The 55,381-nt window shown below is 64.5% G+C and carries 61 protein-coding genes and 1 riboswitch (2 of these 62 cut by a window edge); of the genes, 35 read left to right on the top strand and 26 right to left on the bottom strand.

Annotated features, from left to right (window positions below):
- The 4 genes from prfB to Q0C23_RS04095 all read left to right on the top strand — a co-directional run.
- Positions 1-810, top strand: a protein-coding gene (gene prfB / locus Q0C23_RS04110) for a peptide chain release factor 2 (RefSeq protein ID WP_291511111.1); it begins 289 nt to the left of the window's first position. Within the gene, positions 1-810 belong to an annotated coding region that runs on past the window's edge; the region does not span the whole gene.
- A 70-nt stretch (positions 811-880) separates the two neighbouring features.
- The gene (gene lysS / locus Q0C23_RS04105) at positions 881-2,395 is read left to right on the top strand and encodes a lysine--tRNA ligase (protein ID WP_367273176.1); all 1,515 of its coding nucleotides are present in this window, start codon (positions 881-883) and stop codon (positions 2,393-2,395) included.
- Entirely contained in the window at positions 2,392-3,636 is a 1,245-nt protein-coding gene (locus tag Q0C23_RS04100; protein ID WP_291511110.1) for a lipoprotein-releasing ABC transporter permease subunit, read from the top strand. Before lysS ends, Q0C23_RS04100 begins: the two co-directional genes overlap by 4 nt.
- Complete coding sequence (locus Q0C23_RS04095) at positions 3,629-4,369, top strand: ABC transporter ATP-binding protein (RefSeq protein ID WP_291511109.1); 741 nt, start codon at positions 3,629-3,631, stop codon at positions 4,367-4,369. Before Q0C23_RS04100 ends, Q0C23_RS04095 begins: the two co-directional genes overlap by 8 nt.
- Here Q0C23_RS04095 and Q0C23_RS04090 read toward each other — a convergent pair.
- Complete coding sequence (locus Q0C23_RS04090; RefSeq protein ID WP_291511108.1) at positions 4,366-4,884, bottom strand: DUF2062 domain-containing protein; 519 nt, start codon at positions 4,882-4,884, stop codon at positions 4,366-4,368. The two genes, Q0C23_RS04095 and Q0C23_RS04090, sit on opposite strands and share 4 nt — an antisense overlap.
- 47 nt (positions 4,885-4,931) lie before the next feature.
- On the opposite strand from Q0C23_RS04090, the gene Q0C23_RS04085 reads away from it, so the two are divergent.
- The 11 genes from Q0C23_RS04085 (at position 4,932) to Q0C23_RS04035 (ending at position 13,597) form a co-directional block, all read left to right on the top strand.
- On the top strand, positions 4,932-7,109 hold the full coding sequence (locus Q0C23_RS04085) for a ComEC/Rec2 family competence protein (RefSeq protein ID WP_291511107.1): 2,178 nt from the start codon (positions 4,932-4,934) through the stop codon (positions 7,107-7,109).
- Positions 7,110-7,195: 86 nt separating this feature from the next.
- The gene (locus Q0C23_RS04080) at positions 7,196-7,813 is read left to right on the top strand and encodes a MotA/TolQ/ExbB proton channel family protein (RefSeq protein WP_291511106.1); all 618 of its coding nucleotides are present in this window, start codon (positions 7,196-7,198) and stop codon (positions 7,811-7,813) included.
- On the top strand, positions 7,810-8,217 hold the full coding sequence (locus tag Q0C23_RS04075; protein WP_291511105.1) for a biopolymer transporter ExbD: 408 nt from the start codon (positions 7,810-7,812) through the stop codon (positions 8,215-8,217). The genes Q0C23_RS04080 and Q0C23_RS04075 overlap by 4 nt, the downstream gene beginning before the upstream one ends.
- A gap of 58 nt (positions 8,218-8,275) precedes the next feature.
- Complete coding sequence (locus Q0C23_RS04070; protein ID WP_291511104.1) at positions 8,276-8,989, top strand: lysophospholipid acyltransferase family protein; 714 nt, start codon at positions 8,276-8,278, stop codon at positions 8,987-8,989.
- A gap of 2 nt (positions 8,990-8,991) precedes the next feature.
- On the top strand, positions 8,992-10,155 hold the full coding sequence (locus Q0C23_RS04065) for a hypothetical protein (RefSeq protein WP_291511103.1): 1,164 nt from the start codon (positions 8,992-8,994) through the stop codon (positions 10,153-10,155).
- Between the two features lie 3 nt (positions 10,156-10,158).
- Positions 10,159-11,139, top strand: coding sequence for a tetraacyldisaccharide 4'-kinase (gene lpxK, locus Q0C23_RS04060; protein WP_291511102.1), 981 nt, complete (start codon positions 10,159-10,161; stop codon positions 11,137-11,139).
- 16 nt (positions 11,140-11,155) lie between these two features.
- Positions 11,156-11,341, top strand: coding sequence for a Trm112 family protein (locus tag Q0C23_RS04055; protein WP_291511101.1), 186 nt, complete (start codon positions 11,156-11,158; stop codon positions 11,339-11,341).
- Positions 11,338-12,138, top strand: a complete 801-nt coding sequence (gene kdsB / locus Q0C23_RS04050) for a 3-deoxy-manno-octulosonate cytidylyltransferase (protein WP_291511100.1) — start codon at positions 11,338-11,340, stop codon at positions 12,136-12,138. The genes Q0C23_RS04055 and kdsB overlap by 4 nt, the downstream gene beginning before the upstream one ends.
- A gap of 33 nt (positions 12,139-12,171) precedes the next feature.
- Positions 12,172-12,693: an inorganic diphosphatase gene (ppa, locus tag Q0C23_RS04045; RefSeq protein WP_291511099.1), complete on the top strand. Its 522-nt coding sequence runs from the start codon at positions 12,172-12,174 to the stop codon at positions 12,691-12,693.
- Positions 12,694-12,753: 60 nt separating this feature from the next.
- Positions 12,754-13,137, top strand: a complete 384-nt coding sequence (locus Q0C23_RS04040; RefSeq protein ID WP_291511098.1) for a hypothetical protein — start codon at positions 12,754-12,756, stop codon at positions 13,135-13,137.
- Positions 13,138-13,177: 40 nt separating this feature from the next.
- Positions 13,178-13,597 carry a rhodanese-like domain-containing protein gene (locus Q0C23_RS04035; RefSeq protein WP_291511097.1) on the top strand — a complete coding sequence of 140 codons (420 nt, stop codon included), beginning with the start codon at positions 13,178-13,180 and terminating at the stop codon, positions 13,595-13,597.
- On the opposite strand, the gene Q0C23_RS04030 is transcribed toward Q0C23_RS04035, so the two are convergent.
- Complete coding sequence (locus Q0C23_RS04030; RefSeq protein WP_291511096.1) at positions 13,586-14,530, bottom strand: carbohydrate kinase family protein; 945 nt, start codon at positions 14,528-14,530, stop codon at positions 13,586-13,588. The genes Q0C23_RS04035 and Q0C23_RS04030 overlap by 12 nt on opposite strands.
- Positions 14,531-14,646: 116 nt before the next feature.
- Between Q0C23_RS04030 and Q0C23_RS04025 the strand changes: the two genes are divergently transcribed.
- The 5 genes from Q0C23_RS04025 to Q0C23_RS04005 all read left to right on the top strand — a co-directional run bounded on the left by Q0C23_RS04025 (position 14,647) and on the right by Q0C23_RS04005 (position 19,909).
- Positions 14,647-15,240: an outer membrane beta-barrel protein gene (locus Q0C23_RS04025; protein ID WP_291511095.1), complete on the top strand. Its 594-nt coding sequence runs from the start codon at positions 14,647-14,649 to the stop codon at positions 15,238-15,240.
- Positions 15,241-15,382: 142 nt separating this feature from the next.
- Positions 15,383-16,552 carry a methionine adenosyltransferase gene (gene metK / locus Q0C23_RS04020; protein ID WP_291511094.1) on the top strand — a complete coding sequence of 390 codons (1,170 nt, stop codon included), beginning with the start codon at positions 15,383-15,385 and terminating at the stop codon, positions 16,550-16,552.
- Positions 16,553-16,585: 33 nt separating this feature from the next.
- Positions 16,586-16,688, top strand: a riboswitch (S-adenosyl-L-homocysteine riboswitch).
- 19 nt (positions 16,689-16,707) lie between these two features.
- Entirely contained in the window at positions 16,708-18,114 is a 1,407-nt protein-coding gene (gene ahcY / locus Q0C23_RS04015) for an adenosylhomocysteinase (protein ID WP_291511093.1), read from the top strand.
- Entirely contained in the window at positions 18,114-18,944 is an 831-nt protein-coding gene (gene metF / locus Q0C23_RS04010) for a methylenetetrahydrofolate reductase [NAD(P)H] (protein WP_291511092.1), read from the top strand. The genes ahcY and metF overlap by 1 nt, the downstream gene beginning before the upstream one ends.
- 92 nt (positions 18,945-19,036) lie before the next feature.
- The gene (locus Q0C23_RS04005; RefSeq protein ID WP_291511091.1) at positions 19,037-19,909 is read left to right on the top strand and encodes a phosphoribulokinase; all 873 of its coding nucleotides are present in this window, start codon (positions 19,037-19,039) and stop codon (positions 19,907-19,909) included.
- A 103-nt stretch (positions 19,910-20,012) separates the two neighbouring features.
- On the opposite strand, the gene Q0C23_RS04000 is transcribed toward Q0C23_RS04005, so the two are convergent.
- From Q0C23_RS04000 to glgB, 3 genes are read right to left on the bottom strand one after another with little or no spacing between them, the layout of a single operon-like run.
- The gene (locus tag Q0C23_RS04000; protein WP_291511090.1) at positions 20,013-20,957 is read right to left on the bottom strand and encodes an SPFH domain-containing protein; all 945 of its coding nucleotides are present in this window, start codon (positions 20,955-20,957) and stop codon (positions 20,013-20,015) included.
- Positions 20,942-21,385 carry an NfeD family protein gene (locus Q0C23_RS03995; protein WP_291511089.1) on the bottom strand — a complete coding sequence of 148 codons (444 nt, stop codon included), beginning with the start codon at positions 21,383-21,385 and terminating at the stop codon, positions 20,942-20,944. The genes Q0C23_RS04000 and Q0C23_RS03995 overlap by 16 nt, the downstream gene beginning before the upstream one ends.
- Before the next feature lie 4 nt (positions 21,386-21,389).
- Positions 21,390-23,576, bottom strand: a complete 2,187-nt coding sequence (gene glgB, locus Q0C23_RS03990; protein ID WP_291511088.1) for a 1,4-alpha-glucan branching protein GlgB — start codon at positions 23,574-23,576, stop codon at positions 21,390-21,392.
- A 148-nt stretch (positions 23,577-23,724) separates the two neighbouring features.
- On the opposite strand from glgB, the gene Q0C23_RS03985 reads away from it, so the two are divergent.
- Entirely contained in the window at positions 23,725-24,102 is a 378-nt protein-coding gene (locus tag Q0C23_RS03985) for a hypothetical protein (protein ID WP_291511087.1), read from the top strand.
- Positions 24,099-25,598 carry an MFS transporter gene (locus tag Q0C23_RS03980; protein WP_291511086.1) on the top strand — a complete coding sequence of 500 codons (1,500 nt, stop codon included), beginning with the start codon at positions 24,099-24,101 and terminating at the stop codon, positions 25,596-25,598. Before Q0C23_RS03985 ends, Q0C23_RS03980 begins: the two co-directional genes overlap by 4 nt.
- Positions 25,599-25,616: 18 nt before the next feature.
- On the opposite strand, the gene Q0C23_RS03975 is transcribed toward Q0C23_RS03980, so the two are convergent.
- The 21 genes from Q0C23_RS03975 to Q0C23_RS03875 all read right to left on the bottom strand — a co-directional run bounded on the left by Q0C23_RS03975 (position 25,617) and on the right by Q0C23_RS03875 (position 46,512).
- Positions 25,617-26,978, bottom strand: coding sequence for a TolC family protein (locus Q0C23_RS03975; protein WP_291511085.1), 1,362 nt, complete (start codon positions 26,976-26,978; stop codon positions 25,617-25,619).
- A gap of 9 nt (positions 26,979-26,987) precedes the next feature.
- On the bottom strand, positions 26,988-30,119 hold the full coding sequence (locus Q0C23_RS03970) for a CusA/CzcA family heavy metal efflux RND transporter (RefSeq protein WP_291511084.1): 3,132 nt from the start codon (positions 30,117-30,119) through the stop codon (positions 26,988-26,990).
- A complete protein-coding gene (locus Q0C23_RS03965; protein WP_291511083.1) occupies positions 30,116-31,207 on the bottom strand; it encodes an efflux RND transporter periplasmic adaptor subunit in 1,092 nt (363 codons plus the stop codon). Before Q0C23_RS03965 ends, Q0C23_RS03970 begins: the two co-directional genes overlap by 4 nt.
- A gap of 72 nt (positions 31,208-31,279) precedes the next feature.
- Entirely contained in the window at positions 31,280-31,711 is a 432-nt protein-coding gene (locus Q0C23_RS03960) for a hypothetical protein (protein ID WP_291511082.1), read from the bottom strand.
- Positions 31,712-31,832: 121 nt separating this feature from the next.
- On the bottom strand, positions 31,833-32,696 hold the full coding sequence (gene tatC, locus Q0C23_RS03955) for a twin-arginine translocase subunit TatC (protein WP_291511081.1): 864 nt from the start codon (positions 32,694-32,696) through the stop codon (positions 31,833-31,835).
- 94 nt (positions 32,697-32,790) lie between these two features.
- Positions 32,791-33,165 carry a Sec-independent protein translocase protein TatB gene (gene tatB / locus Q0C23_RS03950; protein ID WP_291511080.1) on the bottom strand — a complete coding sequence of 125 codons (375 nt, stop codon included), beginning with the start codon at positions 33,163-33,165 and terminating at the stop codon, positions 32,791-32,793.
- A gap of 6 nt (positions 33,166-33,171) precedes the next feature.
- Positions 33,172-33,408, bottom strand: coding sequence for a Sec-independent protein translocase subunit TatA (gene tatA / locus Q0C23_RS03945; protein ID WP_291511079.1), 237 nt, complete (start codon positions 33,406-33,408; stop codon positions 33,172-33,174).
- Between the two features lie 72 nt (positions 33,409-33,480).
- On the bottom strand, positions 33,481-34,164 hold the full coding sequence (gene hisIE, locus Q0C23_RS03940; RefSeq protein WP_291511078.1) for a bifunctional phosphoribosyl-AMP cyclohydrolase/phosphoribosyl-ATP diphosphatase HisIE: 684 nt from the start codon (positions 34,162-34,164) through the stop codon (positions 33,481-33,483).
- 10 nt (positions 34,165-34,174) lie between these two features.
- The gene (hisF, locus tag Q0C23_RS03935; RefSeq protein WP_367273180.1) at positions 34,175-34,972 is read right to left on the bottom strand and encodes an imidazole glycerol phosphate synthase subunit HisF; all 798 of its coding nucleotides are present in this window, start codon (positions 34,970-34,972) and stop codon (positions 34,175-34,177) included.
- A complete protein-coding gene (gene hisA / locus Q0C23_RS03930; RefSeq protein WP_291511076.1) occupies positions 34,969-35,697 on the bottom strand; it encodes a 1-(5-phosphoribosyl)-5-[(5-phosphoribosylamino)methylideneamino]imidazole-4-carboxamide isomerase in 729 nt (242 codons plus the stop codon). Before hisA ends, hisF begins: the two co-directional genes overlap by 4 nt.
- Positions 35,698-35,757: 60 nt before the next feature.
- Positions 35,758-36,438, bottom strand: coding sequence for an imidazole glycerol phosphate synthase subunit HisH (hisH, locus tag Q0C23_RS03925; RefSeq protein ID WP_291511075.1), 681 nt, complete (start codon positions 36,436-36,438; stop codon positions 35,758-35,760).
- Positions 36,435-37,031, bottom strand: a complete 597-nt coding sequence (gene hisB, locus Q0C23_RS03920; protein WP_291511074.1) for an imidazoleglycerol-phosphate dehydratase HisB — start codon at positions 37,029-37,031, stop codon at positions 36,435-36,437. The genes hisH and hisB overlap by 4 nt, the downstream gene beginning before the upstream one ends.
- The gene (gene hisC / locus Q0C23_RS03915) at positions 37,028-38,104 is read right to left on the bottom strand and encodes a histidinol-phosphate transaminase (protein ID WP_291511073.1); all 1,077 of its coding nucleotides are present in this window, start codon (positions 38,102-38,104) and stop codon (positions 37,028-37,030) included. The genes hisB and hisC overlap by 4 nt, the downstream gene beginning before the upstream one ends.
- Before the next feature lie 6 nt (positions 38,105-38,110).
- Entirely contained in the window at positions 38,111-39,409 is a 1,299-nt protein-coding gene (hisD, locus tag Q0C23_RS03910) for a histidinol dehydrogenase (protein WP_291511072.1), read from the bottom strand.
- The gene (hisG, locus tag Q0C23_RS03905) at positions 39,406-40,053 is read right to left on the bottom strand and encodes an ATP phosphoribosyltransferase (RefSeq protein ID WP_291511071.1); all 648 of its coding nucleotides are present in this window, start codon (positions 40,051-40,053) and stop codon (positions 39,406-39,408) included. Before hisG ends, hisD begins: the two co-directional genes overlap by 4 nt.
- Positions 40,050-41,321: a UDP-N-acetylglucosamine 1-carboxyvinyltransferase gene (murA, locus tag Q0C23_RS03900; protein WP_291511070.1), complete on the bottom strand. Its 1,272-nt coding sequence runs from the start codon at positions 41,319-41,321 to the stop codon at positions 40,050-40,052. Before murA ends, hisG begins: the two co-directional genes overlap by 4 nt.
- Before the next feature lie 6 nt (positions 41,322-41,327).
- On the bottom strand, positions 41,328-41,660 hold the full coding sequence (gene grxD / locus Q0C23_RS03895) for a Grx4 family monothiol glutaredoxin (RefSeq protein ID WP_291511069.1): 333 nt from the start codon (positions 41,658-41,660) through the stop codon (positions 41,328-41,330).
- Positions 41,661-41,706: 46 nt separating this feature from the next.
- Positions 41,707-41,946, bottom strand: a complete 240-nt coding sequence (locus Q0C23_RS03890; protein WP_291511068.1) for a BolA/IbaG family iron-sulfur metabolism protein — start codon at positions 41,944-41,946, stop codon at positions 41,707-41,709.
- A gap of 51 nt (positions 41,947-41,997) precedes the next feature.
- On the bottom strand, positions 41,998-42,861 hold the full coding sequence (locus Q0C23_RS03885; protein WP_291511067.1) for an ABC transporter permease: 864 nt from the start codon (positions 42,859-42,861) through the stop codon (positions 41,998-42,000).
- Positions 42,854-44,290, bottom strand: a complete 1,437-nt coding sequence (locus Q0C23_RS03880; RefSeq protein ID WP_291511066.1) for a peptidylprolyl isomerase — start codon at positions 44,288-44,290, stop codon at positions 42,854-42,856. The genes Q0C23_RS03885 and Q0C23_RS03880 overlap by 8 nt, the downstream gene beginning before the upstream one ends.
- Positions 44,290-46,512 carry an LPS assembly protein LptD gene (locus tag Q0C23_RS03875; RefSeq protein ID WP_291511065.1) on the bottom strand — a complete coding sequence of 741 codons (2,223 nt, stop codon included), beginning with the start codon at positions 46,510-46,512 and terminating at the stop codon, positions 44,290-44,292. Before Q0C23_RS03875 ends, Q0C23_RS03880 begins: the two co-directional genes overlap by 1 nt.
- Positions 46,513-46,541: 29 nt before the next feature.
- Between Q0C23_RS03875 and Q0C23_RS03870 the strand changes: the two genes are divergently transcribed.
- From Q0C23_RS03870 to hprK, 13 genes are all read left to right on the top strand, one after another.
- On the top strand, positions 46,542-47,555 hold the full coding sequence (locus Q0C23_RS03870; RefSeq protein WP_291511064.1) for a phosphotransferase: 1,014 nt from the start codon (positions 46,542-46,544) through the stop codon (positions 47,553-47,555).
- Positions 47,528-48,217, top strand: coding sequence for a nucleotidyltransferase family protein (locus Q0C23_RS03865; RefSeq protein WP_291511063.1), 690 nt, complete (start codon positions 47,528-47,530; stop codon positions 48,215-48,217). Before Q0C23_RS03870 ends, Q0C23_RS03865 begins: the two co-directional genes overlap by 28 nt.
- Positions 48,207-48,641: a hypothetical protein gene (locus Q0C23_RS03860; protein ID WP_291511062.1), complete on the top strand. Its 435-nt coding sequence runs from the start codon at positions 48,207-48,209 to the stop codon at positions 48,639-48,641. The genes Q0C23_RS03865 and Q0C23_RS03860 overlap by 11 nt, the downstream gene beginning before the upstream one ends.
- A 60-nt stretch (positions 48,642-48,701) precedes the next feature.
- On the top strand, positions 48,702-49,025 hold the full coding sequence (locus tag Q0C23_RS03855) for a hypothetical protein (protein WP_291511061.1): 324 nt from the start codon (positions 48,702-48,704) through the stop codon (positions 49,023-49,025).
- Positions 49,012-50,043 carry an SIS domain-containing protein gene (locus Q0C23_RS03850; protein ID WP_291511060.1) on the top strand — a complete coding sequence of 344 codons (1,032 nt, stop codon included), beginning with the start codon at positions 49,012-49,014 and terminating at the stop codon, positions 50,041-50,043. The genes Q0C23_RS03855 and Q0C23_RS03850 overlap by 14 nt, the downstream gene beginning before the upstream one ends.
- Positions 50,040-50,585 (top strand): HAD family hydrolase, encoded by a 546-nt coding sequence (locus Q0C23_RS03845; protein ID WP_291511059.1) that lies wholly within the window; start codon positions 50,040-50,042, stop codon positions 50,583-50,585. Before Q0C23_RS03850 ends, Q0C23_RS03845 begins: the two co-directional genes overlap by 4 nt.
- A complete protein-coding gene (gene lptC / locus Q0C23_RS03840) occupies positions 50,582-51,133 on the top strand; it encodes an LPS export ABC transporter periplasmic protein LptC (RefSeq protein WP_291511058.1) in 552 nt (183 codons plus the stop codon). The genes Q0C23_RS03845 and lptC overlap by 4 nt, the downstream gene beginning before the upstream one ends.
- Entirely contained in the window at positions 51,123-51,659 is a 537-nt protein-coding gene (lptA, locus tag Q0C23_RS03835) for a lipopolysaccharide transport periplasmic protein LptA (RefSeq protein ID WP_291511057.1), read from the top strand. The genes lptC and lptA overlap by 11 nt, the downstream gene beginning before the upstream one ends.
- Positions 51,656-52,381 (top strand): LPS export ABC transporter ATP-binding protein, encoded by a 726-nt coding sequence (gene lptB, locus Q0C23_RS03830; protein WP_291511056.1) that lies wholly within the window; start codon positions 51,656-51,658, stop codon positions 52,379-52,381. Before lptA ends, lptB begins: the two co-directional genes overlap by 4 nt.
- Before the next feature lie 6 nt (positions 52,382-52,387).
- Positions 52,388-53,821 carry an RNA polymerase factor sigma-54 gene (locus Q0C23_RS03825; RefSeq protein ID WP_291511055.1) on the top strand — a complete coding sequence of 478 codons (1,434 nt, stop codon included), beginning with the start codon at positions 52,388-52,390 and terminating at the stop codon, positions 53,819-53,821.
- Positions 53,822-53,917: 96 nt separating this feature from the next.
- The gene (gene raiA / locus Q0C23_RS03820) at positions 53,918-54,259 is read left to right on the top strand and encodes a ribosome-associated translation inhibitor RaiA (RefSeq protein WP_291511054.1); all 342 of its coding nucleotides are present in this window, start codon (positions 53,918-53,920) and stop codon (positions 54,257-54,259) included.
- A gap of 4 nt (positions 54,260-54,263) precedes the next feature.
- Positions 54,264-54,713 (top strand): PTS sugar transporter subunit IIA, encoded by a 450-nt coding sequence (locus tag Q0C23_RS03815; protein WP_291511053.1) that lies wholly within the window; start codon positions 54,264-54,266, stop codon positions 54,711-54,713.
- Positions 54,714-54,731: 18 nt separating this feature from the next.
- Positions 54,732-55,381: the 5' portion of an HPr(Ser) kinase/phosphatase gene (gene hprK, locus Q0C23_RS03810; protein ID WP_291511052.1), read on the top strand. It continues 298 nt past the right edge of the window; 650 of the gene's 948 nt are visible here — the first part of the coding sequence; its start codon is at positions 54,732-54,734; its stop codon lies beyond the right edge, outside the window.

The raw sequence follows: 55,381 nt of genomic DNA, 5'->3' as shown, positions 1-55,381 counted from the left end.
GAGGCCATCGAGGCGGACCTCGACGCCGCCCGCGTCACCGTGGAAAAGCTGGAATTTCAACGGATGTTTTCCGGTCCCCAGGACAGCGCCGATGCCTTTGTGGATATTCAGGCCGGTGCCGGCGGTACGGAGGCCCAGGACTGGGCCAACATGCTCTTGCGCATGTACCTGCACTGGTGCGAGGCGCGTGGTTTCAGTACGGAGCTCGTGGAGGTCTCGGAAGGCGAGGTGGCGGGCATCAAGTCTGCCAGTCTGCACGTGCGCGGTGACCACGCCTTCGGTTGGCTGCGCACCGAGACCGGCGTGCATCGTCTGGTGCGCAAATCCCCCTTCGATTCCGGCAATCGTCGTCATACGAGCTTCGCCAGCGTCTTTGTCTACCCCGAGATCGACGACAGTTTCGAGATCGAGGTAAACCCTGCCGATCTCAAGGTGGATACCTATCGGGCCAGTGGCGCCGGCGGCCAGCACGTGAACAAGACCGACTCGGCGGTGCGCCTGACCCACATCCCCACGGGCATCGTCGTTGCCTGCCAGACCGACCGCTCGCAGCACAAGAACCGGGCCGAGGCCATGCGCATGCTGCGTTCCAAACTCTATGAGCTGGAAATGCAAAAGCGCAATGCCGAAAAACAGGCCCTGGAAGATACCAAGAGCGATATCGGTTGGGGACACCAGATCCGTTCCTACGTCCTCGATCAGTCGCGCATCAAGGATCTGCGCACCGGTGTCGAGGTGGGGGACACGCAGCGGGTCCTGGACGGCGATCTCGATGGTTTCGTGGAGGCGGCCCTGAAGGCAGGTCTCTGAGGCTCTGGCGGCTGCTGAGCGCAGCCTGCGTCTATCGGCAGGCGCCCGGGCGTGCGACAATATCGCCTTTGTGGTTGGTACAAATCGAGGACGGGTGGTGGACCAGGAACTCAACGACCAGATGCAGGTGCGGCGCGACAAGCTGAAGCGCTGGCGGGAACGGGGTGTCGCCTATCCCAACGATTTCCGGCGCGATATCGAAGCAGCGGAACTGCACCGGCGCTACGACCAGTGCGAGGCGGCGGAGCTCGATGACCAAGCCCCGCGGGTACGACTGGGGGGGCGGCTCATGAGCCGACGCATCATGGGCAAGGCGAGCTTCGCCGACCTGCAGGATGGCAGTGGTCGGCTGCAGCTGTTCTTCAGTCGCGACGATCTGGGTGAGGAGGCCTACGCCGGGTTCAAGGAGCTGGATCTGGGCGATGTCATCGGTGTGGCCGGGCAGCTCTTTCGCACCAAGACGGGAGAGCTCTCCCTGCGGGTGGCGCAGTTCGAGCTGCTGGCCAAGGCTCTGCGTCCTTTGCCGGAGAAGTGGCACGGCCTGAGCGACCCGGAGACCCGCTTTCGCCAACGCTATGTGGACCTCATCGTCACGGAGGCGGCGCGGCGGACCTTCCGCATCCGCAGCGAGACCGTGGCGGCCCTGCGCAGCGCCCTCACGGCCGATGGTTTCATCGAGGTGGAAACGCCCATGATGCAGCCCATTCCTGGGGGTGCCACGGCCCGTCCCTTCATCACCCATCACCACGCCCTGGACATGACCCTCTATCTACGTATCGCTCCGGAGCTCTATCTGAAGCGCTTGATCGTGGGTGGGTTGGAGCGAGTCTTCGAGATCAACCGCAACTTCCGCAACGAGGGAGTGTCTACCCGACACAATCCCGAGTTCACCATGCTCGAGTGGTACGAAGCCTACGCCGACTATGCCATGGCCATGGACCGCTGTGAGGCCCTCATCCGCGCCGCCGCCCTGGCAGCCCTGGGCAGCACCGAGATCCAGTATCAGGGTTTGACCATCGATCTCGGCCAGCCCTTTCTGCGTCTGAGCGTGACGGAGGCGGTGCGGCAGCACCATCCCGACCTCGCCCAAGCCGATCTGCGCGATCCGCAGATCCTCGGCGACAAACTGCACCAGCTGGGAGCGCACTGCCCAGCGGACTGGGGCTGGGGCAAACGTCTACTGGAACTCTTTGAAAAAACGGTGGAAGCGCGCCTGATGCAGCCTACTTTCATCACCGATTATCCCCTGGAAGTCAGCCCCTTGGCGCGGCGCTCCAGTGAGGATCCGGAACTGACGGACCGTTTCGAGCTTTTCATCGCCGGACGGGAGCTGGCCAATGGCTTCTCGGAGCTGAACGATCCGGAGGATCAGGCAGCCCGTTTCCGCGCTCAGGTGGCGGCCAAGGATGCCGGCGACGAAGAGGCCATGTTCTTCGATGCCGATTACATCCGCGCCTTGGAATATGGGATGCCGCCTACGGCGGGCGTGGGTCTGGGTGTGGATCGTTTGGTGATGCTTCTGGCGGATCAGGCCAGCATTCGTGAGGTCATCCTCTTCCCCCACCTACGCCCGGAGCAGACGTGACTCCCTACGAACTCTGGATCGGTCTGCGCTATACCCGGGCCAAGCGGCGCAACCACTTCATCTCCTTCATCACCGGCACCGCCATTCTGGGCATGGTCGTGGGAGTAGCGGCCCTCATCGCCGTCATGGCGGTCATGAACGGTTTCGACCACACCCTGCGTTCGCGCATCCTCGCTGTGACCTCCGACATCATCGTCCAGGGCAATGGCGTGCCGGTCCTGGACTGGCCGGTGGCGGTACGGCGTCTGGAGCGCCTGCCGGGGGTGACCGGGGTGGCTCCCTACGTCCAGGCCCAGGCCATGCTCTCCCACGACGGTCTCGTCAGCGGCGCCGTAGTGGAGGGCATCGATCCGCGTCTCGAAGGTCGGGTGAATCGTCTGGGCGCCGACATGAAAGCAGGGAATCTCGATGCCCTGCAGACGCAGGACTGGGGTATCGTGCTTGGGCGGGCCTTGGCGCGACAGCTGGGCGTCGGCGTCGGTGGCAAGGTGACCCTGATCTCGCCCCAAGGCGGCGTGACGCCCCTCGGGGTAACGCCGCGACTGCGGCAATTCACGGTGGTGGGACTTTTCTCCGTGGGCATCTATGCCTACGACAGCGGCATGGCCTATATTTCCTTGAAGGACGCGCAGCGGCTCTATGGCCTCGACCAAGGGGTGACAGGGCTGCGCATGCAGATCCGCGATCCCTTTGCCGCGCCAGCCTTTGCCAAGGATCTCCAGACCCGTCTGGGGCCGGCCTTCTACGTGCAGGACTGGACACAGACCCACGAGAATTTCTTCAAGGCTCTGGGTATGGAGAAGATCGTCATGTTCGTGATCCTCTCTTTGATCATCGCCGTGGCCGCCTTCAACATCGTCGCCACCCTGGTCATGGTGGTGACGGACAAAGAAGCGGATATTGCCATCCTGCGCACCCTGGGGGTGCGGCCGCGCAGCATCCAGCTCATCTTCATGATCCAGGGAGCCGTCATCGGCCTCTTCGGGACCGCCCTGGGCGTCGCTGGTGGTGTCCTCCTGGCGCTGAACATACCCACCTTGGTGCCGGCCATCGAGCATTTCTTCCACGTCCAGTTTCTCTCGCCGGAGGTCTATTCCATCAGCCAGCTGCCCTCCCGTCTGGAACTGCGCGATGTCATCCACGTCGCCTTGGCGGCCCTGCTCATGAGCTGGCTGGCGACTCTGTATCCGTCCTGGCGGGCAGCGCGGGTGGATCCGGCGGAGGCGCTGCGCTATGAGTGAGGCGCCGGTACTGGCGGTGGAGCACCTGCGGCACGGCTATACCCTGGGGCGGACGCGCCTCGAGGTGCTGCGCGATATCGAGTTGCGTGTCCGGGCGGGGGAGCGCCTGGCCATCGTCGGTGCCTCGGGTCAGGGCAAGAGCACGCTCATGCACGTCATGGGCAGTCTCGAACGGCCCACGGCGGGGCAGGTGCGGATCCTCGACCAGGACGTCTACGCACTCTCCGAGGCCAAACGCTCGGCCCTGCGCAATCGTCACATCGGTTTTGTCTACCAGTTGCACCGCCTGTTACCGGAATTCACGGCCCTGGAAAACGTCTTGATGCCGCTGCTGGTGCGGCGCGAGCGGCGACGGCGAGTAGAGCCCTGGGCGCGAGAGCTGCTGGAACGCGTGGGACTGGGCGAACGGCTGCAGCACAAGCCTGGCATGCTGTCGGGCGGTGAGCGTCAGCGGGTAGCCTTGGCACGGGCGCTGGTCAATCGTCCGGCTTTGCTGCTGGCCGATGAACCCACGGGCAATCTCGACAGCGCCTCGGCAGAGCGCGTGCATCGCCTGATGCTCGAGCTCAACGCCGAGCTGGGTACCGCCCTGGTGGTGGTTACCCATGAGCCAGCCTTGGCGGCGCGCATGGAAAGGGTGCTGCACCTACGCGACGGTCGCCTCCAGGACACGGCCGGCGATACCCATTCGGCGCAGGCGCCCCTGGCAGACACCCGCAGCGTTGGGAACTAGGACGTGGCCTGACGCCGACGACGTCGACGCCAGACCCGTACCATCACCCAGAAGCGCCAGCCGATCCGTACTCCCCAATAGACCGTGAGGGACAGCAAGGTCCCCAGGATCACGCTGCCGACCCAGGTGATGAGGTAGGCGTGCCACAGACGGTTGCCCATGGTCGCCAGGTGCACGTGGCCATGGACGAGACGCTGGATGTCGGCATAATGGATGGTCAGAGCGGGGGCCATGTGGAGCCGCCGCAGCAGGGCGTATCCCACCTGATAGGCGGCATAGAAAAAGGGCACGAGGGTGAAGGGGCCGGTCACGACGAAGGGCATGAGCACGGCGATGGGGATGTAGGCGCGTCGCCAGAGACAAAGGATCAGGATGGTAGCGACGTGGCCGAAGTAGGGTAAAGCGCCGATGAATGTGCCGATGGCAGCACCCCGGGCGACATTACGGCGATGGAGCTGCCAGTAGGCACTGCGCGCCAGATAGTGGGTGAAGCGCCCGAGAGGGCGCCGTCGCAAGATTTCCTCACGGCGAGGCAGGCGAAGAAATGCAGGCAGGCGCAAGTGTGATCCAGTCGTCCCAGAGAGCGCCTAGTGTACGCGCTGGACCGCTCTGGGCCAAAACTTGGCCGGGTATGCTGGCGGTCAGTCTTGCCATCCTGGCGGGTGTGGCGACTTTTCAGTTCTGGCGCAACCTGCCACCCATGGCCCCAGCCGTCGTGCTTTTTGGCCTCGGCCTCCTGCTCGCTTGGCGCTGGCGTCCGGCGCTCCTCCTCAGTATCGCGGCGGCGGCCTTTCTGTGGAGCAACCTCCAGGCCCTGCAGCGCCTGGAGCAGGTTCTGCCTGCAGGCCGGGATCTGGAGGTGGTCGGTCGGATCGACGGTTTTCCCCAATTGCAGCAGCGTGAGTACCGCTTCCGGCTGGCTCCCTCCGAGTTGCGCGTGGACGGGCGTCTGGTGGCGCATCCTCCGGCGCTTCTGGAACTGCACGGCGCCCTGCCGGAGCCCCCCGTCCCGGCCCAGGCCTGGCGCCTGCGGGTACGCACGGAATCGTTGGCCAGTCTGCGGCAAAGCCCCTACATGGATCTCGCCCGACAGCGTTTCTGGGACGGTGTGCAGGGTACGGGCAAGATCCTGCACGCCGAGCTGCGGCCGCCATCCACCGGATCCCCCCTGGACTTCCTCGCCCGGATGCGTCAGACCATCCTGGAGCGCAGCAATGCGGCCCTCAGCCGCAGTCGCGCCGGCTATATCCAGGCCCTCAGCATCGGCCTTGGCAACCAGATTCCCGCGGAGGTCTGGCAATGGTACCGCGACACCGGGACCGCCCACCTCCTGGTCATCTCCGGATCCCACGTTGCCGTGGTGACCGGCATGTGGGTACTGTTCTGGCGCTTTCTCTGGCGCCGCACCCCTTGGAGCGCCCGCTGGCCGGCCCAGCAGGTAGCCATCCTTGCGGGTATTCCCATGGCCTGGATCTACGCCTTCATTGCCGGTATGCAGACCCCTGGAGAGCGAGCGGCCTGGATGATCACGGTGGCGGCCTTGGCCGCCTTGCTGGGAAGGCGGCACAGCGCCTGGGCCGGTCTCGCCGCTGCCATCGCGGCCATGGTGCTGGCCAATCCCGGCAACGTCGTGGATCTGGGTTTCTGGCTATCCATCCTGGCGGTGAGTGTTCTTCTACTCATAGGCTTCGAGGAGGGCAACTGGAGGCGGCAGCTGGAGAGCCAGTGGACGATTTCCGTTGCCCTGCTGCCGCTCATCGCCGCCCTCTTCGGTATGGTGTCGCTCATCTCACCCCTGGCCAATATCCTGGTGATTCCGCTCGTGGAGCTCCTGGCCGTACCCTTGACCCTGCTTGGGGCACTCTTCGCCCTGTTCGATTTTGAATGGCTCTATCGTCTGATCTTCCGCTTGGTAGCCCTGGAGATGGAAGGGGTATCGGCGCTGCTGCACGCCCTGCTGCAGATTCCCTGGGCGCGGGTCAGCACCGGGCAGGGTCGGTATTGGGCCATTGCCGCTGCCACCCTCGCCTTTGCCACCTTTCTGCTGCCGGTGCGCTGGCCGCAGCGCTGGATCGGGGTTCTGGGTTTCGTTCCCCTGCTGGTCCCGAGCCCGGCTGCAGAGGGGCTGCGACTGGAGGAAATACCGGCGGGAAGTGGCATGGCTGTTTTCTGGCAACAGGGTCGTCAAAGCGGACTGTATACGGCCAATCTCTGGGACAAGGAGAGCCAGCGGACGGCCGCCGCCGGTATCGACGCCCGACTTCAGCAGGCCGGGGTCGCGCGCCTGAGTCTCTGGGTGCGCGGCGATTTGTCCAGTCCCAGCAAGACACCGCCTGCGGCGCGGGTCTTTCTGCCGCCGGGGACTCGGGACCCTGCCACGCCCGCCGCCGCGGCCGACCAGTGCCGTCCCGATCGCGCACCAGCGCAGCTGAGCTTCTGGCAGGTGGCAGCCGTTCAGCCTTGTATCCTGGCCCTGCCGCGACCGGCGGAGCTGCTCATCCTCGGCGACCTCGATGACGTCGGCACCGAGCGTCTCCTGCATCGCCAAAACCTCCGTGGTCTGCGGGTGATACTCGCGCCGGCCACCTTGAGCGCCTGGCAACGTCAGCGTCTGGAGGGTGCTGCACCCCGCAGCAGCATACACTACCTCGGCGAAGGGGGCGGTAAGGTCTGGAGCTATGGCGCTGGGCGGCTTGAACTGAGCGGCGGCCGGGGGCGCGCCTATTGGCAGATTCGCTGAGCCGAAGCCACTCTCGCCCTGCCTCGCAGGCCTCTGGGAATGTTGCTATATTCCTCGCTGTCTGAGAATTTGCCCGGGGGCCTTGCGTGCAAGATTTGTGGGAACTGTTTCGTCTGGGGGGATTCGTCCTGCCCATCCTCCTGCTGGCTGCGGTCATCGCCCTGGCCATAGCCGGCAACCGTCTCTGGGTACTGCGCCGGGCCCGCATCGCGCCGCGGGGCCTGGTGGAGCGAACCGGCGAACTGGTGGAGGCAGGCAAGGTGCAGCAGGCGGTGAAGATCCTGTACGAGAACGATACGCCCCTGGCTCGAATCCTTCTGACTGCCCTGCAACAGGCGGGACAGCCGCGGGAAGTCATCAAGGAGATGGTGGAGGAGGCAGGACGGCAGGAGATGGCGCACCTGGATCGCTACCTGAATTTTCTCGGCAGCATCGCTGGCGTGGCGCCGCTGCTGGGACTCCTGGGTACGGTGATCGGCATCATGCACGCCTTTGCGGCCATCGGCATGGTCGGTATGGGTGACCCCAAGGCCCTGGCCGGTGGGATCGCCGAAGCCCTCATCACCACCGCCGGTGGCCTGAGTGTGGCCATTCCCAGCCTGCTCTTCTATCGCTACTTCCGCGGGCGGGTGGAAACCCTGGTGCTGGCAACGGAGAAGGAAGCACTGAAACTCGTCAACCTGTTGGGTGGAGGCAAGGCGTGAACTTTCGACGACCGACTCTGGAAGAGCCGGAGATCAATGTCATCTCCATGGTGGACATCGTCCTCGTGCTGCTCCTCTTTTTCATGGTGACCACGAGTTTCGTGCATCAGTCGCACTTGTCCATGCAATTGCCCAAGGCACAGCAGGCCGCAGCCGGTGAGCCCAAGACTCCCATCGTCATCGATCTGGCGGCTAGTGGTGCGGTGAGCATCGACCACCGGCAACTGTCCATGGCGGAATTGGCAACCCGCCTCAAGGCCCTGGCGGCCAAGGATCCGGAGCGGGTGATCGTACTGCGCGCCGACCGCAACGCGACGCAACAGTATGTCGTGGACGTGCTGGATGCAGCCCAGGAAGCGGGACTGACGCGCATCAGTTTCGCCACCTTGAGCAGCAGCCACTGATGCCAGCGGCGTTAGGGATCGGCGCCCCACTCCGCTCCGTTCCCGCCGCGCTTGTCTGATGCGTCTGTCTGGTCGGTCCCTGGGGCTCGCCGCGTGGCTGGCGGCCCTGCTGCTCGGTATCATCGGCCGCAGTCTGCGCTGGTGTGAACTGGGCGATGCCGGTGTACGAGCGCTGATTGCCCGAGGTCAACCCTTCATTCTGGTGTTCTGGCACGGACGTTTGGCCATGTTGCCGCGTCTGTATCGCAGGGTCGGCGGTCGTCGGGTGAAGATTCTCATCAGCGATCATCGGGATGGTGAACTGATCGCCCGGGCCATGGCGCACTGGGGCTTTGCTGCGGTGCGCGGGTCTTCGCGCCAGGGCGCTGTGCGGGGCGCCAAGGGTATGTTGCGGGCGGCGCGGGAGGGCTTTGATCTGGCCATTACCCCCGATGGTCCCCGTGGGCCGCGGGAGGTGCTTCAGGAGGGGGTGGTGGAGTTGGCGCGTCTGTCGGGCCTGCCACTGGTGCCCGTAACCTTCTCGGCTCGCTGGGCCTGGGAGTTTGGCAGCTGGGATCGTTTCCTCCTGCCGCGTCCCGGCAGTCGCGCCGTAGCCCTCTGGGGAGAGCCCCTGTGGGTGGCCAGAGATCAGTCTCCCGAGACCCTCAGCCAAATGGCCAGGCAATTGGAGGACACCATGCGCAGCATGCGGCAACGCGCCGATGGCTTGGTTGGGCGGCATCCCGACACCGATATCGGCTCGATCCAAGTCCAGGCCGAGCCACGGGAGTGAGCATGAGTTATTACGGAGGCAATTTCTGGCGCGCACGTTGGAGCACCTGGCGGGATGCGCGCGCCGGCCGCACGGCGCAGGCCAACGGTCGCTGGGGTTTCCTGCGCCCGCCGGGGGAGCGCGGACCCGTGCTTTGGCTGCAGACCTATGCCGATGCCGAAGAGTTGCAGCTTGCCCTGGAACTGGTACGGGCCATCACCGACAAACGCCGCGATCTGCGGGTGGCCTTGACCTTTGAGAAGGAGCCAGAAAATCTCGCGCAGATGGCCGCCGGTATCCCCCGCCTTGGCCTTGGCTTCGGTCCCTGTGATCATCCCGCAGCGCTGCGTCGCAGTATAGAGCGTCTGCGTCCTTTGCGGGCCATGACCGTTGGTGGCAGGGTCCGCCCTGGCTGGCGGCGGCAACTGAGTCGATCCGGGGTATCGGCCCTGGCGGTGGCCAGCGAGCCGGAAGCAGCCCACCCCGCATCGGCCGGTGCAGCTCCCTGGGAAGCCGTCTATCCGCGCAGTCGCGGTCAGTGGCAGCGCTGGCAGGCGCAGGGTCTGGATGGAGCCAGGCTGCAGGAACCGGTGGATTTCGCAAGCCTCATCACCATCGCCCAGGTGGAACCCAATTTTCGCAGCCTCGCGCTGGGTTCCCGCAGCGAGGCGCTGTTCTGGGTGACGGGTGTCGAGGCGCGGGATCTGCCTGCCTGGATGGAGGCTTGGCAGTCCTGGCCGCAGCACCGCGAGGCCCTGCTTTTTCTCGAGAGTCGCGCGAGCCTCGGGTCTCTGCCGACCCTGTCGGACTGGGATCGTAGCCCTCTCGCGCCTGGCAGCATTTTGTGGGTGGATTCTCCACGTTGGCGCCCGGCGCTGGCGGCGGCGGCCACCGCCATTCACGCCGAGGAGCTCAGCCCGGCTCTGACCTGGCAGCTCTTCGCCGGTGGCCGCCCCTGCTCTGTGGCGCCGACCCTGGAACTCGAACTGCCGACAACGACGGACCTCACCTCGGTGCTGGCGCGCCCGGCAGATCGCGCCGGCGTGCTCGCCCACTGGATGGCCATGTGGCAAGACGCCCACCAGGCGCGTGAGCGCGGCGACGCCCTGCGGCGACTTTTCTGGCAGGTCCGGCGGGATGCCGGGGAGCGCCTGCCGGAACTGCTGCAACGGGTCTTCGACTGGTAAGCCGTGGGGCTCGTTCAGCGCCTGGAGCGGGAGTGGTATGCGGGCGGGCCTCTGGCTGAGGCTCTACGGCCTTTGGGGACTCTGACCTGTGCCCTGGCGGGCTGGCGCCGTCGCCATAGGCGCGGCCGTGCAGGGGCGCTGCCCAGTCTGGTGGTCGGCAATCTGACGGTGGGCGGCAACGGCAAGACACCGTTGACGCTGGCCATCGGCCATCGTCTGCAGGGCTGGGGTGTGGCGGTGGCCGTGGTCAGCCGTGGGCACGGCGCCCATCCGCCCACGCTGCCCTATCGCGTGCCTGCCGATGACAGCCCGGCACGGGCGGGCGATGAGCCGCTGCTGCTGGCACAGACGCTGCCCGTCTATCTCAGTCCGCGGCGGCACGCCGGCATCGCCGCCGCCGCCGCCGCCGGTTTTCGCTGGGCGCTTCTGGACGATGGCTTTCAGCACCTGGCCCTCAAGCCAGACCTGCGGCTGCTGGTGTTCGCGGGGACGAGGCCTTTGGGCAATGGTCGCTGTCTGCCGGCCGGACCCTTGCGCGAGCCCATCTGCGCCGCGGAGCAGGCGGACGCCGTTCTGCTGGACGACCGGGTAGGCCATCTGCCTCTGTCGCCCTCCGTCCCCCAGTTTCGATACCGTCTGCAGGTGGTGGGCGCCCATCGGTTGGGAGACCCCGAACAGCGGGTCGATCCGCGGCAGTGGTGCGGACAGCGCTTCAGTGCCGTCACCGGCATCGCCCGTCCGGAGCGCTTTTTGGACACCCTGAACAACCTGGGTGTAGAAGCCGAGCTGTACGCCTTTGCCGATCACCACGCTTTCCGCCCGAAGGATCTGGAGGACATTCCGCGGCCCCTCGTCATGACCGCCAAGGATGCCGTAAAATGCGGGGGATTCGCTGGGCCCGACGACTGGGTGCTACAGACGGAGGCCGAGCCAGAGCCGGCCTTCTGGGAGTGGTTGCACTCGGCCATAATGGCACGGTCCTGATTTTCGGGAGAGTCTCATGAGCATCGATCGCCGCTTGCTGGATCTGCTGGCCTGTCCTCAGTGCAAGGGGACGCTCCGGCCCTGTCGGCAGCGGGAAGCCCTGTGTTGTGAGCGCTGCCGTCTGCTGTTTCCCATCCTCGACGATATCCCCGTCCTGCTTTTGGACGAAGCCCAGCCCTTCGACGGATTGCCACCGCCGTGAACTTCACCGTCCTGATCCCAGCGCGGCTGGGCTCGACCCGGCTGCCCGGCAAGGTCCTGCTGGATGTCGCCGGCCTGCCCATGATCGAGCAGGTGCGCCGCCGGGGCCTGGAAAGCGGTGCAGAACGGGTGGTGGTCGCCGCGGACGACCCGCAGATCGTCGAGCGGATCCGTGATTTCGGTGGCGAGGCCCTGTTGACCTCGACGGCGCACCGCTGCGGCAGCGAGCGCCTGGCAGAGGCGGCGCGCCGGTTGGGGCTCGCGGACGACGAAATCGTCGTCAACTTGCAGGGGGATGAGCCCGGTATGGACCCCGCACTCATCCGTGCCGTGGCGGAGATCCTGGCCCCCGCCTCGGTGCCCGTTGCGACGGTAGCTGTCCCCATCCGGACGGCGGCGGAGCTCCTCGACCCGCATGCGGTCAAGGTGGCGCTGGCGGAGGATGGTCGCGCCCTGTATTTTTCCCGGGCGCCCATTCCCTGGCGTCGGGAGGACTTCCCGCCCGCATCTGCCGCCATGCCCTCGCCGGGGAGTCATTGGCGTCATCTCGGGCTCTACGCCTATCGTCATGCTTTCCTGCAGACCTACGCCGCGTGGCCGCCCACGGCCCTGGAAGAACTGGAAGCCCTGGAACAACTGCGCATTCTCGAACACGGCTACAGCATCCTCGTGCATCGAGCGCAGCAGGCGCCCGTCGCCGGCGTCGATACCGCCGAGGATCTGGAGCGAGTACGACGCAGTTTTGCCGCCCATCGTCTTTCCGCCGCGGTGCCCGAGCCTCGCCTCGGATGCCCCTAGTCTTCTCAACTCGCCACCAAAGGAGCGAAACCCATGGACCTCAAACACATCTCCGCCGGCCGTGCCCTGCCCGACGATATTCACGTCGTCATCGAGATTCCGCAGGGTTCCAGCATCAAATACGAGGTGGACAAGGCCTCCGGAGCGGTCTTCGTCGACCGTTTTCTCTTCACCTCCATGCACTATCCCTTGAACTACGGCTTCATCCCCAACACCCTCTCGGACGACGGTGACCCTACGGATGTGCTGGTGCTGGCGCCGCAGGCCGTGGCTCCCGGCGTCGTCCTGCGGGCCCGCCCGGTGGCGGTGCTGCTGATGGAGGACGAGAGTGGTGTCGATGCCAAAATCGTCGCGGTGCCCCACGGCAAGCTTGCTGCCGGCTACGAACACATACGGGACGTGCAGGATCTGCCCGCGGACCTGCGCGATCGGGTCCGGCACTTCTTTGAGCATTATAAGGATCTCGAGCCTGGCAAGTGGGTGAAGCTCAAGGACTGGGCCGATGCCGCCGAGGCCCGCCGCATCATCAGCGCCGACGCGAGCCGCGCCGGCTGAGGCTTGCACGGGGCGTTGTGGGCCGGCAGACTGGGTATGGTCCGCAGGGAGGTACAGACCATGAAGCCGACCGCCAAGTCCATTGCCCAGCGCTGTGGTTCCTTCGGTTTGCAAGGATCCGGCGGGGTCCCCATGCTGCCAGACGAGCCCCTCTGGCGGCGGGTGCCCAGCCGCGATGCAGAGGGCCGATGCCTGGCGGACTTCCGTATGATCATTCCCGGACTGCGGGATAAATCGGGCAGCCAGCAGCGCAACACCCTGCGTATTGTCAATGCCGTTCTCCAACACTACGGGGCTTGGGTCGTCTTTGCCGACTTCAATTTTCGCACCAACCTGCTCTGGGTCAGTATCCGACCGCGACCGGGTCTGACCCTGGAGATTCCGGCCGCCATCAAGACCCTGGTTCCCGAAGCCTTGCTGCTGGCAGCGTATTGGCGTCGTTGAGGGCGTGCCCGGCCACCGCGCAGATCCCAAGAGGTGAATCATGACCGCCAAGAAAAGTCTGGCCGATTTTATCCACGCCGCCCGCGCCGAAGTGCCCGAAGTAGACTGCGAGACCGTGCAGGGATGGCTGGAGATGGGCGACGACGTCCTTATCGTCGACGTGCGGCAGGCACGGGACTACGAGGCGGGACGCCTGCCGGGTGCCGTCCACGCGCCGCGCGACCACCTGGAGGCGCTGGCCGATCCCAACTATCTGCGCAGCCATCCGGAGCTCGCCCGCGCCCACAGCCGGCGCGTCCTGCTCTACTGCGACAGCGGAACCCGCTCTCTGTTGGCAGCACGCACCCTGAGGGACATGGGCTTTTTGGAGGTCTACAACCTCAGTGGCGGCTACCACGTCTGGGAGGCAGAGGACCTTCCCACCCATTCGGGCCCGCCGGATACCACCTCAGAGGGGTAGGTCGCTGCCGAAACTTTCGCGGTAGCGCCTACGAAAGTCGCTCGGATCGAAGTGGTGGTTTTGGGTGCCTGCGCACTCGATCTTGCAGGCGCCCATGAGAGAAGCCACCCGGCCACAGGTGGGCCAATCCCAGCCACGCTCAAGACCGTAGAGCAGCCCGGCCCGATAGGCGTCGCCACAGCCGGTGGGGTCAACCACCTGCTGCACCTTGGCCGCCGGGATGGCAAGGCTCTGCCCCTGGGTGTGGATGGTAGAGCCTTCCTCGCCGGCGGTGACCACCAGAGCCTTGAGCTTGCCGCGTAGGGTGTCCATGTCCCAGCCGGTGCGCTGCAGGACCATCTGGCACTCATAGCTGTTGACGGTCAGGTAGTCCGCCTTGTCGATAAGGGTGCGCAAGGTATCGCTATCGAACAGGGGAAGACCCTGACCGGGGTCAAAGATGGTGTGCACGCCGGCCTCTACCAGATCGCTCAGATGCTGGACCATGGCAGTCAGACCGTCGGGTGCGACGATACCCCAGCGGCTGCCGGCAGGAATCCGACCGGCCAGACGATTCTCTTGAGAGGAGAACATGGCACCGGGGTGGAAGGCGGTGATCTGGTTGTCGTCCAGGTCGGTGGTGATGAAGGCCTGAGCCGTGTACTGCTCGGGCAAAATACGGATGTGTGTGGTGTCGATGCCCAGCGCGTTCAGGTGCTCGGCGTAGGGTCCGAAATCCTGCCCGGCGGTGCCGACGATGAGAGGTTCTCCCCCCAGAAGCTTGAGGTTGTAGGCGATGTTGCCCGCACAACCACCAAAGTCCTTGCGCATCTCGGGTACGGTGAAGGACACATTGAGCATGTGCACCTGGTCCGGCAGGATGTGCGCCTTGAAGCGGTCCGGAAAGACCATGATGGTGTCAAAGGCCAGAGAACCGCAGACGATTGTGGGCATGGAATCTCCTTGTTGGATTTCTGTCAAAAAGGTCGTGAGAGTGTGGTATTTTTATCTAAGCGGCGTTAGAATGATACCAGTTTTCAGTCATCGTGGCTGTTTCGGGAGTGACGGTCGTGTGGAAGTCCTTGCGCCTTGGGGTTGCCGCCCTGTGTTTCCTGTCGGTGCCGGTGTTGGCCAGCGCCGCCGATCGGGCGTACGTGGATCTTTTCGGTGGCAATACCTTCCTCGACTCGGGCAGCGGCCTCGGCGGTAACGACCACGCTCCGGTGGTGGGTCTGCGCGTTGGCCAGAGGGTGGATGCCCACCTCGGCATCGAGGCTCAGATTGCCTCAGCCTTTGCCCAATTGCAAAAGCCTGCCGGTCAAAGCGCCAAGCAGTACAGCGGCGCGGTCATCGGCAATCTCTACGCCCTGAACGGCCCCAATACCCCCTATCTCTCTCTGGGTATCGGCGCCTCCAGCAATGTCTTCGGCACCCAGGCCGGGCGTGTGACCAATCCCGTGGCCATCTTCGGGGTCGGCTATCAGCACCTGCTGGGAGATCATTTCGGTTTACGTCTGGACGTCCAGGATCAGATGCTCTTCGACAACCCCGTGCCGCACAACGGTCTACTGAACGATCTGCAGGTTACGGGCGGCATTTCCTACTTCTGGGGTGGTTCCAGTCGCCATCGCGCCTTTCCCATCATTGGCCCGGCCAAACCCTGACCTTGCGGCAGGATCGCCCGATCCTCTGTGAAGCCCGTTTGCCGCCTGCCTGAGCGCCTTTCACTTCGTCGTACCCGTATCCTCTGCTATCATCGCGTCCGTTCACCTGTGCCGTGAAAGGCTACTGCGCGAGGATCTCTGCATGTCCAAAAACTATCTCTTCACCTCCGAATCCGTCTCCGAGGGCCATCCCGACAAGGTCGCGGACCAGATATCCGACGCCATCCTCGATGCCATCCTGACCCAGGATCCCTACGGACGGGTGGCGGCAGAGACCCTCATCACCACCGGCCTTATCGTTCTGGCCGGCGAAATCACCACGACCGCCCAGCTCGACTATTCCGACATCGCCCGGCAGACGGTGCGCCGAATCGGTTACGACTCCTCCGAGATGGGTTTCGACTGGGCTTCCTGCGCGGTGGTGCAGACCTTGGGCAAGCAATCGCCGGATATCGCCCAGGGTGTGGACGAGGGGCGCGGTCTGGATCTGGATCAGGGCGCCGGCGATCAGGGCCTGATGTTCGGCTACGCCTGCGACGAAACGGACGTGCTCATGCCCACGCCCATCTACTTCGCGCACCGCCTCACGGAGCGGCAGGCCCTGGTGCGTAAAGACGGACGTCTGCCCTGGCTGCGTCCCGATGCCAAGAGTCAGGTGACGGTGCGCTACGAGGGCTCGCGCCCGGTGGCCATCGACGCCGTGGTCCTCTCGACCCAGCATAGCCCGGAGATCAGCCACGGCGACTTGGTGGAGGCGGTGCGCGAGGAGATCATCAAACCGGTCCTGCCGCCGGAGATGCTGCACAAGGACACCAAGTACTTCATCAACCCCACGGGTCGCTTCGTCATCGGTGGGCCGGTGGGCGACTGTGGCCTGACCGGGCGCAAGATCATCGTCGATACCTACGGTGGCCAGGGCAGCCATGGCGGCGGCGCCTTCTCCGGCAAGGACCCGTCCAAGGTCGATCGTTCGTCGTCCTACGCCGGTCGCTACGTGGCCAAGAACATCGTTGCTGCGGGTCTGGCCAAGCGCTGCGAAGTGCAGATCGCCTACGCCATCGGCATCTCCCAACCCGTCAGTCTGATGGTAGACACCTTCGGCACGGGGGTCATCGACGACGATCGGATCGCGAAGCTGGTGCGCGAGCACTTTGATCTGCGGCCCAAGGGCATCATCCAGATGCTCAACCTGCTCCGCCCCATCTACAGCAAGACCGCGGCCTACGGCCATTTCGGTCGGGAGGAGCCGGAGTTCACCTGGGAACGTACCGACCGGGCGGCCAGCTTGCGGGAGGCCGCCGGCCTGAGGTAAAAAGGTGTGGTGGGTCGCGGCCCACCCGCCACCGTGGTCGAGGGGCGCTGCAGCTTCGTCCACCTTTCCGTAGCGGGGAGGTGTTCGGTGAAGTCAGGCTCGACCCGGTCTTTCCTTCCAACGGCGCTCGCTTTCATGACCAGAGGATATCGACCATGAATGCTGTGCTGCAGACACACGAAGACTACAAGGTTGCCGACATTTCCCTGGCCCACTGGGGCCGTCAGGAAATCGCCATTGCCGAGACGGAAATGCCGGCGCTCATGACCATCCGGCGCAAGTATCAAGCGGAGCAGCCCCTCAAGGGCGCTCGTATCGCCGGTTGCATCCACATGACCATCCAGACCGCCGTACTCATCGAAACCCTGGTTGCGCTGGGTGCCGAGGTGCGCTGGTCCTCCTGCAACATCTTTTCGACCCAGGATCAGGCGGCGGCGGCCATCGCGGCCACCGGTATCCCGGTCTTCGCCTGGAAAGGCGAGACCGATGAGGAATACTGGTGGTGCGTGGAGCAGACCATCCAGGGGCCGAACGGCTGGCGTCCCAACATGATTCTGGACGATGGCGGCGATCTCACCGGCCTGCTGCACGAGAAGTATCCGGAGCTGCTGCGGGATATCCACGGTGTCTCGGAGGAGACCACCACCGGCGTCCACCGACTCTGGGAGATGCTCAAGGAAGGCAAGCTGCGCATTCCCGCCATCAACGTCAACGACTCGGTGACCAAGAGCAAGAACGACAACAAGTACGGTTGTCGGCACTCCCTCAACGATGCCGTCAAGCGGGCTACGGATCACCTCCTCTCGGGCAAGCGCGCTCTGGTCATGGGTTACGGTGACGTGGGCAAGGGCTCGGCGGCATCGCTGCGGCAGGAAGGCATGATCGTGCGGGTGACGGAGGTGGATCCCATCTGCGCCATGCAGGCCTGCATGGATGGTTACGAGGTCGTCTCGCCTTACCTCGGTGGGATCAACGACGGTACCCCCCAGTGCATCGACCGTGCCCTGCTGGGACAGATCGACCTGCTGGTCACGGCCACGGGCAATCTCAATGTCTGCGATGCCGAGGTGCTCAAGGCACTCAAGAAAGGGGCCGTGGTCTGTAACATCGGTCACTTCGACAACGAGATCGATACCGCCTTCATGCGCAAGCACTGGGCCTGGGAAGAGGTCAAGCCGCAGGTGCACAAGGTCTATCGACAGACTCCCGCAGGCAGCAAGCCGGATCTGGCCGACGACGACTATCTGATCCTGCTCTCCGAGGGGCGTCTGGTGAATCTCGGCAACGCCACCGGCCACCCCAGCCGCATCATGGACGGCTCCTTCGCCAACCAGGTGTTGGCGCAGATGCACCTCTACTCCGCCGGTTTTGCCCACCTGCCAGAGGCAGAGAAGGCCAAGGCCATCACCGTGAAGGTGCTGCCCAAGAGCCTGGACGAAGAAGTGGCCCGCTATATGGTGGAAGGCTTTGCCGGGGTCATCACCCGGATGACGGAGGCGCAGGCCCGCTACTTGGGGGTGCCCGTGGACGGCCCCTACAAGAACGACGCGTACCGCTACTGATGGCTGCCCGTTGCGAATTTTCGGTGGAGTTCTTTCCACCGAAAAATCCGGCGGGTGAGGAAAAGCTGCGGGAGACCATCGGGGCTTTGCGGGTGCTGCACCCCGACTACGCCTCGGTCACCTACGGCGCGGCCGGCTCTACCCAGGAGCGAACCCTGGCGACGGTCACCATGCTCGCCCGGGATACGGATCTGGAGGCCGTACCGCACCTCACCTGTATCGGCTCCACGGAAGTGGGCATCCGGACGCTCCTGGATCATTATCGGAGCGAGGGCATCCGCCGTATCGTCGCCCTGCGCGGCGATCTGCCGCCCGATCGGGAAGACCCCGGTTTTTTCCGCCAGGCCCTGGATCTCATCGCCTACATTCGCGATTACGGCGGCTTTGAGATCTTTGCGGCGGCTTACCCGGAGTTTCATCCCCGAGCAGCCGATGCGCGCGCCGATCTCGATTACCTGCAAGGGAAGGTCGAGGCCGGAGCCAGTGGCCTCATCACCCAGTATTTCTACAATCCGGATGCCTATCTACAGCTGCGCGACGACCTCGCCAGGCGCGGCATCGAGGTGCCCATCACCGTCGGCGTCATGCCCATGACCAACTATGCGCAGATCGCCAACTTTTCGGCCCAATGCGGTGCCGAGATCCCGCAGTTCCTGCGTCGGCGCATGGAGAGCTTTGCCGATGATCCGCGGGCGCAGGCGGAGCTTGCCATCGAGGTGGCCAGTCGCCAGTGTCGCCTGCTGCTGGATCAGGGAGCGCCGGGCTTGCACTTCTATACCCTCAACCAGGCCGAAGCCACCCTCGCCATTGCCCGAAATCTCGGTCTTTGAGGGCCCGCATGCGGATGGTACACTCCCCTGCAAAGAGCAGGCGGGAGGTGTCGCCATTGCCCCCGGTTTTCTAACCTCAAAGGAGTTCCTCCATGTCCAAGAAGCATCCCGTCGTCGCGGTTACAGGTTCCTCGGGAGCCGGTACTACCACGGTGAAACATGCCTTTCACGATATCTTCCGGCGTCTGAAGATCAACCCCGTCGTCATCGAGGGGGACAGCTTTCACCGCTACAACCGGGCAGAAATGCGGGAGGCCATTGCCAAGGCTCAGGCGGAGGGTAAGACCATCAGCCATTTCGGTCCCGAAGGCAATGATTTCGGCGCTTTGGAGGATCTCTTCCGGGAGTACGGCGAAACGGGCACCGGTCGTATGCGTTATTACGTGCACGATGAGGAAGAAGCGGAGTTGCGTGGGAGCGCGCCGGGCACCTTCACCCCCTGGCAGCCGATTCCGGAAAAAACCGATCTGCTCTTCTACGAGGGGCTGCACGGCGGTGTGAAGACCGAGGAGCACGACGTTGCCAACTACGTCGACCTGCTGGTGGGCGTCGTCCCTGTCGTCAACCTCGAGTGGATTCAGAAGATCCACCGCGACAATGCCCAGCGTGGTTATTCTGCCGAGGCCATCGTCGACACCATCCTGCGGCGCATGCCCGACTATATCCACTACATCACGCCGCAGTTCAGCCGGACCCACATCAATTTCCAGCGGGTGCCCATGGTGGATACTTCCAATCCTTTCATTGCCCGGGACATCCCGACGCCCGATGAGAGCATGGTCGTCATCCGTTTTGCCAACCGTCGGGACGAGAACTTCCCCTATCTTCTGCAGATGATCCCGGGGAGTTTCATGTCCCGTACCAATACCATCGTCGTGCCCGGCACCAAGATGGGTTATGCCATGGAGCTCATTCTCGGGCCGCGCATCGAGCGGATGATGGAGGAGAAGGGCATGGCCATCTGAGCTGGCACGAGCCGGCGCCTGCAAACGGGCGTTTGGACTCCAGGCTCGGCGGGGCCACCGGATTCCGGTGGCCCTTTCTTGTGTGTCCAGTCGCTGCACGCCCTCAGGACTTTGTCGCCGCGCTGTCGGCGCGATTCTTGGCTTGCACGATGGACAGGGCGGTGGCCACCAGAGAGCCCACATTGCCCATGTCCGAGGGGATGACGAGGGAGGTACCGGCCTTGGCCAGGTTGCCCCATTTTTCGATATAGTCCTTGGCCAGTTGCATCTGCAGGGCCTCTATGCCGCCCGGTTGCTCCACCGAGGCACCGATGACGCCAATGGCCTCCGCGGTGGCCTGAGCGACCAGCTGAATGGCCTTGGCCTCGCCCTCGGCGCGCAGGATTTCCGCCTGTTTGCGTCCGTCGGCAATGTTGATTTCCTGCTGGCGTTGACCTTCGGAGGTATTGATCTGCATCTGCCGCTGACCTTCGGACTTGGCGATCACCGCACGTTTTTCGCGCTCGGCGGTAATCTGCAGTTCCATCGCGCGGATGATCTCCGCGGGCGGCGTGATGTCTTTGATTTCGTAACGTAAAACCTTGACGCCCCAATTCAGGGCGGCCTCATCCACGGCATTGGCGACGGCGGTATTGAGGAGTTGGCGCGAGGAGAGGGCCTGATCCAGGTGCAACTTGCCGATTTCCGAACGCATGCTGGTTTGGGCGAGCTGTATCACCGCCGTATAGGGATTGCTGGAACCGTAGGCGGCCTTCACGGGATCCGTGATCTGGATGTAGAGGACACCGTCTACGGTCATGGTGGTGTTGTCGAAGGAGATGCAGACCTGGGGCGGCACCTCCATGGGGACTTCGCGCATGTCGAAGCGAAAGGCAATGCGGTCGAGGAAGGGAAAGATGAGATTCAGGCCGGGTCCCAGAACCCGATGATAGCGGCCGAGACGCTCCACCACCCAGGCCCGCTGTTGTGGAACGACCTTGATGATGGCGCGCAGCAGGAGAAAGGCGGCGAACAGGACGACCAGAATGACGATCAGTGAGGCGGGCATAGAGGCTCCTGGAGTGGTGGGTCAGACACGGCGAGCTTGAGGATGTTGCCTTCCTTACCAACGATGACCGCGCGATCTCCGGGGCAGGCGCTACCCGATTCCAGCTCCGCCATCCATTCGCTGCCGCGGTACTGCACGCGATAGCGTTGCTGAGCGTCGGGGCCGGCGAGCACGGCTACGGTCTGGCCGAGGTCCATGTCGTCGATGCCCGTGGCCTTGCGTGCCAGGCGATGACGCAGGACCATGGTCGCGGGGATGGTGAACAGGCAGGCGAGGAGAAAGACCCAGTGAAGCAGGGCGGGAGGGACGATGGCGCTGGCGCCCAAGGTGATCAAGGCCGCCAAGGCGACGGCCGCCAAATAGAAGGTACCGGTGAAGAGCTCGGCCACGCCCGCGACGAAGGCTATCAGCAGGTAGATGGCCGCCATCGCCTCATTCCTCCTGACGGCTGAGAAAAATAGCGGCCAGTGGCGGCAGAGTCAGCAGCAGGCTGTGCTCCATGCCCATCCAGGGCGTTGCCGCTGCCTCTTGTGGCCAGTTTCCGACATTGCTGCCGCCGTAGACCGCGGCGTCGCTGTTGAAGATTTCGGCATAGCGGCCGCCTGCCGGAACGCCGATGCGGTAGGCACTGCGTACCACCGGGGTAAAGTTGAAAAGGGCGATGACGAAGTTCCCCTGGCGATCCCATCGCAGAAAACTCAGGACCGACTGCTCGGCATCGTGGCAGTCGATCCAACGAAAGCCTTCAGCAACGAAGTCCTGATCGTGCAAGGGAGCCCTTTCCCGGTGCAGCCGATTGAGGTCGGCAAAGAGGCGGTGCACACCGGCATGCCAGTCGATCTGCAAGAGATTCCAATCGAGGCTACGGCCGCTGTCCCATTCGCGGCCCTGGCCGAAGTCGTTGCCCATGAAGTTGAGCTTCTTGCCAGGGTGGGCGAACTGATAGGACAGCAGCAGGCGCAGATTGGCAAAGCGCTGCCAGGTGTCGCCGGGCATCTTGTCCAGGAGCGAACCCTTGCCGTGTACCACCTCGTCGTGGGACAGGGGGAGGACGAAGTTTTCGGTATAGGCGTAGATCTGGCTGAAGGTCAGGCTGTCCTGGTGATAGCGTCGGTAGATGGGGTCCTGGCTCAGGTACGCCAGGGTGTCGTGCATCCAGCCCATGTTCCACTTCATGGAAAAACCCAGGCCGCCGACGTAGGTGGGGCGGGACACCATGGGCCAGGCCGTGGATTCCTCGGCGATACTGAGGATGCCGGGAAACCGCTCGTTGAGGACGACGTGCAGTTCCCGAAGGAAATCGATGGCCTCGAGATTTTCGCGGCCACCGAAGCGATTGGGTATCCACTCTCCCTCCTTGCGCGAATAATCGCGATAGAGCAGGGAGGCGACGGCATCCACCCGAAAGCCGTCGACGTGAAAGGCATCCGCCCAGAAGCAGGCGTTGCTCAGGAGGAAGCTGCGCACCTCATTGCGGCCAAAATTGAAGACGTAGGTTCCCCAGTCTTTCTGTTCCCCTTCTCGGGGGTCGGCGTGCTCGTATAGGGCGCTGCCGTCGAAGCGCGCCAACCCCCAGTCGTCCCTGGGAAAATGGCCAGGCACCCAGTCCAGCAGCACGCCGATGCCGTGGCGATGGCAGTGGTCGACGAAGTAGCGGAAATCGTCGGGATTGCCGAAACGGCTGGTGGGAGCGAAATAACCGCTGACCTGATAGCCCCAGGACTCATCCAGAGGGTGCTCCATGACCGGCATCAGTTCGAGGTGGGTGTAGCCCATTTCTTGGCAGTAGCGCACCAGACGCTCGGCCAGGTCCCGATAATTGAGAAAGCCACCGTTTTCGTCCCGTTGCCAGGAGCCCAGATGCACCTCGTAGATACTCATGGGGGCGTGCTGCCAGTCGCTTTGGCTGCGGGCTTCGAGCCAGGCCGCATCCTTCCACTGGAAAGTGGAGTCGGTGACGCGGGCGGCATTGCTCGGGCGCAGCTCGAAGGCCTGGGCATAGGGATCGGTCTTGGTGAAAACCCGCCCCGTCTCTCGGTGGCGCAGCTCGAACTTGTAGAGCTCGCCGAGGTCGAGGTCTGGGATGAAAAGCTCCCAGAGCCCACTCTGCCCCCGCGAGCGCATGGGATGGGCGCGACCGTCCCAGCCGTTGAAGTCTCCGACGACGCTGACCCGCTCGGCATTGGGCGCCCACACCGCGAAGCACACCCCCGGGACACCATCGATGCGGCGCCGGTGTGCCCCCAGGTGCTCATAGGCAGCGAGGAGACGTCCCTCATTGAAGAGGTGGATATCCAGATCCGATAGCTGGGGCAGAAAGGTGTAGGGATCGTGGCGCTCGTGTCGACCGCGCAGATCTTGCCAGCGCAGCAGGTAGGGGACGGGCAGGGGCGCATCGCTGTGGCCCGTGAAGAGTCCGGCGGGATCCACTAACTCCAGGGTCCGGCTCCCATCTGCCAGCACGATCTCGGCCTGACTGGCGGTGGGCAGAAAGACCCGCTGCACATAGCCGCCGTTCAGTGGGTGCTGGCCAAGCCAGGCGAAGGGGTCAGCGTGACGAGCCTCAAGAATGGCGCTGGCATTGTCGTCCATGACTTCAGTCAACGGTGCACGCGCCATCGCTCTCCCTCTCTCTTGCGTTCCACTGCCATGAGCATAGCACAAGCGGCTGTATTGGGAAGGCAGAAAGCAGCGGGTACCGCACTTGCCCTGGCAATGTCCTGTGGTTACCCTCGGGACATAAAAGACACATCTTGGGGAGGAATGCATGAGCAAAAGATCGTCCGCCGTAATTTGGCTCGAAGAACCGGAGGGGCACGACTACCCCGCAGCACTTTCCTACCTGTCCCTGCTCTTTGAGCCGTTGCGAGCGGCGCAGTGGGTTGCCGACCTCGCCAGCGCCGATATGACGCACTTTTACGCCAAGGATATCTTCCGCGCCTCGGGTTCCTCCCTGCTGGGAGTGAGCAACTCGCACGTGCAGAAGGACGTCAAGAAGATCCGCAAGGGGATCGCTCTGTCGCCTCTGCTGTTGCTGCGCGATCCGCGCTCCACCCGCCTGATCATCGCCGATGGATACCACCGGCTGTGCGCGGTCTACCGTTTTGACGAGGATGCCAACATCCCCTGCAAGATCTGCGGATGAGCACGACGGCGACGCCTTCCCTCGCCGTGGCGCACACGGAGGTTGCGCCCGGCGTGGTGCTGCATCCGGATCACGCCAACCTCATTCAGCTGCTGGACCTGGCGCCGCTGCGTCTGCCCCACTATCTTGCCTGGCTGCTGTCTTCTGGCGGTACCCTGTTGGATGGTCTGTCGGTATTCATGTTGGGTATGGCTGTCCCGCTGGTACAGCGGGAGATGGCCTTCAGTCCCTGGCAATTGGCTTTCCTCGGCGCCGGCCTCGTGGCTGGTGCGGTGCTGGGGGCCAGCAGCGGCGGACGGCTGGCCGACCGCATCGGGCGCAAATCCGTGTTCCTGCTGGACATGTCTCTGCTCGTCCTGGCAGCCTTGGGCGCGGCCCTGGCCTGGAATCCGGTACTGCTGATCCTGGCGCAGGCGCTGGTGGGGGTGGCCATCGGCATGGATTTCCCGGTGAGCAGTAGCTATGTGGCGGAGACCATGCCGCAGCGCGCGCGTGGCCGTATGATGGTGGCCACGATTGCCAGCCAGTCCGTTGGCATGATCCTGGCAGCCTTCGTGGTGCTGAGTCTCCTGCACCTGCACGCTGCCGCGGATGTCTGGCGTCTTTTTTTCGTGGCCGAGGCGGTTCTCGCCGCTTTCTTCCTCATCGCCCGCCTGCACCTCAATGAGAGCCCGCGCTGGCTCATGAGTCAGGGCCGTAACCGCGAGGCGGTACACGCCATCATGCGTATTCTGCCGGAAGACCGGCAGATGCTGGAGGCGACCGCGACCCGGCTCGCCGACACCCGCCTGCACGCCGCGCGTATTCCTCGGGACGACCAGCGCCCGCCCTTCAGCGCCCTTTTCGCCAAGGCCTACCGGCGGCGTACGATCCTGAGTGCCCTACCCTGGTTCCTGATGGATATGGCTACCTACGGTGTGGGCATGTTTACCGCGGTGCTTCTGGCGGCCATGCATCTGGGCAGTGGAGCGGTGGATCTGGCGGCACGCACCCGGGCACTGACCTTGGGCAGTGGTTTCATCGATCTTTTCCTTTTCCTGGGTTTCCTGCTGGGAATCTGGGCGGTGGTGCGCTTTGGCCGGATCCGGATGCAGCTGGTGGGTTTTGCGGGTATGGCCTTCGGTATGACCGTGCTGCTCGTGGCCAGCCTTCTGCCGGGTGGTCCTGGCGCCCATATGGTGCTCGTCTTCGTCGGCTTCATCGCCTTCAATCTTTTCATGAATATGGGGCCCAACAGCACCACCTACGTCCTGCCTGCCGAGCTCTTCCCGACTCAATTGCGGGCGACGGGCTCGGGCTTCGCCGCTGCCGTGGCAAAGGCTGGAGCGACTTTGGGCGTGTTCGTACTGCCCATCGTACAGGCGCGGGTAGGGGTGTCTGGGGTTCTGTTGCTGATGATTCTGGTGAGTGTTCTGGGCTTGCTGACCACCTGGATCTTCCGAGTGGACGACAGCGAGAAGAGTCTGGAGGCCCACCAAGCCCAGGATCTCGCCTGAGCCTGGTGGGGAAGGGTCTCAGAGCCCCGGTGCCTCGGTCTGTGCGGAGTGCATCCCGTCTGCTTCGGCCAGCGACCAGAGCTGGTGACTGTCCAGCAGAAGCTCGGCCTGTGCAGCGGCGGCATTGTAGCGTGCCTCGACCAGAGCGCGGGCCGTCTGCAGGCTCTGACGACGCAGCTGTAGCCAGTCACTGAGGGGGCTCTCCCCCAGCGTGTAGGCACGTTGTGCCCGCTGCGCTGCACGCCATTGGTCGGCGTAGGCGCGTTCCAGTTGCGTCGCACTCTCCGTGAGCCCAGTGGACTCCCGCAGACGGCTCAGGAATTCGCTTTGCAGGAGTTCCCGAGTCTGGGCCAGACGCGCTCGGGCAGCGGTGGCTTCCGCTGTCAGGGCGGCGGTCTGGTCCCTGCGGCTGCCGCTGGGGATGGGCATGGACAATTGCACCCCAACGATACGTTCGTTGCCGCCCCGCTCCGAGCTCAGGTAGGCACCCAGGGTGGGTTGTGGCCATTCCTGGGCGTGGGCCTGACGAGCCTGTGCCATGGCCTTGTTCCACTGTGCCTGCAGGAGGAGCAGTTGGTGATTGTGCGCGAGGTAGTCGCTCAGGAGTTCCGTCGAGCTGCCCTTCAGTCCCCGGAGTTCGGTGTGTGACTGGGGGTGGGGCGACAGCTCGGGAAACCGGCTTTGCCAAGCGGCCAGAGATGCCTCGGCCCGGGCTCGATCCTGGGTTGCCATGGCCTCTTCCTGCGCTGCCTCGGCGCGGATGCGATCCAGTTCCAGGAGACTGGCGTCTCCCGCCGACTGACGTTTTTCCAAGATGCGGACCTGAGTCTGCAGAAGTGCCGCGGCATCGCCGGAGAGCTGCGCCAGAGCGGCATTGCGTTGCACGGCGGTCAGCATCCGCAGAATCTCGCGCAGGGTTTCGTGACGGGCATCGCCCAGGCCGATACGGCTCTGCTGCACCAGGGTTTTACCCAGAGCAGCATCCGCCTGCGCCTGCCCCGGCCAGCGCACGGGACGCTGCACGCCCACTTGCCATTCGGTATAGCGCCCTTGGTCCGGGCCAGTGCGAATCTGGCGGCTCTGCACCTGACTCGAGAGGTTGAACTCGTTGCTGCCGCGCCGCAGGGCATCGGCCTGGGCCAGGGCTGCCTGCCCCTGGGCCTCGGCCGTGGCGAAGGCCGGGGAACGCTGGAGGATGGGCTCCAGCGCTGCCGTCGTCGGTAGCTGCAGACTGCCGGAGGCAGTCAGCGCCGTGGGCGCGGGCAGAGCCGGGGCTTCCAGGCCCGGTGCCGTGGCCGCGGGACCTGCCCACAGGCCGCTGCTGCAGAGACCAGCGCCCACCAGTATCATCAGTTTTGGTAAAGTCTGTCGTATGTTCATTGGCTTGCCTCACTCACTATCTCGGGACTGCTCTGTCGCGCTGGCGTCTGGCTTCTGCGGTGGCAGGCCGAAGCGCGTGAAGAGCAGGGGCAAAAGGATCAGGGTCAGGGCGGTGGAGCTCAGCAGTCCACCCACCACCACCACCGCCAGCGGTTTCTGGATCTCGGAGCCCGGGCCCGTGGCGAAGAGCAGGGGAATGAGCCCGAGGGCGGTGATGCTCGCGGTCATCATTACCGGTCGCAATCGGCGTTGCGCCCCTTCGCGCACGGCCTGCAACAGAGGTAGGCCGCGCTCCAGGAGCTCGTTGAAGTGGCTGACCAGCACCACGCCGTTGAGCACGGCGATACCCAGCAGGGCGATGAAACCCACCGACGCCGGTACCGACAGATAGAGTCCTGAGGCCCACAGGGCAATGACCCCTCCCACCATGGCAAAGGGAATGTTGACGAAGATCAGCGCCGACTGGCGCAGGGAGCCGAAGGTGGTCATCAGGATCACGAAGATGAGCAGCAGAGCGATGGGCACGACGAGCCCAAGTCGGGCTGCCGCCCGCTGCTGATTTTCGAACTGACCACCCCATTCCAGGCGAACCCCTGGCGGCAAGGGCACAGCCTTGGCCACAGCCTGTTGCGCATCGCGGACGAAACCCACCAGATCGCGACCGCTGACGTTGGCCTGTACCGCCGCAAAGCGGCTGCCATTTTCGTGGGCGACCTGCACCGGCCCCTGGACGAAGCGCAGGCGTGCCAGATTCTGCAGGGGGTAGCTTACGCCCTGAGCGTTGCTGACGCTGAGGGAGGCGAAGGCCTCGGGATTGCTGCGTAAGGTCTCGCCAGCGCGCAGGAGCACGGGTACCGGGCGGACCCCCTCCAGCAGTGTCCCCTGGGGCTGACCCTCCAACAGTGCGCGCAGATCGCCTTCGAGCATCTTCGCATCGAAACCCGCTCTGCCCATGGCCAGGCGGTCCAGTTCCACGTTGAGATATTCCACGCCTTCGGGACGGGCGGCCAGCACCTCGGCGGCGCCGGGCAGGCCACGCAGGGTGGCGGCCACCTTCTGCGCCAGACTGCCGAGCTCCGCAATGTCCGGCCCGTAGATCTTCACCACCAGATCGCCACGGGAGCCGGTGAGCATCTCCGAGACCCGCATCTCGATAGGTTGGGTGATGCTGTAATCGAGTCCGGGAAAGCCTCCCAGAACCTTGCGCATGGCCGCGATCACACTCTCCTTGTCGCCCCGCCAATCCTTGCTGGGTTTCAGCTCCAGGAACATGTCCGTCTCGTTGAGCCCCATGGGATCCAGGCCCAGCTCGTCGGCACCGCTGCGGGCGATGACGGAGCGGATCTCCGGTACCCCGTCGAGGAGGGCGCGTTCCACCCGTAGGTCGAGGGCAGCGGCGCTGCCGAGGGAAATGGAGGGAAGGGTCTGCAGCTGGACGATGACGTCGCCCTCATCCAGCGTAGGCATGAAGGCCTTGCCGATGCGGGTATAGGCAAATCCCGCCGCGAGCAGGGCAAGCAGTGCCAGAGCATAAATGAGGCGGCGATGGCCGAAGGCAAAGTCGAGCACACCCGAGTAGGATCGACTCAGCCGCCGGACAAGCCACGGGTCCTCGGCACTGCCCCGGCGTAGCAGGAGAGAGGCCAGTACCGGTACCAGGGTCAGGGCGATGAGCAGAGAGGCGCCCAAGGCGTAGACGATGGTCTGAGCCACCGGGCGGAACAGTTTTCCTTCCAGACCTTCCAGCGATAATAAGGGCAAAAAAACGATGACGATGATGAGTACGCCGGCCGTGACTGGTGCTGCTACTTCGCGTACTGCGTGGAGGATGCGCTCCAGACGCTGGCTCACGCCGCCGTCCGTACTGTCCGAGCCGGCATGGGAGTCGTGGCTCAGGTGATGGACGAGGTTTTCCACCACCACCACAGCGGCATCCACCAACATGCCCAGGGCGATGGCCAGACCGCCGAGGCTCATGAGATTCGCGCTGAGCCCCGTGACTTTCATGAGGATGAAGGTGGCCAGGGCACTGAGGGGTATGGTCACGGCCACCACCAGCGCCGCCCGCCAGTTGCCCAGAAAGAGGAGCAAGAGTACGACCACCAGCACGATGGCCTCGAGGAGGGCGTGGCTGACGGTGCCGACCGCGCGCTCCACCAGCTGGCTACGATCGTAGAAAGGGTGAATGGTCATGCCCTGGGGCAAACGCGGGGCGATTTCCGCAAGGCGTGCCTTGACCTCATGGATCACCTGGGCCGCATTGGCGCCCTTGAGGGCAACCACGATACCTTCCACGGCTTCGCGGCGTCCGTCCTGCGTGACCACGCCATAGCGAGTCAGGGCCTCTTCCTTGACCTCGGCCAGGTCGCGCACCCGCAGCGTCTGGCCGGGGCGCTGGATGACCACCGTGTTGGCGATGTCCTCGGCGTTGCGAAACGCTCCCTGAATCCGCACGATGCGGTTCAACTCGCCCTCCGCCACGCGTCCCGCCCCGTCGTTGCTGTTGTTGCTCTGCAGGGCTTGACGCAGGGTGTCCAGACTGACCCCCAGGGTCGACAGCCGGGCTGGATCGGGCACGACGGTAAAGGCGCGCACGTCGCCGCCGAGCATGTTGACGTCGGCTACCCCGGGGAGGGTGCGTAGCTGCGGGCGGACGATCCACTGCAGGGCGTCACGTTTGGCGGCGAGGCTGGCGTCGCCGTCGATGGTGAACATGAAGACATCGGACAGGGGAGTCGCAATGGGCGCCAATCCTCCCTGAGTGCCAGCGGGCAGATCGCCACGAACATTGGCCAGAGCCTCACCCACCTGCTGGCGGGCCCAGTAGATATCCGTACCTTCCTGAAAGTCGACGGTGATGTCGGCGATGCCATATTTCGACAGCGAACGCACCTGCGACTTGCGGGCGATGCCCAGCAACTCCTGCTCTACCGGCAGGACCACTCGGGTTTCCACTTCTTCGGGGGTCATGCCCGGTGTCTTGAGGATGATCTTGACCTGGGGTGCGGAGATATCGGGGAAGGCGTCGATGGGGAGGCTACGCCAGGCCATGATGCCGGCGCCGAGCAGGGCGACCAGCAGCAGTAGGGTCAGAAGACGCTGGCTCAGGGCGGCGCGGGTGAGGGCGATGAGCGCGTTCATGGCTTTACCTCGCCGGCGGCCGTCTGAATGGCGATGACCCCCGCAGCCGCTACCTGTTCACCGGCGTGCAGCCCTCCGGTCACCACGGCCTCGCCGTTGCTGCGGCCGAGGACCTGCACCGGTACCACCCGGAAAGCATTGGCCTTGCGAACGAAGACCACACTGCTCTGATCCATCCGGGTGATGGCGCTGGCGGGTATGCGCCAGCTGCCCGGGGGGGTGGGGAGAAGAACCTTGGCGCTCACGGTCTGTCCGCCCTCGAGGCTGCCCCGCTGTCCCAGCTTCACCCGCAGGCGCAGTTCCTGACCGGCGCCCAGACTTGGACTCTTGCTTTGGATGGTGCCGACGGTCTGGGTGTCCGGGACTTCTACCCGTGCGCCCACCGGAATATCGCGACCCTGGTTGGCCGGGACCGCCATCTCCAGATAGAGCGCCCCGGTATCGACGACGCGCAGAAGGACCTGGCCGGGATCTACGCGTTGACCGGGGACCACATTCAGGTCGGTGACCCGCCCGGCCCGCCCGGCCCGTAGGATCGCCTCACCCCGGACGCCGCCCGTGGCCCCTGCGGACTGCAGGGCCAGACGCTGCTCCGCCAGAGCTCGGTTGGCTTCGGAGGCAGCCAGGCGACTCTGTTGCAGGCGACTCAGAGGAATGATGCCTTCCTTGAATAGCAGCTCGTCCCGCCGCAGTTGGCTCTGGGCCAGTTCCGCGCGACCCTGCGCGTCGCCGGCAGCGCGCTGGAGCATGGCGATATCGCTGCCCTGCAGACGCAGCACGGGCTGACCTTGATGCACGGTACTGCCGTTGTCGACCAGCACGGTCTGTACGAAAGCAGAGGCGGCACTGCTGGCCACCCACTGATCCTGCGCCGGAACCATCGCCTGGGCGGGCAGCACGAGGCTTCGGGGTCCGGCCGCAAGGACGGGCGCCAGGCGCACGCCGAGGGCTATCTGACGATCGCTGCTGAGGGGAATCTCCGATGGCAGAGCCAGGGCGGTCTCGGCGCCGAGACCCAGGGTAGACAGGAGCAGGGCCAGGGCGTAAGGACGCAGACCCCTGGCGGGATGAAAACACGGACGATGCATGGCGTAACCCTCGATAACTGTTACAAAAGATTTGAAAAAACGGCGGACCAAAGCCGCACGATGATCTTCTGCTCAGTGACGAGGCGGGGCGAGTGCCTGGGGTGGAAGGCCCGGACGATGTCGGTACCGTGGGGGCGAGTGGCGAGACCAGTCCGCTGCGCGTGGCTTTCTGGTGCCGCAGCTCAGGACCAGGATCAGGGATAGATAGAGCGGTAGCCCCTGGGCGATGGGGTTCACCGGAATCTCTTGGGCAGGACGCTCCAGGAGGGCGTCGATACCGATGGTGGCACCGTCGCTTGGGCCTTGGTCGCGATGGATCTGCTGATCGACGGGATCGGACCCGTCGGTCAGCACCGAACCAAGGTGGAGGTGCCAATGCCAGCCGGCCGTGGAGGTGGTTCCAAGGTGCTCGTGGAGAAAAGGGACCAACACCAGCAGGAGGGAAAGCCATACCCCCAAACCGATTCGGAAAGACTGAAAAGCCCGCGCTCTCGGACCAGCCACGTTACGCCCCTTTTTAAGACTGGATCCAAGTCTATGCTGAGTTGTGATTCAAGTAAAGGGGTTCCGTGGATGCCCCGCCGACGGAACGGCATCCTGCCCTCTTCAGATACCAGAGGGCGGGCTAGGGTTTGCGGTCGTCTGACCGGTCTTCGTCGTCGCGCCGGAAGCTGGCCTCGGCCGCGTCCATGGCGGCGGCGATATCTTCCTCGTGCGTACTCTCGGTGGCGGTGGCGGCCTCGGGCCCCTCGGTCGCCCACGGTCTGGGCGCCACTCGCGCGGCAAAGAGCAGTCCCAACTCGAACAGCAGATACATGGGGATCAGCAGGAGCACCATGGACATCACATCGGGAGGGCTCAGGATGGCGGCGGCCACCGCACAGATCAGGAAGGCGTAGCGACGGCCGCGACGCAGGGTGTCGATCTGCAGGATACCCACCCGTACGAGTACGACGATGAGCACCGGTATCTGGAAGGCAAGGCCAAAGGCCAGCGAGAATTTGACGATGAGGGAGAGATAGTTGTCGACCTTGGGCATGGCCGTGATGTCGGTGCCCGAGAAACTCAAGAAAAAGCGAAAAGCATTGGGAAAGACGACAAAATAGGCAAAGAGTACGCCGACGACGAAAAGGGTGACGGAAACGAAAATCAAGGGGAAAAAGAGGCGTCTCTCGTGCACGTAAAGTCCCGGTGCGACGAAGGCCCAGAACTGGTAGAGAACCACTGGCAAGGCGAGGACAAAACCGGATATCAGCGACAACTGGACGTAGGTGAGAAAGACCTCCGGCAGGCTCGTATAGATAAGGTGGCTGCCCGCCGGCATGATGCGGATGAGCGGTTCCGCCAGGATCGTGTAGATCTGCTGAGCAAAAGGATAGGACAGCAGAAAGCCGACAAAAATGGCCAGGACGGCATAGAGCACGCGGCGGCGAAGTTCCAGAAGGTGGCCGATGAAGGTATTCTCGGAGGAATCCGGGATGGTGGCCATGGTGATCTTCTACCCTTCTCGGTGGCGGTACGGAGTCTGTGGAGTGTATCCCAGCACGATGGTGGCCGAGAATGCCCGCAAAGGACGGCGGCTGTCAGGAATGCTCTTGCGCCGAGTGGGATGCGGTTTCCCTGCGCTCTGCCCCGCCGACCTCCGCGGGTGTCGTTTCCCCGCCGATCTTCGGTACGGTATCTCCGCGAGCGGTATCGGATGGGGTCGTCCCAGCCTGGGTCGGATCGGCGGGAAGGAGCTCCGTGTCGGCATACTCCCGGAGTTTGCGCGCCTCCTGACGCAACTCATCCAGAAGCAGCTGTTGCTCTACCTCGGAGCGTGCGTTGTCCACCGTGCGTCGCAGGGCACCGTACCAGCGGCCTGCCTTGCGCGCCAGCTCCGGCAGCCGCTCCGGACCGACCACCAGCAAGGCGATGACGGCCAGCAACGCCAGCTCGCCGAAACTGAAGTCAAACACCCTGACTCACCCGTGGTGAACGCTTTCGGATTCCTTGACGGGCTTGGCTTCGGCGTCGATGGTGCTGTGGCTGAGGTTGGCGGGCTCCTGCGCCTTTTTTTCTTCCTCGTCCTTCACAGCAGAGCGGAAGCTCTTGATGGCGGAACCCAGATCACTGCCCACATTGCGCAGCTTGGCCGTTCCGAAAAGCGCTACAACGATCAAGAGGATGATGATCAAATGCCAGATACTGAAAGCGCCCATGAACCACTCTCCTTCCCCGCAGGGATGTTGCGCCGATATCTCTTGGACCTTATGCCAAGGCTTTAAGTGCCGTCAAGTTTGTGCGCCGCGTGCCGCTTTTTCCGCAAGGCCCGAGACGCCTTCCCGGCTGGCCAGGCGATCCAGCACATCGCGGATGTGCAAGTTCCGTTCCTCCAGGGCGACGAGGGTGTGAAACAGGAGATCCGCCGCCTCGCCGATGATGGCCTCACGCTCGCCGTTCTTGGCGGCGATGACGAACTCCGTGGCCTCTTCCCCGACCTTTTTGAGAATGCGATCCTGGCCGCCGTGGAGCAGCTTGGCGACATAAGACTGGCCAGGATCGGCCCTCCGCCGGGCGTGGATGGTTTCTTGCAGGCTGTCGAGGAAGCTGCCGGGGGGCGGCGTCGTCTCTGTCCAGTGTTCCCCGGCGGCTCGGAAAAAGCAGGTCTGCGCTCCGGTATGGCAGGCCGGCCCCTCCTGCAGGACGCGCAGGAGGACGGTGTCGCCGTCGCAGTCGAGACGCAGGTCCAGCAATTTCTGGGTGTGGCCGGAGCTCTCGCCCTTGCGCCAGAGTTGCCCGCGCGAGCGCGACCAGTAGACGCCGCGGCCCTCGGCGAGGGTAGCGCGCAGGGCATCGGCATTCATCCAGGCGAGCATGAGCACCTGACCGCTGCGCGCCTCCTGGGCGATGGCAGGCACGAGACCCTGCTCGTTCCAGCGAACGGCCGCAAGCAATGCTTCGGTATCCTCGGACATCATGCTTTCCTTACGCGGGATGGAACGATGCAGATGCGTCGTCGATGGCGTCCAGACGCATCGGCAGGCCACGGGCTGCGAGGGATGCCTTGACTTCAGCGATGCGGAATTTGCCAAAGTGGAAGACGGAAGCGGCGAGGACAGCATCTGCCTCGCCTTCCAGCAGGCCGGCGGCGAAGTCGGCAATGCTGCCAACGCCACCCGAGGCAATCACCGGCACCGGCACGGCACGACTTACGGCGCGCGTGAGTTCAATGTCGAAGCCCTGTCCGGTGCCGTCCCGATCCATGCTGGTGAGAAGGATTTCGCCAGCACCATACTCCGCCATGCGCAGCGCCCACTCGACGGCGTCCAGACCCGTTGGACGGCGGCCGCCGTGGGTGAAGACCTCCCAGCCCTCGCCCACACGCTTGGCATCGATAGCCACCACGATGCAGGAGTTGCCGAAGCGCTGGGCGGCCCGGCGTACCAGCTCCGGTTCGCGCACCGCGGCGCTATTGATGCTGACCTTGTCGGCGCCCGCCCGCAGCAGGGCGCGCACATCCTCCACACTGCCCACTCCGCCGCCAACGGTGAGGGGGATGAAGACCTGCGCGGCCACGGCGGCCACCACCTCGGCCATGGTGCCGCGCCCTTCGTGACTGGCGGAAATGTCCAGGAAGGTCAGCTCGTCGGCGCCCTCGGCGTTGTAGCGCGCCGCCGTCTCCACGGGGTCGCCGGCGTCCCGAATCTCGGCAAAGCGGACCCCTTTGACGACACGCCCGGCATTGATGTCGAGGCAGGGGATGATGCGTCTGGTGAGCATCAGCCCTCCACCAATGCCCGGGCGCTGGCGTAGTCCAGGCTGCCTTCGTAGATGGCGCGGCCGGTGATGGCGCCGACGATACCGTCACCCTCGTGGGCCTTCAATGCCAGTACCTGCTCGAGATTGGCGATACCCCCGGAGGCGATGACCGGTACCGGCACGGCCTGCGCCAGGGCTACGGTAGCCTCGATGTTGGGGCCGCTGAGCATGCCGTCGCGGCTGATGTCGGTATAGATGATGGCCTCGATGCCGTCGGCGGCGAAGCGCTGGGCAAGATCGATGGGATCGTGGCGGGAGAGCTTGGACCAGCCTTCCGTGGCCACCTTGCCGTCGCGGGCGTCGATGCCTACGAGAATGTGGCCGGGAAAACTGACAGCGGCATCGGCGACGAAGCCCGGGGCCTTGACCGCCTGGGTACCGATGATCACATAGCGCACTCCTGCCTGGATGTAGACCTCGATCTGTTCCTCGTCGCGGATGCCACCGCCTACCTGCACCTCGAGGTCAGGAAAGGTAGCGCAAATGGCGGCAATGGCGGCGGCATTGACGGGCTCACCCTGGACCGCTCCGTCCAGATCCACCACGTGCAGACGCTGGGCACCCGCCTCCACCCAGCGCCGGGCGGTAGCCACAGGGTCGTCGGAGAAGACCGTGTCGTCGTCCATGCGCCCCTGGCGCAGCCGCACACAATTGCCGCCTTTGAGGTCGATGGCGGGGATCAACAGCATGATGTTTCCTCCGTGCTCGTCGTCTTCCGATATCGGGTCATGGAATCCCGTTTCCTGCCTCTATCCGCCGATGGGCGCGCAATCGCTGCCGCAATCGCCGCTCCACTGCAGAAAGTTGCCCAGCAGGCGCAGGCCTGCTTCGCCACTCTTTTCGGGATGGCACTGCAGCGCAAAGATATTGTCTTGGGCGATGGCGGCACAGAAGGCGAAACCGTAATCGCTGGAGGCCGCCAAGAGATCGGGGTGGGCCGGTTCCACATAGAAGGAATGGACGAAATAGTAGTGGGCGTCCTGGGGAATGCCCGCAAAAAGCGGATGGGCGATGAGCTGGTGCAGCTCGTTCCACCCCATGTGCGGTACCTTGAGCCGGCGACCGTCCGGGCCCAGGAGCGCTTCTTCCGGGAAGGGCAGGACCCTGCCGGGTAGAATGCCGAGTCCGGCGTGCTCGCCGTGCTCGCTACTGGACTCCATGAGCAGCTGCATGCCGAGACAGATGCCGAGGAAGGGACGATTGCGGGCGGCCACCGTGACGAATTCCAGAAGATCGCGATCTTCCAGGGCCGCCATGCAGTCGCCGAAGGCGCCGACGCCAGGGAAGATGATGCGGTCGCAGCGCGCCAGTTCCGGGACACGACTGCTGATGGTGGCCGTGGCGCCCAGATGCTCCACCGCCTTGGCGACGGAGTGCAGATTGCCCATGCCATAGTCGACGATGCCGACGTGGGTGAAGCCCAGGCTCATCCGCTCAAGGTCCCTTTGGTGCTGGGGATGCCGCCTTGGCGCGGATCCGGGCTCACCGCCACCCGCAGGGCCCGACCGCAGGCCTTGAAGATGGTCTCGGCGATGTGGTGGGCGTTGCGTCCGCGCAGATTGTCGATGTGCAGGGTGAGCTGAGCGTGATTGACGAAGCCTTGAAAGAATTCGTGCAGCAAATCGACGTCGAAGCTGCCGATGAAGGCGCGGGGGTAATCCACCGCATGGACGAGACCCGGCCGTCCCGAGAGATCCACCACCACCCGCGACAGAGCCTCGTCCAGAGGTACATAGGCGTGCCCGTAGCGCTGGATCCCGGCCTTGTCGCCCACGGCCTGGGCAAAGGCCTGGCCCAGGGTGATGCCGATATCCTCGACGGTGTGGTGGGCGTCGATCTCCAGATCTCCGTGGGCCTCGATTTCCAGGTCGAAAAGACCGTGGCGGGCAATCTGGTGGAGCATGTGATCGAGGAAAGGTATGCCGGAAGCGAGTTTCGCCCGGCCGACACCGTCCAGGTCGATGGCGGCCCGGATCTGGGTCTCCTGGGTATTGCGCTGAACGGCAGCGCGGCGGACGGTCATAAGAGGCCCTCCAGGGCGGACAGAAAGCGATCGTTTTCGGCCGGGGTGCCGACACTCACCCGTAGATGGTCACTCAGGCGCGGATGTCCTGTAAAGGCCCGGATGAGCACGCCCCGCTCGCGTAGACCCTCATAAATGGCCGCCGCCCGTCCGGGGAGGCGAAAGAGCAGAAAATTGGCACGGCTGGGCCATACCTGGACATGCAGTTCGCGTAGGGCCTCGGTAAGGCGTTCCCGTTCGCGGCAGATGGCCTCGGCCTGCTCCGCCAGAAGCTCGGCGTGCGTCAGGAAAAAGTCCAGACTGAGCTGGCTCAAGATATTGATGTTGTAGGGTAGACGCAGGCGATCCAGGACTTCGATCCAGGCCTTCGGTCCGGCGAGATAGCCCAGGCGCAGACCGGCCAGACCCTCCTTGGAGAGCGTGCGCAGGAGCAGCAGGTTGGGATAGCGTCCCAGGCGTGGCGCAAAGCTCAGACCACTGAAGGGGTGATAGGCCTCGTCCACCACCACGAGTCCGGGGGCCGCGGCGACGATGGCCTCCAGATCCTCCTCCGGCAGACATTGGCCGCTCGGGTTATTGGGCCAATCGATGAAGACGATGGCCGGCTGCTGGGCCGCCATCTCCTCCAGAAACCGGGACAGATCCAAGCGGAAATCGTCGTCCAGGGGGACGCTCACGAAGGGCAGGGCGAAATGCTCGGCGATGATGCGGTACATCACGAAGCTCGGTTCCAGAGCGAGCACCGGACGTCCCGTGTGCGCCACCGCCAGGATCAGAAGCTGGATGAGCTCGTCGGAGCCGTTGCCGAGCATGAGTTCCTGACTCTCGGGGATGCCGCCATGGCGGGCGAGGGCGGCGAGCAGGGCCTGGGGTCGCGGGTCGGGGTAGCGGTTGAGGGGCGCCTCCCGCAGCCGGGCGAGCCAATCCGAGCGCAGAGCCTCTGGCAGGCCGTAGGGATTCTCCATGGCATCCAGCTTGACCAGGCCTCGGGCATCGGCCACGTGGTAGGCCTTGCCCGTCCGCAGTTCGGGACGGAGCAGGGCTTCCTGCAGGGCGTTGAGGGCGCTGTCCATGGGGGGTCAGCTGCGACCGGGAATGCGCGCCGCCGCAGAGCGGGCGTGGGCCGTCAGACCCTCGGCCGTCGCCAGACGCTCCGCCAGGGCACCCAGGCGGGCAGCACCCGCCGCACTGGCGCCGATGAGGCTGCTGCGCTTGACGAAATCGTAGACGCCCAGGGGGGACGAGAAGCGGGCACTGCCGCCGGTGGGCAAGACGTGGTTGGGACCGGCCACGTAATCGCCCAGAGCCTCGCAACTGTGGATGCCGAGGAAGATGGCGCCGGCGTTGTGTACCTGGTCGAGCAGGGCCTCGGGATCGGTGACGGCAAGCTCCAGGTGTTCCGGCGCGATCTGATCGGCAATGCGGCAGGCGTCGGCGGCGTCCTCCGCCAGAATCAGAGCACCCCGCTGCTGCCAGCTTTCCCGGGCGATGGGTGCCCGATCCAGCTTTTCCAGGGCCTCTTCCACCGCCTGGGCCACTGCCTCCAGGTGCTCGGCATCCCAGGTGATGAAGATGCTCTGGGCAAGCTCGTCGTGTTCGGCCTGGGAGAGCAGATCCCAGGCCAGCCATTGGGCGGGGGCACTACCGTCACTGATGACCAGGATCTCGCTGGGGCCGGCGATCATGTCGATACCAACGCGCCCAAAGACCATGCGCTTGGCCGTGGCGACGTAGGTGTTGCCGGGTCCGACGATCTTGTCCACGGCGGGCACGAGCTCGGTGCCATAGGCCAAGGCCGCCACCGCCTGGGCGCCACCCAGGCGGAAGACGCGATCCACTCCCGCCACGGCCGCCGCTGCCAGCACCCAGGGATTCACCTCGCCCCGTGGGGTGGGCACCGTCATGACGATCTCTTCCACACCGGCAACGCGTGCAGGGATGGCGTTCATGAGCACGGAGCTCGGGTAGGCGGCCTTGCCGCCCGGCACGTAGATGCCCGCCCGGGCCAGGGGCAGGACGCGCTGGCCGAGGACCGTGCCGTCGGCCTCCCGGTACTGCCAGGACTCCAGCTTCTGCCGTTCGTGGTATTGGCGGATACGTTGGGCAGCCTGCTCCAGGGCCTCGCGCTCCGCCCCGCTCAGATTGGCCAGCGCGTGTTCCCAATGGTGGCGTGGGATTTCCAGTTCCGCTGCCTGGGTCAGATGGAGGCCATCGAAGCGTGCCGTGTATTCCAGAAGGGCCACGTCGCCCCGCTCGCGCACGGCGGCGAGGATCTCTCGTACCCGGCCTTCCACCGCCGGATCCAGATTGGCATCCCAGTCGTGCAGCCGGTGCAAGGCTTCGGCAAAGTGGGGGTCGCGGCTCCTGAGGCGCTTCATGGCTGGATGCTCTCCTGCAACTGGAGGATGAGACGGTCGATGATCCGCTGTTTGCGTTTCATGGCGGCGCGATTGACCACCAGGCGGCTCGATATGGGCATGATTTCCTCGACTTCGACGAGGCCGTTTTCCTTGAGGGTGCGACCGGTGGAGACGAGGTCGACGATGCGGTCGGCAAGGCCCACCAGGGGGGCGAGCTCCATGCTGCCATAGAGCTTGATGATCTCGGTCTGGACGCCGCGCGCCTGAAAGAACTGCTTGGTGATGCGCGGATATTTGGTGGCGATGCGCACCCGTTCCCAGCGCGCCGGGCGGTCGTGCTCGGCGAGGGCCGCGGGCTCTGCCACGGACATGCGGCAGATACCGATACGCAGGTCCAGGGGTTCGTAGAGATCCAGGCCTTCCTGCTCCAGGAGCACATCCTTGCCGGCGATGCCCAGATCGGCGGCACCCCAGCTCACGTAGGTGGGGACATCGCTGGCGCGGATGATGAGAAAGCGGATGTTTCCTTCGGTGCTGGGGATGATGAGTTTGCGCGAACGTTCCGGATCCTCCGCCAAGGCGATCCCGGCCTTGGCGAAAAGAGGCATGGCCTCTTCCAGAATGCGGCCCTTGGACAGAGCGATGGTCAAGGTCTGGTTCACGCCACACTCCGGCTGGCGCGTACCCGCTGGATGTCGGCACCGAGCACACCGAGTTTCTCTTCGATGACCTCGTAGCCCCGATCCAGATGGTAGATGCGATCGATGAGGGTCTCGCCCTCCGCCACCAGGCCTGCCAGTACCAGACAGGCCGAGGCGCGCAGGTCTGTGGCCATGACCGGGGCGCCGCGCAGCTTGTCGACGCCGCGCACCACGGCGGTCTTGCCGTCGCTGCTGATGTCCGCGCCGAGGCGCTGCAATTCCGACACGTGCATGAAGCGGTTCTCGAAGATGGTCTCCGTAATGACGCCACTGCCCTCGGCAATGGCGTTCATGGCCATGAACTGGGCCTGCATGTCGGTGGGGAAGGCGGGATAGGGCGCCGTACGCACATCCACCGCCCGCGGTCGCCGCGTCATGCGGATACGGATCCCATCGCCATCGGCCCAGATCTCGGCACCGGCCTCGCGCAGCTTGACGAGAACGCTCTCCAGGAGCCCCGGATCGGTGCGGCGCAGAAAGACCTCGCCACCGGTCATGGCCGCCGCCACCAGGTAGGTACCGGTTTCGATCCGATCCGGCAGGACGGAATGCTCGGCCCCGTGCAAGGCTTTGACACCCTGCACACGGATGACGGAAGTACCCTCCCCCTCGATGCGAGCACCCATGGCCCGCAGGCAGCGAGCGAGATCCACCACCTCCGGCTCGCGCGCCGCGTTCTCGATGATCGTCTCGCCTTCGGCCAAGGTCGCTGCCATGAGGATGTTTTCCGTCGCCGTCACCGACACGAGTTCGAGGACGATGTGAGCGCCCCGTAGCCGCTCCGCTCGTGCTTTGACGAAGCCATCTTCGAGAACGATGTCGGCACCCAAGGCGGCGAGCCCGCTCAGATGCAGGTTGACGGGGCGACTGCCTATGGCGCAGCCGCCCGGCAGACTCACCTCGGCGGCGCCGTGCCGGGCGAGCAACGGCCCCAGTACCAAAATGGAAGCGCGCATGGTCTTGACGAGATCGTAGGGCGCCACCAGGGAATGAATGGGACGGGGATCCACTTCGATGCCCAGACGGCCATCCACCATGACCCGCGCGCCCAGCGTGCTCAAGAGCTGCAGGGTGGTGGTGATGTCCCGCAGGTGCGGGATGTTGTGCAGATGCACCGGCTCCTGCGCCAGGATGGTTGCCGCCAGACAGGGCAGGGCGGCGTTCTTGGCCCCGGAGATGCGCAACTCACCGCGCAGGGGCCCGTTGCCCCGCAGGAGCAGCTTATCCACCGGGGCTCAGGCGTCCTGGCTCTTCTGGACGTTGGCCACCAACTTATGCAGTTCGCCCTGCTGGTAGAGGTCGGCCATGATGTCGGAACCGCCGATGAATTCGCCGCCGATGTAGAGCTGCGGAATGGTCGGCCAGTTGGAATACTGCTTGATGCCGTCGCGGATCTGCGGGTCGGCCAGGACGTCTACGGTGAAGACCTCCTTGGCACCTGCCTGCTGCAAGAGCTGCACGGCACGCGCGGAGAACCCGCACTGGGGCATGCGCGGATTGCCCTTCATGTAGAGGACGATGGGGTGCTTTTGCACCTGCTCCTGGATCAGATCTTGAATACTGGCCATATGCACCTCGTTTGGGAATGGGAGGGCGCGCCCGCAGGACGCGCTCTCAGGAAGCTTTGTCGACCTCGTCCGGACTGAGCGTACGCAACTGCAGGGCGTGTATCTCCGCACGCATGCGGTCGCCCAGGCAGGCATAGACCTGCTGGTGACGCTGCACCAGCGAACGCCCGACAAACTGTGGGGCAATGACCACCGCTTCGAAATGTGCCCCGTCGTCTCCCAGAACCCGGACTTGGGCACCGGGCAGGCCGGACTGGATAAGCTCGCGAATGGTATCTGCGTTCATGGCCGGGATTCTACCTCAAAAAATGCACGCTGTTGATCCCTGGGGGTGTGCTCAGGGGCGGAGCTTGTAGCCGCGATGGAGCAACCACCAGGCCCAACCCGCAGCAAGCAGGAAGAACGCGAGAGCGACGGCCAGGCTCGCCCAGACCGAGACATCGGCATCGGCGAAAAAACCGTAGCGAAAGCCGTCGATGATGTAGAAGAAGGGGTTGACCATGGAAAAGCTGCGCCACAAACCCGGCAGGGATTGCACCGAGTAGAAGACGCCGGCCAGAAAGGTCAGGGGCATGATGAGAAAATTCTGGAAGCCGGCGATCTGGTCGAATTTCTCCGCCCACAGGCCGGCGATGATGCCGAGCGCCCCCATGCCGCCTGCGCCAAGGACGGTGAAGATCACGACCCACCCGGGATGCAGGATGGGAATCTGCAGATACAGCAGCGCCAGGGCCAGAATGGCCAGGCCGACGGCGGCACCGCGAACGATGGATGCCGCGGTCATGGCCAGAAAGATCTCCGTGGGACTGAGGGGCGACAGCAGCAGGAAGACGATATTGCCCGTGACCTTGGACTGGATGAGGCTGGAGGAGCTGTTGGCAAAGGCGTTCTGCAGCACCGACATCATCATCAGGCCGGGGACGATGAAAGTCGTGTAGTCCACTCCCGGATAGACCGTGACCCGTCCCCCCAGCGCATGGCCGAAGACCAGCAGGTACAAAAGCGTGGTCACCAGGGGCGCGGCGATGGTCTGCAGCCAGACCTTGGCAAAGCGCAGCACCTCCTTGCGGAACAGGGTCAGGGCCGGCGTGAGGGCGAGGCCGGTCAGGCGGGCCATGGGCTCGCGAGAACCCGACCGCACTGCGGTATCGCCTCGGTCGGGACGCGCTGTTCCGGTCTTGACCGATGGTAGTTCAGGCATCCTGGCTCCGCAGACTCGGATCGAGGATCTCCACGTAGGCGCCGTCGCGGATGCGGCGCTGCCATTCTTCCAGACGCTGACGGGCGATGCGGTTGTAAAGCTGCATGCGTGCCGCCGCGAGGATCTGCTCATCCCCCACGGGCACCTGACGCTGCGCCTGGGCTTGCAGGATGTAGATGGCGTCGCCTACCCGCACGGGGCTACTCACCGCACCCGGCTGCAGGGCGAGGAGGGTACGCTCCAGCTCATCCGGGAGCTTGCCCGGTGCTACCCAGCCCAGCTCGCCACCGCTGGCAGCGGTACTCGGGTCCTGACTGTAGCGACGTGCCAATTCCGCGAAGCGGGTACCCCCCTGCAGCGCCGTCTCGATATCCTGGGCGCGCGCCTCGGCCTCCTGCAGCTGCAGGCCGTTGCCCGCGCGCAGGACAATGGCGGCCGCCTTTACCTCGGTGACCGTCGGCTCCTCGTGCTTGGTGTCCAGCACCTTGAAGATGTGGAAACCCGTGGGACCGGGGATCACTGGACTGATCTCGCCGGGCTTGAGGCTCATGAGGGTTTGGCTGATGGCGGGCGGAAGCTCTGCCGCCTTGACCCAGCCCAGCCGTCCTCCCTGGAGTGCGTCGCGGCTGCCGCTGACTTCTGCGGCAAGGCGGCTGAAACTCGCGCCAGCGATGAGACGATCGCGCACTTCCTGGGCCTGGCGGCGGGCAGCACTGATGGCATCGGGGGTCGGGTTATCCGGCAGAGGAATGAAAATCTGCTGCAGGTCGAAACTCACCCCGCCCAGCTCCTTGAGCTGACGGGCGAAGGTCTTGACCTCGTCGGGACCGATGTGGATGCGACTCTCTACCTCTTCCTGGGTGAGGCGATCGACCAGGATGCGATCGCGCAGATCGTCCTCGAACTGCGTCCAGGACTGACCCTGCTGCTCCAGGGCCTGGCGCAGCTGATCGGGCGTGAGGTTGTTGGCGCGGGCGATATTGCCGATGGCCTGCTCCAGCGTCGCCTGGTCCACCTTGATTCCAGCCCGCTTGGCCATCTGCAGTTCGATATCCTGCAGAATCATCTGCTGCAGAACCTGTCGCCGCAGGACGTCTTCTGGCGGCAGCGCATTGGGATCCTGTTGCTGCAGTCGGGCGCGAATGGCCGCTACCCGCTGCGCCAGTTGCAGGGAAGTGATGATCTTGTCGTTGACGACGGCGACCACCTTGTCCAGATCCTCGGCGTTGCTGGGTAGAGGCGCGACGCTGGGGGCCAGATCGGAACTCTCGGAATAGACTCGATCGCCGCCCGACTCGGGCGTCTGCTTTGCCAGGACACTGGGGGCCAGCAAGGAATCGCGATTGACGAAAGGCGTATCGGCCAGACTCGCCGCCGAGACGCTGCACAGGACCACCGCAAGAGCAAAGACAAGACGAGGGTGTGACATCAGAACTCCATGCTGGCGCCCGGCACATACTGGTTGAGCAAGCCGTTGGAGGCATTGCCCACACTGGTCAGGCCGCGCAACACAATCTCGAGATAAACGGCATTGTTGGTCTGCCCACCCAAAAGTATCTGATGATAGACCATGAGTTGGGCTGCCCAGCAGCCGCCATCATAGCCGATCCCCACCAGTTCCTCCAAGGGCTTGTGATTGCTGACATCGTACTGATAGCTGCCGAGCACCCGCCATTGGCGGAAGAGCGGCCAGGCGGCGGATACTCCTGCCTGATTCACATAGTGCCGGGTGTAGCGATAATCGAGATTGAGCACCTTGCCCGCCCCCGGCAGCCACTGGGCGCGAAAATCGGCGCGCTCCAGCCGCTGCCAGCCCGAGCGCGCCTGACCGCTGCCCAAGAGGTAGAGATCCGGCATGGGGGAGTATTCCCCCTGCAGAAAATAATCGGACTGCGGATTCTGCGGGACGATATTGCCGGCCAGGTCGATCTGCTGGCGATTGAAGTAGCGGATCTGGCCGATGGCCGCCTGCCAGATCTGACGTCCGGTCGCGCTCTGGTGGCTGCCCTGCAGGCCATAGACGATCTGGTTGGCAGCATTGATGCGGTCGCTGCCGCTGAACAGGCTGTTGTCCGTAAAAATGGTGTCGTAGTTGGGAAAGGGCAGACTGGTGTCGAAGAGCGGGATATCGTTCTGCGCCCGCAGCGGGATATAGAGGTACTTGAAGATCGGCTGCAGGAGTGTGACGCCATCGTCCCCGTCGTAGCGGATGAAATTGAGGCCGCCCTTGAGGCTCAGGGCTGGCAGGGTGCGACTGATGGCGCGACTGTAGGGTGGATTGCGCTGGATCTGATAGTAGCTGTAGTAGAGCCGCGCCTTGGGGTCCAGGAATCCCCAGGCGCGGCTGAAGCGCCAGCCGATGGTGGGGGTCAGGTCCAGGCGCTCGCCGATGGGCCCCGCCGAAGCATAGAAGTAGTTGAAATTGCTGCGCCAATCGAAGTAGCCCCGATTCCCGAGACGCCAGTAGCCATTGGCGTAGAGGTAGGGCAGCTGGGAGTAGGGGGCAACGCCACCCGGTGCCAGTTCCTGATAACTCTGGAGTACGGCGCCGGCATGGAGGTGTGCGTTGCCGTAGTACACGCCCGCCGCCGAGGTCAGGTAGGGGGCATTGCCGATGCCGCCCAGGAAACTGCTGCCGAAGCCCGTCGTGCCGCCGAAATCCGAGAGAAAATTACGATAGCTTACGCGATTGATGTTGGCGGATAGGCTGAACCCATCGCCCAGATCCTGCTGGTGCTGCCAGGACACGGCCCAGATGGTGTTATGGGTCAGACGATCGGCAGGCAGCAGATCCAGGTTGAGTCGTCCGGAATAGCTGGGTTCAAGATAGCGGAACTGGTTCTGCAGCATGACGCCCCGCTTGGTGAAGCCCAGCACTGTCAAGGTATCGTCCAGGTTGGGGGCGATGTTGAAATAGTAGGGTATCCCCAGGGTCAGTCCGTTGACGGTGGAGCTGCCGAAGGTCGGTGCCAGGAAGCCGGAGTGGCGCTTCAGCGGAAAGCTCAGGTAAGGCAGCCAGAATACCGGCAGGCCGAAGACGTTGAGGGTAGTATCCCGGGTGGTGACGTAGTCGTCGTTCTGGTTCAGGTCCAGTTGGCTGGACCAGAGTTGCCAGGCCGGAACCTTGCCGTCGCAGGTGGTGTAACAGGCCTCGTTGAGGCGATAGCGGCCTTTTCCCAGTTCCTCGCCCTGGCGCGCGTGGCCGTGACCGTGTTGAGCCTCCAGCAGGTAGCGGGGTTGCAGGACGATGCCTTGGTTGGCCTGGACGTGGACGATGGCCTTGGGCGCGGCGGTGACGAGTCCAGGGCTGACCATGCGCACGTGGCCAGTGGCGACGATCTCGTCTTCATCCTGGCGGTAGTGCACCTCGTCGGCGTAGAGGCGGCGGTCGCCGTAAAGCACCTCGACATCGCCACTGGCGGTCCATTGGCCGCTGGCGACCCCCTGGACGTGATCGGCATACAGGGTGATGGGCCCGGTCGTCGCCCCCCAGACGCTCGGAGCAAGACCGAGCAGGGCGAGCAGATAGAGTCGCCAGGAAGCTGCAACACGGCCACTGCGCGCGCCGCGCCGACGAGCCTGGCCCAGGCGACGCGCGCGTCGACCGCAAACCCGTGTGGCACCGCCTGAGCTAGCGTTGGGCGCTTTCATAGGCGCCTAAAATCGCACAGAATGCGCGCATGTCGCAATCGCCCGCTACTGCCGTCGTCGAACCCCCTGCACTCTCTGCCCAGGTGCGGTCCTGGCTTGCCCAGGAGCGGTTGGATGCGCATATTGAGGCGCTGCGCGGCGATGCCAGCGCCCGTCGCTACTGGCGGCTGCGTGGCGCCATACTGGCCGAGTTTCCACCTGGGGACGAGCTCCTGCCTTTTCTCCGGGTCCAGTACCGCTGGCAGAGGGCGGGTCTGCCCGTGCCCCGTATCCTTGCCGTGCAGCCGCGCCTTGGACTCATCCTGCAGGAGGATCTTGGCGACGAGGATCTCAAGGCGCGGCTGGATCGTGGCGCGCCGGTGGCCGCCAATATGGAGGCGGCCCTGGATCTCGTCCTGCGCCTGGCCGCGGCGGGCCGTGGCCAGTGGGGGCGGCCGGCTCTGCCTGTCTACGACCGCGCTCGCCTGGACGGCGAATTGCAGCTCTTTCGCGATTGGTACCTCCCCTGCCAGCAGGAACGTCCCTTATCATCCGCAGCGGCAAAGGCGCTGGACGATCTCTTTGCCACCCTGGTGGCGCGGGCCCTGGCGCAGCCAAGGGTGTGGGTGCACCGCGACTTCCACGCCCGCAATATCCTCATGCATCCGCGCACGGGGGAGCTGACCCTCATCGATTTTCAGGACGCGGTGGAAGGTCCTTGGACCTACGATCTCGCCTCGCTGCTCTGGGATCGATACTGGGACTGGGGCCCGCAGCAGCGCGCCGCCTGGATCGAGAGCTACCGCCAGCGCCTCGCCGATTGCGGATTTGCGCCACCGCCTCCGGAACGCTTCGCCGAGCAGGTGCAGAGCATGGCCCTGCAGCGCAATCTCAAGATCCTGGGGATCTTCTGCCGCCTCGCCCGACGGGATGGCAAGGAGCACTACCTGGAGTTTCTGCCGCGCTTCTGGTCTTACGTCTGGCAGGGTCTGGGACGCGATCCGGAACTGGCACCCTATCGAGAGTGGTTCGCACCGTGGGCACCGTCGTCCGTCAGGCCATGATCCTTGCGGCCGGTCGCGGCGAGCGTCTGCGCCCGCTCAGCGACTATGTGCCCAAACCCCTGCTGGAGGTGGCAGGCCGGCCGCTTCTGTACCACCACCTGGAGCGCTTTGCCGGCCTGGGCCTGGAGCGGGTGGTCATCAATATCGGCCACCTGGGCGGGCAGATCCGCGCCCACATCGGCCGCCGTTGCATGGGCCTGGATATTCTGTACAGCGATGAGCGGGACGGTCGCCTGGAAACGGGTGGAGCCATCGTCCGTGCCCGCGACCTGCTTGGCGATGCCCCCTTCCTGCTGGCCAACGGCGATATCTGCAGCGACTTTGACTGGACAGCGTTGACGGCGGCCGATGCCACCGAGACCTTGGTGCTGGTGCCCAATCCGGAACATCATCCCCAAGGCGACTTTGCCGTGGCCGGAGGGCGCGTCGAGCGCCCACAGGCTGGGCAGGCGGCCTATACCTACTCGGGCATGGCGCGCCTGTCGGGGGCGTGGTTTGCCGGACGGCCGGCGGCGCCGGCACCCTTGGGCCCCTGGTTGCGGGAGTGGGCTGCAGCCGGGCGCCTGGCGGCCTGTCTGCACCAGGGACTGTGGTTTGATGTCGGTACGGTGGCGCGCTGGCGTCTCGCCCGTCGCGCCTGTGGAGGAAGGCATGGCCTTTGATGATGCAGAGGTGGCACGCTGGACCCGCCCCGAGGAGGCCCAGCGGCAGCAATGGCGTCGGGATTGGCTGGTACTCATGGACCTCTGTTTGTGGGGAGAGCTCAAGAGTAGCCAGATCGGCACTTCCAGCCGCCTGCGCAAGCGCGTCCTGGACCTGGGCGAAAAGCTGCGCTCCTACGTCGGCGACCGCCAGTGGATTCCTCATCCGCGCGAGCGCATCAAGAACTGCCTGAGCTCGGGTCTGCAGCTGCGTGATGCCTTGGGGAAGGTAGCGGAAAGTCTGGAGCAGCTGGATGGCGGGGCAGACCTCGCCCAACTGCACACAATGTGGGATACTTTTTCGTCCTCTCTCTATGCCGACCTCGGTCCTCGCGAAGAGGCGCTGGTGGTCTTGCTCAACCAGCAGTACGGAGAGGATGTCTAGAAATCATCCCACATGGGTTCACGGAACGTGGGTTCACGGGTGTTGCAAGCGACTGGATCTATGAAAATCATCTACACCTTGGTAGTCATCGGGGCCATCGGCCTCATCGCCTTGCTGCTCTGGTCCGAGCGGCCCGAGATCCTGTCGTCTTCCGAGACGGGACAGGCGGGCTGGTACCGCAGCCATCCCGAGGCCCTTGCCAGTGAAAATGTGAAATGCTGGCAGCTGCTGCGTTCCGCCTCCTTCGCCGATGTCGACCAGGTGATGGCCAAGCACCCGCGCTGTCAGGAGGTCTACCATGCCCTCTATGGCAAGGACAAGGCAACCGACGACAACGACGAGCCCGACGATCAGCAGGATTCGGAGTCCGATGCGCAAGACTGAGGACCTGGGTCTCTCGCCACCGGCCCGGCGCCCGGCGGCGCCTGCGGTGGCGGCGGCAGAACTCCTGGCCACCGCCGCCGAGACCCTGCGCCTGGAGACCGCGGCCCTGGCGGCCCTGGTGGAGCGTTTGGACGAAAGCTTCGTCGCCGCCTGTCAGCGCTTGCTGGACTGCCGAGGGCGCATCGTCGTCACCGGCATGGGCAAATCCGGCATCATCGGCAAGAAAATCGCCGCGACCCTGGCCAGCACCGGCAGTCCGGCGCTTTTCCTCCATCCCGCCGAGGGTAGTCACGGCGACCTGGGCATGCTCACTCGGGACGACGTCCTGCTGGCTCTGTCCTACTCGGGAGAGACGGCCGAGCTCCTGGCCATCCTGCCCGTGGTCAAGCGCCTCGGTGTGCCCCTCATCGCCATGACCGGGCGCCCGCAGTCGACCCTGGCGCGGCTGGCGGAAGTGCACCTGGACTGTCGGGTGGAGCGTGAAGCCTGCCCCCTCAACCTGGCGCCGACGGCCTCCACCACCGCGACCCTGGCCATGGGTGACGCCCTGGCCATGGCGCTGTTGCGTGCGCGCGGTTTCACGGCGGACGATTTTGCCCTGTCCCACCCGGGCGGTGCCCTGGGTCGGCGTCTGCTGCTGCGGGTGCAGGACCTCATGCGCAGAGGTGCCGATCTCCCGCGGGTGTGTCCGCAGACCCCGCTGCGCGAGGCCATCCTCGAGATGAGCGGCAAGGGTCTGGGGATGACGACGGTGGTGGATGAGGCGGATCGGGTTCTGGGGATCTTTACCGACGGTGATCTTCGGCGGGCGCTGACCCGGGGACAGGAAATCTGGGACCTGCCCATGGCTGAGCTCTGCCACCCACGACCTCGCCACATCGCCGCCACCGCGCTGGCGGCGGAAGCTCTGGCACAGATGGAGGCCGAGCGCATCAATGCCCTTCTCATCCTGGGCGATGACGGCCAACTGGAGGGGATTCTGGCGATGCACGATCTGCTGCGGGCGGGTATCGTATGAGCGAGCGCAGCGTGCCCGAAGCACGATGGTTGGGTATTCGCCTGGCCATTTTCGATGTCGACGGGGTGCTTACGGATGGTCGTCTGCTTTTCGATGCCGAAGGGCGGGAGAGCAAGGCCTTTCACGTACGCGATGGTCATGGCCTGAAGATGCTGCAGAAGGCCGGCATCGAGATTGCGTTCATCACGGCCCGCTACTCTCCGGCCCTTGCCTATCGCGCCCAGGATCTCGGCATCCGCCGGGTCTATCAGGGCAGCCTCGACAAGCGTCTGGCCTATCGAGAGCTGAAGCTGGAGCTGAACCTGGAGAATACGGCCATCGCCTATATGGGGGACGACCTCATCGATCTGCCCATTCTCACCAGTGTTGGCCTCGCCGCTTGTCCCGGTGACGCCCATCCCGAGGTGCTGGCTCGGGTGCATTGGCGCGCCCAGGCTCCCGGGGGTGGCGGCGCCGTGCGCGAATTCTGCGAGGCCATCCTCAAAGCCCAAGGGCATTGGACCCGTTTGCTGGAACCCTATCTGCAGGAGGGCCAGGGGTGAGGCGGCATTGGTCCCAGGCACTGATGCCCTTTTTCCTGCTCCTGCTTGCCGCCCTGGTCTGGTGGACCTGGCCGAAGCAGGCGATGGAGCTGCCGGGCATCGACTGGCACGGGCAGATCCACCGTGGCGATCAATCCGTCACCCAGGTGATCCTGCGGCAGTACGACGCCGCCGGTCACCTGGAGCTTTTGGCCACGGCTGCCTCTGCCTATCATGAGCCCAAGCAGGATGAAACCTTCCTGAACGATGTACACATCCGTCGCTTTCGCGCCGAGGGGGATCTGCTCCTGAGTGGCCGGCATGCCCTGGTCCACGATCGGGATCGCGACGTGACGCTGTGGGGCGACGTGCGTGGACTGCTGCAACCCGACTCGACCCTGCGTACTCAGAAGCTGCGCTACGATCCCAGCAGCGGCATCATCCGCAGCCGCGACCCCGTTTTCCTTACCCACGGTCGCAGCACGCTGCAGGGTGTGGGCCTCTGGGCCTCGGTGAAAACCCAGGAAATCCGTCTCCTGCATGATGTGGAAGGAAGCTATGTGCCCTGATCGACCGCGACTGATCGTTATCCTCGCCCTGTCCAGCCTGGCACTCCTGCCGACGGCTCGGGCTGCCGTCGGGCCCACGAACGCGGCCCTCGGCAAGGGTCCCATCCACATCAGCGCCGACAGCCTCACCGCGCAGAATAAACCGCAGCAGCAGGCGGTCTACACCGGCAAGGTGGTGATGACCCAGGGGGATATCGTCATCCATGCACAAAAACTCACCATCGACGCCCGCCAAGGCAAGGTGGAGGTGGCGACCGCCGTGGGTTCACCGGTCACCTTCACCATGTCCAGCGCCCAGCGTCATGGCTATGGCGATACCCTGGTCTATCGGCCGGGCAGCGGCGAGATCGTCCTCACGGGCAATGCCCACCTCTGGCAGGGTCCCAACGAGGTCAGCGGTCAGCAGGTGGTCTACCATCTGCAGGACCAGCACACCACCGTCAGTGCGGCACCGGGTCAGCGAGTCCAGTCGGTCTTTTATCCCGGTACGGCCAAGACCGCTGCCAGCCCCGGCGGGAAACCATGAGCGAGTCCCTGCACGCCGAGGGCCTTTGCAAACGGTATCGGCGCCGGACCGTGGTGCGGGAAGTCTCGGTGGAAGTGGCGGCGGGCGAGGTAGTCGGTCTTCTGGGACCCAACGGCGCCGGCAAGACCACGACCTTCTATATGATGGTGGGCTTGGTGCGTCCAGACGGCGGCCATATCTCCCTGCTCGGCAAGGATATCACCGATCTGCCCATGCACGAGCGGGCGCGTCTGGGCCTCGGCTATCTGCCGCAGGAGCCTTCGGTATTTCGCAACATGACCGCTGCCGACAATATCCTCGCCGTGCTGGAGCAGCTTCCCCTCACGCCGCTGGAACGCGAAGAGCAGCTGGAGCGGCTCATGGGCGAGCTGCATCTACACGCGCTGCGTGACACCAAGGGCCACAGCCTCTCTGGCGGCGAACGCCGACGGGTGGAGATCGCCCGGGCGCTGGCCATGAACCCGCGCTTCATCCTTCTGGACGAGCCCTTCGCCGGTATCGATCCCATCTCGGTACTGGATCTGCAGCACCTCATTCGAGGTCTGCGGGAGCGGGGCATCGGCATCCTCATCACCGACCACAATGTCCGCGAGACCCTCGGAATCTGTGAACGCGCCTATATACTGCACGATGGTGCGGTGCTCACCTCGGGAGATCCCGAAGCGGTGGTGAGCAACCCGCTGGTGCGGGAAGTGTACTTGGGAGATCAGTTCAAGATCTGAACCGCCATGAAGCCAGGACTCGAACTCAAGCTCGGTCAGCATTTGACCATGACTCCTCAGCTGCAGCAGGCCATTCGTCTCTTGCAGCTCTCCACCCTCGACCTGCGCCAGGAAGTGCAGAGCATGCTGGAGAGCAACCCACTGCTGGACGAGGATGTCGAGGAGGGGAGCGAGTCGGCGGAGGCGCCAGAGCCGCGCAATGAGACCGCTGCCGAGGAGCGCCAGCTGGATCTGGATGCGGACGATGCACTGCCCAACGATCTGCCCGTGGATAGTCAGTGGGACGATATCTACGACCTCGGCAACACACCATCCGCAGGCCCGCCAGCGGACGACGATCTGCCGGATTTCGAGGCGCGCAACAGTCGCTCCCAGTCCCTCCAGGACTATCTCCGTTGGCAGGCCGACCTCAGCCACTTCAGTGTGGCGGAACGAAATATCGCCGAAGTGATCATCGATGCCGTGGACGATAGCGGCTACCTGGTGGCCAGCATCGAGGAGTTGGCAGCGACTCTGGAGCTGCCGCCGGCCGAGGTGCTGCCGGTGCTGCGCAGGATCCAGGACTTCGACCCTCCCGGGGTCGCGGCGCGTGATCTGGGCGAATGTCTGTCACTGCAACTGCGGCAGCTACCGGAACCCGAGCAGCCGGTGGTGCGGTTGGCGCGGCGTATCGTCGAGGAGCAACTGGGCCTGCTCGGCAAGCACGACTATGGTCGTCTGGGTCAGCTCCTTGGCGCCGACCCCGAAAGCTTGCGCCAGGCGGTGGCCCTCATCGCCAGTCTCAACCCCAAACCGGGCAATACGGTGGGGGAAGAATCCGCCGAATACGTCATCCCCGATGTCATCGTGCGCTGGAGCGGTCGACGGTTGCGCGTCGAACTCAACCCCGAGGCCATGCCGCGCCTGCGCATCAACCGGCACTACGCCGAAATGGCCGGCGCCCGCGATGCGGCGCACCGCTACATCCAGGATCAGCTCAGTGAAGCGCGCTGGTTCATCAAGAGCCTGCAGAGTCGACAGGAGACGGTACTCAAGGTGGCCAGCGCCATCGTCGAGCGCCAGCAGGACTTCTTCCGTCACGGTCCCGAATCCATGCGGCCCATGGTCCTGCGGGACATTGCCGAGGCCGTGGAGATGCACGAATCCACGGTATCGCGGGTCACCAATCAGAAGTACATGATCACGCCCAGGGGCCTCTTCGAGTTCAAGTACTTCTTCTCCAGTCACGTGAACACCGACAGTGGCGGGGCCGCGTCCGCCACCGCCATCCGCGCCCTCATCGCCAAATTCGTGCAGGCCGAGGACCCGCAGCACCCGCTGAGCGACGCCGATATTGCCAAGATCCTGGCCGAACAGGGCGTGCAGATCGCACGCCGCACCGTCGCCAAATACCGCGAAGGCGCCAATATCCCACCGGCCAGCCAGAGACGGCGTCTCTGAGTCGGGATTGGTTCGTCTCCGGGATGGCGCTACACTGTTTCCAGCCCGTGTAGGTATCCAGAGCGGCCATATCATTAAAGTCTAAAGGAGAATGCCATGCAGATCAGCATAACGGGACAACACTTGGATCTCACCGAGGCCCTCAAGAGCTACGTCTCAGAAAAGATCGCTCGTCTCGACCGCTATTTTGATCACGTGTTGGATGCGCGCGTGGTGATGAAGCACCTCAGCCACGAGAAGTTGCCCAATGTCGTAGAGATCACCGTGCACTCTCCGGGTCACGATTTCCACGCCGATTGCCACGATGCCGACATGTACGCGGCCATCGATCTCGTGGCGGCCAAGCTCGAAGGACAGATCCGGCAGTACAAGGAGCGGCTCCGTGACCATCGGGCCGAGCCCTCGGGCGTCGTCAGTGTTGCCATGCAGACGGACTGACACCATGAATTCTCTGCCCCTGGCACTGGATGCCGTCGTTCTGGATCTCGATGTCGATAGTGCCGAGGCAGTGCTGGCGGAGCTCGCCCGCCTTTTGTCGCAGCAGTCGGGGGCGCCGGCGGATGCGGTGCGGCAGGCTCTGCAGGAACGGGAGCAGCAGGGATCCACAGCCATCGGGCATGGCGTTGCCGTGCCCCATGCCCGTTCCACCGAGGTGCGGGAGCCGGTAGCAGCGGCGCTGCGGAGCCGCCATCCCGTCGCCTTTGCTGCGCCGGACGGCGAGGCAGTGCAGATCTTCATCGCCCTGCTGGTGCCGGCAGATGCCACGACGGGGCACCTCGAGATCCTTTCGGACCTTGCCAGCCGTCTCATGCGTGAGGACCTGCGAGAGGCAGTGCGCACGGTACCGGAAGCGGCGAGCTTTCACCGACTTCTGGTCGACGCCCGCGGCTGAGGCGGACGCGGGCTCGGCATGGCCCTGGAACGACAGATTCAGTGTGCCGCACTCTTTCACGCGCTGGAAGAGGGGCTTTCCTGGCGCTGTCTGCATCTTCCCGACCCTTTTTGCGTGCTCGCGGCCGACCACAGCGTCGATGCACAGGACCTGGCCAGCGGTGCCGCGCTCGTGGGTTTTCTCAATTTCATCCGGCCCCATCCGGTGCAGGTGGCGGGCAGACTCGAGCTGGATTACCTGCGCCGACTGCCGGAGCAGATCCCTCAGTTCCTCAACGAGCGCTTGCGTCTTTTGGTGCTGTGTGAGGTAGAAGATATCGATGCCGTGTTGCTGGAACGTCTACGGGCGCAGCAGATAGCGGTCTTTGCGGCGCCCCAGCGGGCGCGGGCGGTGCTGTCGCGGCTACAGCACTTTCTGCATCAGGAGTTGGCGCCGCGGGAATTCCTGCATGGCGTGCTGGTGGACGTCTTCGGTGTGGGCGTGCTGATTCAGGGTGAGGCCGGCATCGGCAAGAGCGAGCTGGCGTTGGAGCTGGTCAGCCGCAACCATCGTCTGGTGGCCGACGACAGTGTGCTCTGCGTGCGTGAGGCGCCCGAGGTCATCACCGGACATTGTCCGCCCGCCCTGCGGGACTTTCTCGAGGTACGCGGACTCGGGATCATCAATAT

Source organism: Acidithiobacillus sp., from assembly GCF_023256195.1.
Classification (GTDB): Bacteria; Pseudomonadota; Gammaproteobacteria; order Acidithiobacillales; family Acidithiobacillaceae; genus Acidithiobacillus_A.
Note: the sequence above shows the minus strand (reverse complement) of the source record. Positions and strands in the feature narration are given on the sequence as shown.

Bases quoted from the DNA above. Each gene is read 5' to 3' on its own strand.
- Q0C23_RS04095 (WP_291511109.1), top strand. From the start codon at position 3,629: ATGAGTGAGGCGCCGGTACTGGCGGTGGAGCACCTGCGGCACGGCTAT.
- Q0C23_RS04070 (WP_291511104.1), top strand. From the start codon at position 8,276: ATGCGTCTGTCTGGTCGGTCCCTGGGGCTCGCCGCGTGGCTGGCGGCC.
- Q0C23_RS04065 (WP_291511103.1), top strand. From the start codon at position 8,992: ATGAGTTATTACGGAGGCAATTTCTGGCGCGCACGTTGGAGCACCTGG.
- Q0C23_RS04055 (WP_291511101.1), top strand. From the start codon at position 11,156: ATGAGCATCGATCGCCGCTTGCTGGATCTGCTGGCCTGTCCTCAGTGC.
- ppa (WP_291511099.1), top strand. From the start codon at position 12,172: ATGGACCTCAAACACATCTCCGCCGGCCGTGCCCTGCCCGACGATATT.
- Q0C23_RS04040 (WP_291511098.1), top strand. From the start codon at position 12,754: ATGAAGCCGACCGCCAAGTCCATTGCCCAGCGCTGTGGTTCCTTCGGT.
- Q0C23_RS04035 (WP_291511097.1), top strand. From the start codon at position 13,178: ATGACCGCCAAGAAAAGTCTGGCCGATTTTATCCACGCCGCCCGCGCC.
- Q0C23_RS04030 (WP_291511096.1), bottom strand. From the start codon at position 14,530: ATGCCCACAATCGTCTGCGGTTCTCTGGCCTTTGACACCATCATGGTC.
- metK (WP_291511094.1), top strand. From the start codon at position 15,383: ATGTCCAAAAACTATCTCTTCACCTCCGAATCCGTCTCCGAGGGCCAT.
- ahcY (WP_291511093.1), top strand. From the start codon at position 16,708: ATGAATGCTGTGCTGCAGACACACGAAGACTACAAGGTTGCCGACATT.
- metF (WP_291511092.1), top strand. From the start codon at position 18,114: ATGGCTGCCCGTTGCGAATTTTCGGTGGAGTTCTTTCCACCGAAAAAT.
- Q0C23_RS04005 (WP_291511091.1), top strand. From the start codon at position 19,037: ATGTCCAAGAAGCATCCCGTCGTCGCGGTTACAGGTTCCTCGGGAGCC.
- Q0C23_RS04000 (WP_291511090.1), bottom strand. From the start codon at position 20,957: ATGCCCGCCTCACTGATCGTCATTCTGGTCGTCCTGTTCGCCGCCTTT.
- Q0C23_RS03995 (WP_291511089.1), bottom strand. From the start codon at position 21,385: ATGGCGGCCATCTACCTGCTGATAGCCTTCGTCGCGGGCGTGGCCGAG.
- glgB (WP_291511088.1), bottom strand. From the start codon at position 23,576: ATGGCGCGTGCACCGTTGACTGAAGTCATGGACGACAATGCCAGCGCC.
- Q0C23_RS03985 (WP_291511087.1), top strand. From the start codon at position 23,725: ATGAGCAAAAGATCGTCCGCCGTAATTTGGCTCGAAGAACCGGAGGGG.
- Q0C23_RS03980 (WP_291511086.1), top strand. From the start codon at position 24,099: ATGAGCACGACGGCGACGCCTTCCCTCGCCGTGGCGCACACGGAGGTT.
- Q0C23_RS03975 (WP_291511085.1), bottom strand. From the start codon at position 26,978: ATGAACATACGACAGACTTTACCAAAACTGATGATACTGGTGGGCGCT.
- Q0C23_RS03970 (WP_291511084.1), bottom strand. From the start codon at position 30,119: ATGAACGCGCTCATCGCCCTCACCCGCGCCGCCCTGAGCCAGCGTCTT.
- Q0C23_RS03965 (WP_291511083.1), bottom strand. From the start codon at position 31,207: ATGCATCGTCCGTGTTTTCATCCCGCCAGGGGTCTGCGTCCTTACGCC.
- tatC (WP_291511081.1), bottom strand. From the start codon at position 32,696: ATGGCCACCATCCCGGATTCCTCCGAGAATACCTTCATCGGCCACCTT.
- tatA (WP_291511079.1), bottom strand. From the start codon at position 33,408: ATGGGCGCTTTCAGTATCTGGCATTTGATCATCATCCTCTTGATCGTT.
- hisIE (WP_291511078.1), bottom strand. From the start codon at position 34,164: ATGTCCGAGGATACCGAAGCATTGCTTGCGGCCGTTCGCTGGAACGAG.
- hisA (WP_291511076.1), bottom strand. From the start codon at position 35,697: ATGCTGTTGATCCCCGCCATCGACCTCAAAGGCGGCAATTGTGTGCGG.
- hisH (WP_291511075.1), bottom strand. From the start codon at position 36,438: ATGAGCCTGGGCTTCACCCACGTCGGCATCGTCGACTATGGCATGGGC.
- hisB (WP_291511074.1), bottom strand. From the start codon at position 37,031: ATGACCGTCCGCCGCGCTGCCGTTCAGCGCAATACCCAGGAGACCCAG.
- hisC (WP_291511073.1), bottom strand. From the start codon at position 38,104: ATGGACAGCGCCCTCAACGCCCTGCAGGAAGCCCTGCTCCGTCCCGAA.
- hisD (WP_291511072.1), bottom strand. From the start codon at position 39,409: ATGAAGCGCCTCAGGAGCCGCGACCCCCACTTTGCCGAAGCCTTGCAC.
- grxD (WP_291511069.1), bottom strand. From the start codon at position 41,660: ATGGCCAGTATTCAAGATCTGATCCAGGAGCAGGTGCAAAAGCACCCC.
- Q0C23_RS03890 (WP_291511068.1), bottom strand. From the start codon at position 41,946: ATGAACGCAGATACCATTCGCGAGCTTATCCAGTCCGGCCTGCCCGGT.
- Q0C23_RS03885 (WP_291511067.1), bottom strand. From the start codon at position 42,861: ATGCCTGAACTACCATCGGTCAAGACCGGAACAGCGCGTCCCGACCGA.
- Q0C23_RS03880 (WP_291511066.1), bottom strand. From the start codon at position 44,290: ATGTCACACCCTCGTCTTGTCTTTGCTCTTGCGGTGGTCCTGTGCAGC.
- Q0C23_RS03875 (WP_291511065.1), bottom strand. From the start codon at position 46,512: ATGAAAGCGCCCAACGCTAGCTCAGGCGGTGCCACACGGGTTTGCGGT.
- Q0C23_RS03870 (WP_291511064.1), top strand. From the start codon at position 46,542: ATGTCGCAATCGCCCGCTACTGCCGTCGTCGAACCCCCTGCACTCTCT.
- Q0C23_RS03860 (WP_291511062.1), top strand. From the start codon at position 48,207: ATGGCCTTTGATGATGCAGAGGTGGCACGCTGGACCCGCCCCGAGGAG.
- Q0C23_RS03855 (WP_291511061.1), top strand. From the start codon at position 48,702: ATGAAAATCATCTACACCTTGGTAGTCATCGGGGCCATCGGCCTCATC.
- Q0C23_RS03850 (WP_291511060.1), top strand. From the start codon at position 49,012: ATGCGCAAGACTGAGGACCTGGGTCTCTCGCCACCGGCCCGGCGCCCG.
- Q0C23_RS03845 (WP_291511059.1), top strand. From the start codon at position 50,040: ATGAGCGAGCGCAGCGTGCCCGAAGCACGATGGTTGGGTATTCGCCTG.
- lptA (WP_291511057.1), top strand. From the start codon at position 51,123: ATGTGCCCTGATCGACCGCGACTGATCGTTATCCTCGCCCTGTCCAGC.
- lptB (WP_291511056.1), top strand. From the start codon at position 51,656: ATGAGCGAGTCCCTGCACGCCGAGGGCCTTTGCAAACGGTATCGGCGC.
- Q0C23_RS03825 (WP_291511055.1), top strand. From the start codon at position 52,388: ATGAAGCCAGGACTCGAACTCAAGCTCGGTCAGCATTTGACCATGACT.
- raiA (WP_291511054.1), top strand. From the start codon at position 53,918: ATGCAGATCAGCATAACGGGACAACACTTGGATCTCACCGAGGCCCTC.
- Q0C23_RS03815 (WP_291511053.1), top strand. From the start codon at position 54,264: ATGAATTCTCTGCCCCTGGCACTGGATGCCGTCGTTCTGGATCTCGAT.